Origin of the sequence: Geomicrobium sp. JSM 1781026 (assembly GCF_041949955.1) — a bacterium.
GTDB lineage: Bacteria > Bacillota > Bacilli > Bacillales > Marinococcaceae > Geomicrobium_A.
The window spans coordinates 173,014-230,684 of sequence record NZ_JBHFQF010000006.1 but is presented as its reverse complement, the minus strand read 5'-3'; the positions used below and the strand labels follow the sequence as shown (position 1 = coordinate 230,684).

Below are 57,671 nucleotides of genomic sequence, written 5' to 3'. Positions count from 1 at the left end.
AATATGTTAAGCGTCGATTGCCAAGTTTCAGCACTCGGTCTCATCCATGCTTATGAAAAAGGGAGAATCGAGCTAGATGGTTGAACAACCGTTGAAAGCCCTTTATAATGAGTAGGTGAACTGTGTTGAAAAGAGAGGATATGTATGAATCGTAAAGAAGCATTGCAATGGCAAGGAAAAACGGTTATTTTTCAAAATGATTCGACGTGCAGTTATTACGGAGTACTAGAAGAAATCCATACACCCCAAAACAAGATATGGACTGGAACCATTCTCGTTCAAGGAGTACACGAAATCTTTGATGTGGATGCGATCTTTTCGCTAAAAGACCGTGGTGGTGAACGGTTTACGATTTCGGGAAACAACATCCATCCTTTTGACGGAAAAACCTCTCGTTCATTTCGAGGATCTGTGCTCAGAGCGCTCACAAATCTAGAAAATGTAACAAGTGCAAACATCCAACATTTAAAAGAACAAAAGAAACACCTTCAAGATTCTCGCTTGCGCTTTAAAAATGGCCATCGTCAATCAGAAGATCCTTATTTATATTTTACATTAGGGTATGAAGAAGAAGAAATTGTACTCATCGAAAACTCGCAAAAAGAGCGCATGATGCTAGACGGTTGCCCTTTTGATTTAGAATGGTACAATGCAAAACATGACGAGTGGTTGATGGTTCTTCATGAGCGCGAATGGAAATTCAAATTAAAAAACGGCAAGAAAGTCCGGCTCGAACAAGGTGCTGCCGTTCGTATTCACAAGGAACAGTTTGAACCTTTCCAAATTCTGCTCAACGAACTTGAAACGCCAGCGAAAGAATCGCTAGCAAGTATTCTTAGAGATTTCGGATATAAACGTAAACATCTTGTGAAATGTCACAATACGTTACTTCGCCAATTGTTGCACGCACAAGAGGAGCAAAAGTTTACCGGAGTGAACTTCTTGATCTTTGAAAAAGAAGCGTCCTCCATCATTATTCAACATCGTTACGAACGCATTTTGCACCATATCGGTGAAGATTACGTGTATGACCGGTTTGAATGCACGTCTGACCGAAACGAACGTCAAGTGCTTACGTATACGAATATGCAGACACTCAAATAAAGAAGATGAACCCCTTTAGAGCGGTTCATCTTCTTTTTCGTTGGAATCCAGTTGTGTATGATGTTTTGAAAACCAGGCGAGTAACGTCTGTCCGTCTTCTTCGCCTAAATCATATACTTCAAAACTTTTCCCCGATAAACTTGAAAGAATGGATACTGAAAATGTCGATAACGTTCTCCACCTTTGAATTGGGGATTGTACGACGTCAGCAGCTTGAATTCTTCGCTTAGGAATGAGAACTCGGTTCAGGTTGAACAATCGCCATTGCATAATAACAAATTGATCATCATGATAAAAGCCTCCGTGCTTATGTCGCCAATGTCCGACGAGCATACCCGGGATAATCAACAATAAACTGTACCACCCTACCGGTTGGAAGAAATAGACGATCGGAACAATCACGAATAAAAGCGGGAAAACGGAGCGAATCATGTAGCGGAACTTCGCCCTCTTCGGCAAACGTGACAACGTGTATTCCTCTTCAAAAGTGAATTCTGGTAGAAACTGAGCGAGCACGTCCTCCACTTCGGAACGTTTAATAAGCGGAATGAGCATCGTTGACTGCTGCTCCTCTGCACTGCCGCCACCTTTAGATTCAACATATAAGGTTGTATAGCCAAACGGCTGTCTAAGAATACTCGAAACCATGCGGACAGCGGTAATCCGGTGCTCTTTTAGTGTGAGTTGTTTTCTTTCCAACAATCCTCGGGAAACGATAATATCCGTCCCGCGCTTCTCCACTTGAAATTGCCCGTACTTGATGACTGTAATTCCTATTGAAATGACCCAAGCAATAATGGCAATGGAAACGACAATCACAGCAATAAGCGTCATCGTTAACGAAAGTGCAATGCCGATCGTAGACTCGTAAAACTGTTCAGGCAAAAGGAAGTCGATTTGCGATACGAGTGCCACTACTGCTGATAGCACAAGTCCGACACCGCCAGATGTCATGCCGGCTACGATTAGTCGCTTCGTACCGAGTACCCACTTCTCTTCTGGCTCTTCTTCTACCCAATCTTCTTCTACCTCATCCAGTTCTTGATCGACAAGTTCTTCATCTGTGTGCGGCTCTTCATGAAGCGCCTCATCATCTGTTTGAACCTCTTCATCAACCATCTCTTCTTGAGGTTTTTTGAGAAGTTTTTTCTTTAGGCGATTCGCTTCACTTCGGTCGAGTGCAATTAACTCTACATCAGGCTCACTGCCTCCACCTGCAGTCTCAATTTTCACTTTCACTAACCCAAAAGGTCGTTGTAAAAGACCCGCCGACATGTCAAAGCTTTGTACACGACTTCTTTGAATATAGCGCTGTTTTTTTATGAGAACGCCTTGGCGAATATGAAGTTCTCGATCTTCCACACGGTATCGGTACATGAACCAATACAAAAAGCTATATCCCCCTGAGATGATCAAGATTGCAGGTATGATGATGAGTGCGAATAAACCTGGAAATCCTGTACCTCCGATAAAAAAGGCGATGATGATCGGGATAATAAAACTTTTCAACCCCGATAACACCATGATTACGACAGCTGCCCAGTGCATTCTTTTACCGTCAGTCATCTTCATCAGCCGTTTGGGCCAAAACGGCAATTTGATCCCGAAGATCCGAGGCCACTTCTTCTGTTAATGCAGGAATTTGATGAATGGTCGCAGCCGTTGATATGGAAACAGCCGATAGCTTATAGTGTCTATAGATCGGCCCTTGTTCTGTATCTACATGCTGCACACGATTCATTGGAACGAGTGTTCTACGTATAATGAATACACCGTACTGAAAGTCAATTTCCTCGTCGTGAACTTCATAGCGCCATCGGCGCCACCTAACTGCTGGAATGACAAGACTTTTTAATATTGCAATCAAGATCCATAGCAGCATCACCGGGTATAAAATCCAAAACGGCCAATCAAAGAAAAACGACAACCCTGCATATGCAAGTGGTAATACTAAGTAAAATAAACTTTCTAAAAGTCCTGTAATACGCCAAACAGGAAGCGCCTTTTTAGATAGGCGCTTCGCCGGTACTTCTCGCATAAGCGGTGCTCCTTCCTTGATTACTCCTCATCAGTTACGTACACGATCTCGACACCGATCTCTTCAAGTAACGCAATCACTCGTCGGTTCAAGTCTTCATCACGCAACAATCCAAGAGATTCAACGAGCTCGAGCTCATCAAACTCACCGGCTTTCGCTTCTTCAATGAGCTCGAGCACGTCAGTCATTTTCTTGTCTTCAAGTTGTTGAATTAATTGTTCGTTCATCATCTCTTCCACCTCTTAAGATTCCCTGCTCGCTCTTACTGAATCGGTCATTTGTTTCCAGACTGACCCTTTCGCTTCTTCACCACCAGCAATTCTTTCAAGCGCGAGCTGCATCTGCATGTCAACTTCAAATTCCGAGTCACCAATGGCTGCTTTTAACGGTTCAATCGCCCGCTCGTCTCCAAGCTCATATAAGAACATTGCTGCTCGCCAACGAACGAGTTTGCTTTTGTCTGTTAAGCTTTCAATGACAACGTCCATTGCACTCGCATCGCCAAGATCAGAAAACGCATCTGCAGCTGTCCGCCGTACCGTTGCTGATTTATCGTTCATCGCCTCGTACAAATAAGGAAGAATGGCTGGCGTTTCGATCATGCCGATTAGTGTAACCGCAAGACGCCGAACTGATAACTTCTGGTCTTTCATCGCCTTTTGCAGTACTTCGAGGTCCTCCTCAGACGGGTCCATCTGATCTAAGGCGGCAAAGCGTGCTTTCCAATCTGGGTTATCAAGCATCTCCAGCGTAACAGCATAAGGTTCTGGTCGGCTGTTTGATCCAGACACTTCGCTCCACTCAATCAGTTTATTCAAACGTTCCTTCGTGTAGGCCGCTTCAATTTCCTCTGCTACCTCTTCACCGATCTTATCCAAATCACTTCCGTAGCGAACACTTCGCTCTTCCCATTTACGTTCTGTCACAATGTTTTCCGAATCTCCAGCCGCAGTAAACGCCGCTTCCATAAAGCGTTCAGGTAAAGCGACGCGCTTCTCCTCATCACCTGCGACGAGCTTAATTTGCATCGGAATATTTTTATACACTTGCAGTTGAACGGTGACCTCTCCGTAATGTTCATCCATCACGTGTTCACCCGTGCTCGTGCTCTGGGTTTGCTCGCCAAAGACTTTTCTTGCCTCTTGCAGGACAGCTTCCCATTTCGCTTTTGGTTCACGTTCTAATGCGATGAAGTCTGCGACGTGATAAACCCCTTTAATTCCTTCGATTTGAAAAAGCTCTTTGATTTCTTCGGGTGCACCCTCATAGTCCGTTTTTGTATAATTATTGCTCTTCCCACTGGAAAGAGATTCATCTAGCGTTAGCTTCATCGTATTCGGACTTGGTGTCGGTTCAATAGAAATTATCTTCATCATTTGTTCCTCCTCAAAAACAGCGTTCTCGGCTTCTATCATAACAAATTGCGTATGAGATGGCTATTTAACGAATCCACGGGGACAAATGTTGCACAATTTCCGTAAAAGGCGTTTTGTCACCAAATCGCTTTGACACCTCACCTCGTTCATTGATGAGGATCGTCGTTGGTACACCGATGGCGCGATACGCTTCGTACGTAGCTATTCCGTCATCGATAACATACAAAACGTTGTACGGGGCGTTGTCCATAAATTGTTTGCCATCACCACGGTTTCTCTCACGGCCTTCCACGTTAATAAACAACAAGTGTAAACCCGCTTCTTCCAACGACTGTTGGATTTTCGCTTTTTTGTCGAGGTCGATTTGCGAATCAGGGCACCAAGATGCCCAAAACGTCAGAAGTAATGGCTTGCCTTTATAATCTTCCAAAGATACCCGTTCGTTTGATACCGGATTTAATAATGAAAATGCTGGCGCTTTCACTTCGATTCTCCTTTCCTCGTTTCGACCAACCATTGGATCACGTTTGCGGTGGACCGAATTTGTGTGAGCTGAGTATAACCCTCAGGTTGTTTGCATAATAACGTCGGGACGGTTTCAATGTTGTAATCATAAGCAAATGTCTTCGTGAGTTGTAAATTTAATTTATACATTGTTTCTTTTGGAGCTACGTACCGAAACGCTTCTTCAACCATCGTTTCTGCCACTTGACAACTTAAACAAAACGGGGACACGATCAATGTGTATCGGATGTTTCGTTTTCGCCACTCGGCCTCGGTAATTTCTTCTAGCACGCTCATTCCCCTTTTTTGTTTATGGAGTCAATACACTATGATGCACAAACAAAAAAGCGCTACAGGCAGTCAAGTTCACTACTGCCAACAGGTGAAAATCTACACCCGAGCGCTTCTTCAAAAACCGTTATTTATGCTTCGCTTGCTTTCATGAACGTCACGATATTCTTTTCCATTTTGGCATGATTCCACGCTGCTTTCAAGCCATCCGAAAACACGATCTCCTTTTGCAAGTGAAAACTGTGTAATGGGTAACGGGTCGTCTCCAAAAGCGGAAACGGATCCAAAACAATCCGCCGCTCGTCGTGCCAATGTGCTTGCACAATTTGATCATCTAAAAATGTAAATCGAGAAGAGAAACCATTCTTAAACCAAGGAAACTCATCTTTCTTTTGTACTCCCGGTCGGTTCAAGCATGCATATAGCGACAGCTCGTCGCACATTGTGAGTATTTGTTGGTCGATCGTCGTATCTGTCTTTATCTTCATGTTCGATTGCCGCAGCTGCTCACCCTTTATAAATGCAGATGCACGAGGCGTATCAATACTTTTAAAGAATGCCGACAAATGGCGACTCACCAAATATGCTGCTCGCTCATCCATCAACTGCACTTCTTCGATCCCGCGTCTATAAAGTGCAATCTTATCCTCATCTGGATAGGAATTAAAGTCATGCGGTTGCCCATGAATGGCGTCCCATTTCGGGAGGTGGTCGGCTTCTTTCCACCCGCGATCATGTTCCCGCGCGGCGATTACAACCGATTGCCAGTCGCTTTGTTTCCTTCGATTTGTATCACGCCAACGACTGGCAAGGTGACCGCTTAGTCCCCCGTGCTCATGTTGCGTCGTAACGACCCAGAATTCAGACTCCTCTCGAATGATCATAAGACGAAATTGAACAATTTGTCTGACGTAGAAATTTCATCAACATCAAACCCTTCAGATCGCATACGAGCCATAAGAACCGGATAGTCATCAGCATGTTTCAGTTCAATTCCGACAAGCGCGGGCGCAACTGACCGGTTATTCTTTTTCACATAATCAAACCTCGTAATGTCATCATTTGGACCGAGTACATCATTTAAGAATTCTCGTAAAGCTCCAGCTCTTTGTGGGAAATTCACGATAAAGTAGTGCTGTAAACCTTCATAAACGAGCGATCGTTCTCTCATCTCTGCCATTCTACCGATGTCATTGTTTCCCCCTGATACGACACAAACGACCGTTTTTCCTTTAATCTGATCCTGATAAAAGTCTAGAGCAGAAATGGACATGGCTCCAGCAGGTTCTGCGACAATGGCTTGCTGATTATACAACTCCAAAATTGTCGAACAAATCTTACCTTCAGGCACTAATACGACATCATCTAAAAGTTTTTCACACATTCTAAATGTTTTGTTGCCGACACGCTTCACTGCAGCGCCGTCAACAAACTTGTCAATCTCACCAAGCTCAACAACCTCACTTTTTGCGAGGGAGTCCCGCATTGATGGCGCTCCCTTAGGTTCCACACCAATGATGTTGATGCGAGGGTCAATTGACTTTAAATACGTGCCGACACCGGAAATAAGGCCACCGCCTCCAATTGAGGCAAATACATAATCAATGTTCTCTCCGATATCATTTAGAATTTCCATACCAACCGTTCCTTGGCCAGCAATGATCTTTTCATGATCAAACGGGTGAACAAAAGTCATGCCATGCTCTTCTTCATAGCGTTTCGCCTCTTTAAATGCATCATCAAATGTATCTCCAGTAATGATAACGTCAACAAATTCTTTCCCAAATTGCTTCACTTGGTCTTGTTTTTGCCTCGGTGTCGTTGTTGGCATGAAGATTTTCCCTTTAACTTTTAACTGCCTGCAGGAATAGGCTACTCCTTGAGCATGGTTGCCTGCACTTGCGCAAACAACACCGTTTTGGAGGTCTTCTTCAGGAAGGCTTTTCATTAAGTAATAAGCGCCTCTAATCTTAAATGAGCGAACGACCTGCATGTCTTCTCTTTTTAAATATATATTGGCATCGTAGCGCTCTGATAAAACCTCATCTCTTTGAAGAGGGGTGTGCGTCACGACATCTTTTAACGTTTGGTATGCAATAATGATGTCTTCTAGTTGGACTTCCTCGATTGTTTCACTTTTTTGTGCCATCTTTTACGCCGCCTTTGTATACAATTCTAACGCTAACCGTAACATATATAACGTGAATTATAACACGCTTGTTTGAAGATTTCTTCTATTTCTTTAACGATGTGATGAGTTTATCGACAAAAGCGTACAAAACGAGAAACCGTAATACATTTCGTTGAAAATCAAGCCCAATCCTTCTATAATTAATGAAGAATGGCGTCTATGAAGGAGGAAGAGAAAAATGAAATTTAAAACCGCAATGATGAGCATGATTGTTTTCTTAGCATTTTTAGCCCCAACTACGCAAACACTAGCAGCATATGGGGAAGAGGCTGGTAGTGACGCGAGCACATTTCTTGTATTTTCACTTAGTGCTTTTTCAATCGTTACACTCGTCTACTTAGTCGTTTCAGCATTTAAAGACAACAACAGCTAACAAATGGTTAAAATCTTGGTTTTTCGGGAAACTAGATAGCTATAACGATTGTATTAGGGAGGCTGTTAACGATGAATGATTGGTTAAAGAATGGATTTTTCTTAGGACTTGGTGCTGCCGCTGCTGGAACAGAGAAAGTGCAAAGTTATTTAGACGACCTTGTTACCCGCGGAAGAATTACGCCAAAGGAAGCTGAGCAATTTGCAGAGGAACTGATCTCTAAAGGTGAATCAAAGGAACAAGAATGGTCAGATGCCTCCAAAGTGCGTATGAAAAAGATGTTCAAAGACATGGGTCTAGTTACGACGGATGATTTAAGCCGCCTTGAAGAACAAATCGCTCATCTGGAAACACTCGTGAACAACCAAAATGATTCAACTGACTCTAAAGAGTCGTAAGGAAGATGACTATTGCTCTCTAATGGGTTAAAACATGCCAATCGTTACCGAAAAATTGTCACCATCCTCGCCCGCCATGGGTTTGGATACGTACTCAAAGAAGTTGGTCTTTTTCATGTGTTGTCCCTTCCAAAGCGTATGGCTACAAATCGGAATGACCCGAACTATCGACTGATTGGCGAGCGCCTTCGTAATGCATTGGAAGAACTCGGGCCGACCTTCATTAAATTAGGGCAAATGGTCAGTACTCGCCAAGATCTTTTTCCGAAGCATATTGTTGATGAACTTGTTGAACTTCAAGATAACGTGGCAGCGTTTAAATATAGCGAAGTGAAGGCCATTGTTGAAGAAGAATTAAACATGCCGATTGAAAAAGCATACAAAAGCTTCAATGAGTTGCCGATTGCTGCAGCTTCAATCGGGCAAGTTCATAAAGCAGAGCTGGATGACGGTACAATTGTTGCCGTCAAAGTGGCTCGACCAAATATTAAAGAGACAATAGAAAAAGACTTGGACATTCTTCATGACATTGCTCGCCTATTTACACAACGTTTTCGTTGGGCGGAATATTACCGGTTAGAAGAAATTGCAGATGAATTCGCAGAGGCCATTCGTAATGAAGTGGACTACACACTTGAGATTCGCAACACAGAAAAAATGCGGATGAATATGAAGAAATTTTCGCTCATTCAAGTTCCAGAAATCTATGAGCCGCTTTGTACCCGGAAGATGATTACGATGAGCTTTATAGATGGGGACAGCTTACATGATTGGGAACCTCCGAATGAAGAGATACGCCAGCAGTTCGCTCGCGAACTTGCTGATGCTTTTTTACAACAAGTATTGATCGATGGCTTCTTTCACAGCGACCCCCACCCCGGTAACTTCATTGTCACCCGTGATGAGAAGATTTGCATGCTTGACTACGGTCAAATTGGTCGCTTGAATAAATCAATGCGAAATCAATTCGTTGACTATGTGATCTCTTTGACGAGAGGTGACCCTGACGATGTGGCTCGGTCTGTGTATACGATGGCGGATGTCCCAGATACGGTCGACCCCGAAGAGTTTAGTGAAGAAGTAGAATACTTACTGGATAAATATTATGAGCAACCATTTGAAGAAGTAAAAATAGGCGAAGCGATTAATGATATCTTTTCTGCGTCCCACCGGTATAACATTCGAATTTATAAGGAATATACGTTACTTGCAAAAGCATTCATTACCGTGGAAAGCATCCTTTCCCGCCTTGATCCGAATTTAAGTATCGTTGAAATTGCCGAGCCGTATGGACGCGACTTAGCCCGTGAACGATTGAATCCAAAGAACTGGTCAAAGGATATCTATCGACAAGCAAAGTCACAGTCAAAAACGCTTTTTGCTCTCCCTACTTCACTGAAACGAGCCATTGATCGTGTTGGAAATGACGAACTCTCGGTTCAATTGCGGTTGCCAAAGTTGAATTTGTTCTTTCGCAAACTGGACCGCATTTCCAACCGCATCTCTTTTAGCCTGACGTTACTCGCGTTTAGCATCATCATGGTCGGTCTAATCATTGGTTCTACGTTTGGTGAACAAGGATCTATCCTCGTGCAATTACCTGTCATTCAAATTAGCTTTATCGTTTCGTTCCTCATGTTTGTTCTCATCCTCTTCTCGATTTTAAAGTCGGGAAGGTTCTAACACGGAAAAGAGCAACGCCCTAGTCGGCGTTGCTCTTTTCGTTCATCTCATCGAATAGCAATTCCATGACATAGTAAATTGCTTGTATCCGTTCTTCATATCGTTTCTCGCGAACGTGTGCTTGAAACGATTCTGTTGGAATCACATACATATTTTCGTATGTATGTTCAATTTGCACCGCATTTAGCGTATTCATTGCATTTTCTTCTGCGAACGCTAACGCTTCTCCCCGCCACACTTCAACACGCTCTTGCACTTCATTCACGAATGGAAGAATCGTTCCTTCAAATGAAAATGACTGTCCTTCTTGCTTTTGTCGATGATATTGCTTCGCTCGCTCAACGTCACTGAGCAGTTGAAGTGACCGTTCGCGAAGTTGCTGTACCATGGTTAGTCCCTCACTTTATGAACCGGAGAAAGAGAACATTTTGCCGAGTTTTCTTTTCTCACGTACGGGTTGTTCATCCGTTTTTGTTTCACTACTTTGATCGTCATTTTGAAAGGATGCGAGCTGATCTTCAAGAGAGAGCATCGATTTTTGAACATCATCCAACTCATGGCGATGTTTAAGAAGTTGAAAGCTAACGACTTCATCGGCTTTTCTTTCAATCATTCTTTCTAAATGTTCAAGTCGAAACAAGATGTCTTCCATCTTCTTCTCTGCTTCTCTCGTTGACGCCATGAGTGTTGGTGATTTCTCCTCTTGGTTGATGATGAACGCCTCTTGCGCCGGCATTTGCCGCTCTTTTATGCCTTTTAGCATTTCAATCATCTGTTCGTCATACAAATAATGGCCACGATCATTGGTGTTCACTTGAACTCCGTGTTTTCTTACCCAGTTTTGAATCGTCTTTGGTGCCACTTGGAGCATGTCTGCCACTGCTTGCGTTTTTACATAAGTCAATCGAATCGCCCTCCCCGTTTAAGAAAACGTACTGCCTTCTTTCTTAACGGTAAGATTCACGCAAACAAGTCCCATCTCCTTTCTGGCTGACAAAACTGGTATTAATTCGTCAAATGTTCTCTTTATTCATCGCCAAGACGATGGCCGATCGTCTCAGGCTGGATCGCTGACAAAACGACATGGTTACTATCCATAAGAATAATACTTCTCGTTTTACGTCCATTTGTGGCATCAATGCACATTTTTCTTTCTTTCGACTCTTGCACAATACGCTTGGTCGGTGCAGAATCTGCATGTACAATGGAGATAATGCGCTCGCCGGGAACAATATTGCCAAAACCAATATTCGTTGGTTTATCGTTCATGTTTTGTTCACCTCTTTCATAGCACTTTAAAAAGTGTAACATGAGCCCGTCTCATAGAAAACAATTCTTCAAAAATCGTAAAACGTATGCTATTATTAGCTGTTGTTATTATTCATATTGAGACCTCCGGGAAAGGATGAGACGATTGACGTTTCGTTATCCGAACGGAAAGCGCTACACGAAATCAGCGACCCCCCAGAAAATGGGGAAAGCAAACCGAGGAATGAGCTTAGAAGAAGACATTAACCAATCAATCATTCACTATCGAAATACTGAACGAGCAATTATTCATAAAAAACCAACGCCTGTACAAATTGTAAACGTCGATTACCCGAAAAGAAGCCGAGCCAAAATTACAGAAGCGTATTTTCGGCAAGCGTCTACGACGGACTATAACGGCGTATATAAAGGTCGATACGTCGATTTCGAAGCTAAGGAAACCCATCAAGTTCAATCTTTTCCTCTAAAAAACTTACACGAGCATCAAATTACACATATGCAAGAGATTGATGCACACGGAGGTTTTGGATTTCTCATCTTGCGATTTGCCCGCTCTCAAGAAACCTTTGTCATCAAAACGAGTGATTTCTTGCATTTGAAAGCTTCAACCGAGCGAAAATCTGTACAGAAGACCCACATTGAAACATACGGTGTAAAACTAGCAAATACTACGCTTCCACCTGTCGATTTTCTGCCTGCTGTCGATTTATTATTTCAATAATGTAACCTGTGACAGGTTGTAACGTCTAAAGTAATGAGAAATGAGGGGAATTTATGACAGAATATAGATCAAGAACGGAGAAACGGCGAGCAGCCGAAACTTCTTCTAACAAAAACCAAAAACCATCTAAAAAGAAATCAAAAGGAAAACGCTCACTATTTAAAAAGTTAATCATTAGTTTTGCAATTGTCATTGTCGTTGGCTTGCTTGCGGGCGTTGCAACCGCTGCTGCAATTATAAGTGGTGCACCTGAATTAGACCCAGATGAGTTGATGCTCGCTGAAGGAGCTACGGTGTACGATGTGAATGACAATGAAATTGGACGGCTGCACGGAAATGAAGCGCGTAGCTACCGGACAATCGAAGAGACCCCACAACATGTCCAAGACGCTTTTATCGCTGTAGAGGATATGCGTTTTTATGACCATATGGGTGTCGATGTTCGACGCGTTGGTGGTGCCGTTATTGCCAACATTACCGGTGGCTTTGGTTCAGAAGGTGCGAGTACAATTACGCAACAAGTTGTTCGGAATGCGTTTTTGAGCGCAGATAAATCAATGTCAAGAAAGGTACAAGAACAGTGGCTGGCTCTGCAATTAGAGCGTCAATTCAGTAAAGATGAGATTATGGAAATGTACTTAAATATCATCTATTTCAGCCATGAAGCTTACGGAATTGGCGAGGCTTCGATTCGTTGGTTCGACAAAGAGAGCTTAGAAGAATTAACGATTGCTGACGCAGCGGTTCTTGCAGCCGTGCCGAGAAGACCGTCTTATTACAACCCTATTGAGAACCCAGAGAACGCTGAAAATCGACGAAACTTGATCATTTCTATGATGGAAGACCAAGAGTTGATTACAAATGAAGAAGCCGAGGAAGCGAGAAATACGAACATTGAAGACCAGCTTGACTACACTCCTGCTGATGATTCAATTGGGCATACGTCGTTTATTAACCACGTAATGCGTGAAATTGAACAAATCGACGGATTAGAAATCGGCGACTTGTACGCAGCTGGCTTTGATGTGTACACAACAATTGACGTTGAAGCCCAGCGTTATGCTGAACAAGTCATTCAAACGAACGATTATATTAGTGGATTCCCAGATGACCCTGCTTTCCAAGTCGGGTTCACCATGCTTAATACGAATACCGGCGGAATTGCTGCCATTGTTGGAGACCGAGGCGGCGAGGAAGTGCTTCGTGGCGATAGCTATGCGATGAATCGCGTCGGCCAACCTGGTTCAACAGTAAAACCGATGCTTGATTTCGGGCCAGCGATCGATAACCTCGGTTGGGGGACCGGTCAAACGCTCGTAGATGAGCCGCACAGCTATTCCGATGGCACACAAATTCGGAATGCTTCTGGTAATTACAGCGGGCAAGTGACGATGCGTGAAGCACTCGTGCGGTCATTAAACATTCCAGCGCTAAAAGCCCATCAAGAGGTGGGCAAGGAAGAAGCACATGAGTTTGCGAACCGTCTAGGCATGGAGTTCGATAGCGTTGAAGAAGGAAATGCGCTTGGTTCACAATACGAGTCACCAGAAACAATTGCAGGAGCGTATGCTGCTTTTGGTAACGACGGTGTGTATAACGATCCGTACAGTGTGCGCAAGATTGTCTTTACAGACGAACGTGAAATGGACTTAACGCCTGAGTCCACTCGGGCGATGAACGATTACACCGCTTATATGGTGACCGATATGCTTAAAGATGTCGTGACGGACCCACGGGGAACGGGTACCGCTGCGAACATTGAAGGTCTTCCACTCGCTGGTAAAACAGGAACATCGAACTTCGGTGATGGAGAAAGAGACAACGTTCCCGCAGGTGGCGTGCCAGACATTTGGTTTGCAGGGTACACCCCTGAGTACACCGCAGCAGTATGGACGGGATACGAAAATCGTGGTGCCGGGTATTTGCTCGGTGAAGAGCATCAGCTTGCAAGAAATATCTTCCGAACGATTATGACCGAAGTTCATGCAGGTATGGACGTATCGGACTTCCAACGTCCTGATTCCGTTTGTGAGCAAGGTGGAGAACTATATATTTGTGGTGGAACACCGGATATGCCTGACGAACCAGAAGTGAGTGAAGAAATATCTGATCTTACAGCTGGATTTGATGAAGGCAATAACCAAATTATCGTAAGCTGGAACTTCCCTGATGAAGCTATGGACGGCGTAAACTTTATCGTCCGCCACGGTGTAAACGGTCAAGGAATGAGTGACGTACAGGAGAGCAGTGACCGACAATTTGTGCTCACTGACCCAGAAAGAGAGAGTACTCATAACTTTGAAGTCGTTGCAGTTCGTGACGGAGAACCGATTGACAGTGCGCAAACGTCCGTAGAAATCGCTGAAGCAATTGAAGAAGAAGATCCAGAAGAAGACGAAGAAGAAAATGAAGAAGAAGAAGCACCTGAAGAAGATCAAAGCCCTCCTGAAGACGCAGGTGAATCAGATGAACCGACCCCTACCCCACCGACAGACGAAGGTGACAACGGCGAAGGAGAAGGCGGTTCTGACGGAGACGACTCTAGTGATGATGGCGAAGATCCAGAAGAAGAAACCCAATCAGAAACCACAAACGATGATGAAGATGATAATGAAGAATAGTCAAAACCGCCCGTAACGGGCGGTTTTTTTATCCGTGCACAAAAATTAGATGTAGATCGCATAAAGCTGAACAATTCTCTGTTTAAATTTCGCCTACCGCTCAGCTACTCTATCTTGATAAGTCGATGTAAATCATATGTTTGATTGCCACTAAAGGCAGATGGCTGTAGTTCAGACGATAAAGCAAACATTAGAAGCCCATTCGGCTCCACTTGTTTTCCCTGTTGTCTAGCGAGCTAAAGGAAAACATACGCTCTACGATCTACCGTTTTAAATAAAACAGATGAGTATCAATTGCCTCAAATATTAGCTTTTGAGACAATTAAACGAGCAAAATCCGTCATTCTTAACTTAAATTGTCACACAAACTTACCCAACGGTCACAAATAGAGATTTATGAGCAGATTTGCACCTTAAAGTGTCCCATTTGAAAAACGGGGATTGTTACATAAAAGAGCCAGAGAAAGTAGCTTGCTCTTCTTCTATATGATGAAAAAGAGCATACCGATTACGTCTTTTCAAAGATGTAAAAATGCCAAGCCATAAATCTCAAGGGCTAGCAACGATCGGCACCTACAGAGCCGATGCGAAATTGACCGGAGTTCATCATGAGTCATGACGACATGATGTTGCCTTTTGCCTGTAAAAGCGCTCGAATTGCCTACTTCGTGAAAAGAAAGCGGACGTTAGATGGAAACCTTACCGAATAGTTTAAGAATTTCATTAACTCAACATACACGGATCACGACTTTTGAGTAGACTGTGACACATGAGCGAAATTCTGCTCGTGCTAAGCTGAACATTTCAACGAAATCGCCATTTTAAAAACCCGGTTGCGCTGTACAGCGCAACCGGGTTTTTAGTGGACTGTCTATTCCTCTACGTACAGCATCATTTATGGACATACTCTTGATCTCGTGCGACGAGATGAGACTTGAGAGATTGGAGTTCTTCTTGCACTCGTGTTAAATCGGGTTGTGGGTGTTGCAATTGCTCCATCCATGCTTCATTCTCGCTCATGACTCGGTCAATGTCTTGCGTTAGCTCCTCTTTTGCAAGGTGAACCCGCTCGCTCCACAGTTCGCGCAATTGCTCAACGGCTTCGTCGAGTCGTGTACGTAACGCTTCTTTTGTTCGTTCTAAAATACGCTGCTTAAACTGTTCCCCTTCTTGATCATGAACAAAACTCGGTTTTACTTTCAGAGTCTTTATTTCGTTAACGAAACTTTCTAATGTTCCATGTAATTGGAGTGAAAGGTCTAGGTGCTCTCGTAAGTCTATAGGCAGTTGTCGCTCGTTCGAAACTGTATATAGACGCTCACCCTCTTGTTCTAGAGTGGTTTTCCAGTCGTTTTCTGCTACTTCCATCCACTCGTTCAACCCTTTTTGCAACTGGTCTTTGCGGCCCTCTTGTTGGCCAACACTCGCAGAAATGATTGACTTGTAGTGATCGGCAAAACGTAAGAATAGGCGACGATGTGCATACACACCGAAGGCACGAATTTCTACGTCTTCAGATTCTAGTTGCCTTATAGCCTCTTCTCCTTCATCTTTCTTCTGTTGAACCGGTAGTCGAAAAGCTTGTGCTTTTTGTTTTCGGTCGGCTTCTGGTTGGTTCATCCATACTTGCCACTCGGATAACTTTTCAATATGCGCTCTAAGCAACGCTTCCAATTCCTCATCGAGTCGAGCTCTTAACACCGGTTTCAAACCGTTCTCAAAATGTTGAGTAAATGAAAGAATCCCTTCTTCATCCGTGTGGTCTTCAAGTGCGCGCTTACTAGAGATAGGTACCACGTCTGTATGAGGGAAACCGAGGGTTTGAAGTTGATCACGCACATGGGTCATAACCGCTTGCTTTTCTCCATCATCTGCAGCGAGATCACTCGCGTTAATAAGCAAATAGTCTGGAGACTGAATGGTTTTAATCTTTTCCATGAATCGTTCATCAGCGTTTGAGAACGCATGGTGATAGTAAGTCACATAGATAAAAGCATCCGCTTTTTCGATCTCTGACATTGCAAGTGCAGTGTGGCGTTCATGCACACTTTGCACGCCAGGCGTGTCAATTAGTTCATAGCCTGCATCTGTCCAAGCGGTATGCACATAGACGTGTGAAACATCAATTAAACAAGCTTTTGCTTCATCTACGGCCATCTCTTGCCATTCCGTTAACGAAATAACAATCGTGCTTCCCCATTCGTATTGTTCTTTTTTGACACCCATTTGCAATGCACGCAAATACTCTACCCATTGCTTTTCTTCGAGCGTATCCGTCTTCTTAATCGACAAACCTTCAGCTTGTTTCAATGATTCAAGTGTGTACGTTAAGTTGCACAAATATGAGACGTGTGCGATTTCACTATCTAAGTCCGCTCTTGTCTTAATTCGAACACGAACTTGTTCTGGTCGGTTCGACCCGCTCGGTGCGCTCACAGTTGTTAAGGAAGCCGTCGTTGGATGGGGAGAGCTTGGCATGAGTTCCCTTTGCAAAAGTGCATTGATGAACGTTGATTTGCCCGCACTAAACGCACCCGCAACAACGACGGACGTCGGTCGATTCTCCAGGCGATCGATGAATGCTACGATGTTGTTGCGTTCGTTTTTCTCAAAAAGCACATCTTGAAACGTTGCCAAGTCGCCTCGGAGCGAATCGAGTGCGAACAGTGGCTTTACTTGGACAGATTCACTTGATACGTCTGCAATTTGCTCTCTATCTCTAGCATCCTCTTGAAATACCGCATTGGAATCGTTCACTACGATCGACGCATCAACACCTGATAAGTCGGGATGTGCTGTTAGCGCCTGTTCGATCTTCTCTTCGTAATGAGCGGCAGCACTCGTTTGAAGTCGTTGTTGGACCGTGTTCAGTTGCGACTGGATTGTTTGTTCCTCTTCCATAAACGATTGCTGTAGTTCATTAAGACGCTGAAATGGTTGCAAATCCTGCTGATTTTGCTGCTCTAGTTGTCTCTTACGCTCAGGGTATAATGACCTGAGTTGCTCTACAATTGGCTCAATGGAACGTTTGATATCTTGAATAATAGCTTGATTGATCTCTTTAGTAAGCTGATAAATGTATTGATTACTTTTTTCGCCCGTCGTCACAAATGCTCTATACCACTCGATCGATTCCGGCAAATGCAATTGTTCAACCTGTTGAATAAGATCATCTCGAACGCGTTCAGGCATCTCTAATTTGCTAAACTGTTGGAGCAAATAAAAGCGAATTTCCGACTCGTAGCGCTCGTTCATTAAATGAATCATCTTATCAAAATATTGTTGTTCCACTTCCAACTTTTTCTTTTTCCCTGCGAACAATCCGAATTTGTACGAACCGTCAACGACCTGCCACCAGTCATTCGCTGCAGACGTCGTGTCATGAGGGAACAAGTTAGTTTGTTTGTAGAATTGTTGCAACGTATGAACGAGTGCTGAGATTTCTTGATCTAATTGTTGTTCAATTTCTTGACCCGCTTTGACTAAAGCGAAATAGCGTTGATGATCTTCTTGATGATAACCTTCGTTCTTCATCGCTTCTCGCATTCGGATGGTCACTTGATCACGGTCAGCGAGTAGCCGTTCTCGTAGCGAAGAAACCGCACTTTCCACCATGCGGGCGTTGGCATCAGCAATTAATGACTGGCCTTCATATAACCACGAACGAATCTGTTGAACGAACAGTGGCAATTGATTATGTTTATGAGATTCATCTCTTGAAGTGGTCGTATAAATCGCCACCGGATGTATGCCATACCGTTGGAGCATATCTTTTAGGCCATGATAAAAAATAGAAAACGATAATTCACTTTCATTGTGCTTATCGATCTGATTAATGACAATGATAATTGGCTTATTTTCCCGCTGGATTTGCCTGAGAAACTCAACGTTTGTTTGCGAGCGAACATGATTGTAGTCGGTTACATAGATAATTGCATCTGTTGTAATGAGCTGATTAGCTGTATACTTCCCATGGGTAGGGTCTGTAGAATCCATGCCCGGTGTATCGGCAATCGTTACTTTGTTCGAAAGAAACGGCACTGGCAATGTGAGGGCAACTTCTTCAATACCCGCGCCATCAATCGCCATCTCCTGAAGCTTGTCCCACGGAATTTCATTTTCAAAGTGACTCACTTGCCCATCGCTTTGAACCGCTTTTATCTGGGCGGTCGGTCCACCAAGAATTGTCATAATATTGGCAGTCGTCGGGATCGGGCTCGATGGCAGCAGAGCTGCTCCGAGCAATTGATTGATTAGTGTTGATTTACCCGCAGAAAAATGGCCACAAATTGCGACCGAATACGTCGGTTCCCCAGCAAGTTTGCTAGAAATTCGCGCTAAGCGCTCCTCTTCAGGTTTGCCAAACGGTAACATTTGTTTTATCTCTTCGATGCTGTAGCCACCATCGATCGCACTCATACATTTCCTCCTTGTTGTCACTAGACTCGTTTACGCCCTTCTCGACAAATCTCTAGAAGAGGACAGGTTTCGCACTGAGGGTTTCTTGCTTTGCAATGATAACGACCGAAAAAAATCAATTGATGATGGCTATCTGACCATTTTTCTTCGGGTAACTTCCTCATAAGAGTCTTTTCTACTTCTAAAACACTGTCTTTCCATCGACAAATGCCTAATCGTTTGGATACCCGCTCTACGTGGGTATCTACAGCAATTGCAGGCAAGTCAAATGCGACAGACGCAACGACATTTGCCGTTTTTCTTCCAACCCCGGCAAGCTTCATAAGCTCATCGCGGTCCGCAGGCACTTCACCACCGTAGTGATCTAATAAAGATTGACTCATTTTTTGAATGTTTTTTGCCTTGTTTCGAAATAAGCCAATTCGCCGAATATCTTGTTCTAATTCTTCTTGTGGCACTCGGATGTAGTCGTCTGGACGTTTGTATTTTGAAAACAGTCCAGGTGTAACTTTGTTTACGAGGGCATCGGTGCATTGAGCGGAAAGAATTACAGCAACAAGTAACTCTAAAGCATTCGTATGTGTGAGTTCACACTCCGCTTCTGGGTACATTTGTTCAATTTGCTCCATCGCCCATGTCGTTTGTTTATTCGATAGCATAAATGGTTCCCCTCATCTGTCAATCTGACTCTAACCAATTATATGTCGGATACGGTTCACTTGTCTTTTTGGTTCCTGCCGGTTCCGCTCGTTTGTTTTGTCGAAAGCTTTCACTGTGTGCGTGTGCTTGTTCTGGTGTTTTGATGCCACTTCGCTTCCACTCATATAAAATTCGATCGATATAGCGGAGATTTAATTTCCCGGAGATCACCGCTTCTTTTAATGCAGCTTTAATCATTTCCATTGAATAATGGTCTTGGTCAATCCATACGCCAATCGTTTCAGATTCCATCGGTGAAAGTGGCCGACTGAACTCGTTTTCGAACAGTTGATACAGCTCTCCACTTTGATTCACTTCTAGGTCGGTTTGCTCCGATTCTAAGTAGTAAAGAATCTTTTCATAAAACGGTCGCAAGCTATACATTTCAAACATAATGCCGTCATCTTCTTTTTTCTCAAGCGCTAATACGCCTCGTTTCATGAGACGGCCTAACCCTTCTTGGCAATGGGCGACGGTCAGTGACATCTTTCTCGCTAAATGTTCTGGCGTAGGAAATGCACGCCCTTGCTGGATTTCTCGATGCAAATGCAACAGAAGCATCATGTCTTTCTCGTGGATGCCTAGTGCGTCGTAGTAATCTAAAAACACAACTGGAATGGATACTTGACCTTGTTCCAGCAGATCAATCATGACATTTTTATTCATTGGTTTCACCTCTTACATCCTTACCTCTTTGAAAAAAAACCATCTCCTCCGGCGGACGAGGAGATGGGAGTATCCGGTTTATGGATACAAACGATTAAGCAAACGTGGAAATGGAATCGTCTCACGAACATGCTCTGTTCCGCTAAGCCAAGCAACCGTTCTTTCTAATCCGAGTCCAAATCCTGAATGAGGAACACTACCGTATTGTCTAAGCTCTTTATACCAGCGGTATGCATCTTCTGACAACTGATGTTCTTTGAAGCGTTCATCCATCAGTTTATAATCATCAATTCGTTGACTACCCCCAATAATTTCCCCGTAACCTTCTGGCGCAATCAAGTCAGCACAAAGAACCAAATCTTCATTCTCAGGGTCTGGCTTCATATAGAACGCTTTGATCTCTTTTGGCCAATGTGTAATAAACACTGGCGTGTCAAACTGGTTCGCAAGCTCTGTCTCATGCGGTGACCCGAGATCTTCTCCCCACTGAATCTCATAACCTTTATCTTGTAAACGTTGAATCGCTTCGCTGTACGTCAAACGTGCAAACGGTGCACGAATCTTTTCAAGCTGAGCGATGTCGCGCTCGAGAGTTTTTAATTCTTTTTGTCCTTCACGTAGTACCGCATCTACAATGTACGTAACGTACGCCTCTTGGATTTCTAAGCTTTCTTCGTGATCACAAAACGCCATCTCTGGTTCAATCATCCAAAATTCAATGAGATGCCTGCGGGTCTTTGATTTTTCAGCTCTAAATGTCGGCCCAAACGAGTATACGCGTTGAAAAGCCATCGCTGCGGCTTCCATGTACAACTGTCCAGATTGTGAAAGGAACGCGTCCTCATCAAAATACTTCGTATGGAACAACTCCGTCGTCCCTTCTGCTGAGTTCGCAGTAAGAATGGGTGGGTCCACTTTCGTAAATCCATTCTCATGATAAAAGCGATGCGTCGCTTGAATAATAATATCGCGAATTCTAAGAACAGCATGCTGTTTGCTCGAACGAATCCACAAATGACGATGATCCATGAGAAACTCTGTTCCATGATCTTTTGGTGTAATCGGATAGTCAACCGCTTCTTGAATCACTTCCACACCTGTGACGGTGAGTTCAAAGCCACTCGGGGCACGATCATCCTTTTGCACTTGACCTGTCACATAGAGAGCACTCTCTTGCCCAAGCCCTTTAACTTGTTGAAACAATTCTTCTCCGACTTCGCTTTTAACGACAACGCCTTGAATAAAGCCTGTCCCATCTCGAAGTTGTAGAAAAGCAATCTTTCCGCTGGATCTTTTATTGCTCAGCCAACAACCGAGTGTCACTTCTTGGCTTTCAAATTGACCGATGCTGTGAATCGTAGGTTTCACGTACGGTAACTCCCTTCAAAATTCCATCTGTTTTCATTGATACACATCTCAATTCATTACTTATCTAGTTTACGAGACGAGCGGTCGAACTTCAAGCGAAGATGTTGAATTTCCCGATTTATGGCAGTCTTAATACTTGATTCGTACTTCCTGACTCGGCATCTACATAATGATAAATGTGACCGTCTTCTTCATCAATATAAATGACTTCGTATACATACGCCCCGTCCAATAAACCGAGTGTGACACCTCGTTGTTCATCAATCGAAGACGCCTCTTCTTCGACAACGCTCCACGCCTGTTCTTTCGTTATAAATTGATCAGCGGCGATCCGATCAAAGCGCTCGTATGATTCATTAAACATCCATACTTCTTGCTGAGAGTCTTGGAGATCAACAAGCGCATTCGCCGTCATCTCGTCCCCGTAATGATGGTCAAAATACACGACGTTTGCGACTTCATCTTCATGCATTATGCGGGTTTCCATCTCTTTTTTCTTGTCATTTATATCGCCGAGTGCTGAAGAATGAACGCCGAAAAGCATGACTGACAATACGAGCACAACAGCCCCTACACTAATCGCACCAATCTTTAACATACAGACGCCCCCTCTTAGTTGCTCGATTCAACCAACTGTTTTCTCGCGCGATTGGCATCATACAAGACTCGTTCTTCGTCAATCGTGAGCAATTCTTTGTTCGTCATTAATGGACGACCATTCACATACACGTCGCTCACATCGCATTTGCCTGCGGCGTAGACGATTGTTGCTGGATCAATCGTAAGCGGTTGAAGGTGTGCAGAGCGTGTATCAATCATAATGAAGTCCGCTGCGTACCCCGCTTGAATCAAGCCACTATCTAAAAAGCCAAGCGCCTTAGCACCGTTCACTGTAGCCATCCTTAACGCCTCTTGGCTGGAAATGACTTCAGCAGACTGCAAATTTCCTTTATGGAGCATCGCCGCTTGGCGCATTTCTGCAAATATATCCAACGTATTGTTTGACGCTGCACTATCCGTCCCTAACGAGATCCCAACGCCTTGACGATGCATGTGTGGGATCGGGGCAATGCCCGACCCGAGTTTAAGGTTACTCAATGGATTGTGAGAAACGTTCACGTTTTTATCGTTCATTAGCGTGATTTCGTCCTCATCCACATGGACCGCGTGCACGAGCAAATCGCCTTCTGACAAAATGCCCCCAGTAAGAAGATGTTCAGCGGGACGCATGCCATACGTCCGCAAGTGGTCTGCGACTTCTTTTTTTGTTTCACTCATGTGTAGCTGGATTGGCAATTGCTCTTTGGTCGCCGCTTCCCTCACATCTTCTAAAAATGTGAAACGGTTCGTATATACCGCATGTGGGAACAACCCACCTTTCAGGCGCCTCGTCGATGAGGCATTACACCGTTTTGCATAGTCGACCGCTTTGTGCAATTTCTCGCTTGCCACACTAGCACTATCAAACATCGTAATTATTCCACGTGTTAGCAATGCTTTCATGCCTGTTTCTTCTACGGCTTTCGCTGTGCCTTCACGGTTTAAGTGATACATATCCGAAAACATCGTCGTGCCAGATCGAATCATTTCGACTAGAGCAAGATTCGTCCCCACTTCACTCATCTGTTCGGTCATTTGTGCTTCAGCAGGCCAGATCTTCTCACTGAGCCATCTTTCAAGCTCAAGGTCATCGCTCCAACCTCGTAGAAGGGTCATCGGTGAGTGGGTATGTGTGTTCACAAGCCCAGGTATCATCATTTTCCCTTTTCCACTGATCACATGTGTACGCGTGTTTGAATTCGTTTCATAGTCACCAGCTCTTACTTCTTGGAACTGCCCCTCTCTAATTACAACATACCCTTGTTCAATGACTGTCTCGCCGTCGATAATGCTCATATCTTTTATCACGAGATCACTCATTTTATCGGTCTCCTTTTTCAGCGTAAAAATCGTTAGCAATGTCCAATACTTTGTCAGTACCGGTGAATGTGACCGGTACGTTTGGCAATGAATCGATGAAACTTTTGCCGTACCTCGCCTCGATTAAACGTTTGTCTAGAACAAACACAAGCCCTCGGTCTGTACTCGTACGAATCAATCGACCAAACCCTTGTTTAAATCGGAGGACGGCTTTTGGAATCGCTAGATTCATAAACGAGTTTTTTCGGTTTTTATTAAGCTCATTTGCTTTTGCTGTATATACCGGGTCATTCGGCGGCGTAAACGGTAGTCTTACGATAATGAGGGCAGACACGTCGTCTCCAGGCAAATCAATCCCTTCCCAAAACGTGCTCGTGCCCATAAGAATGGAGCGTTCATGCTTTTTGAATTTCTTAATGAGCTTCCCACGCTGCTCGCCGTTTGCTCCTTGAGTGAATACGGAATAGTTTAGGTCCTCGATATATGGCTTTAATTGTTCATACGTTTTTTGGAGCATTTCATATGAGGTAAATAAGACGAGCATGCGTCCATTAACAGCACTTGTGAGCATGGATATGAACTCAGTAACGCTACTCACAAACTGTTCCTCATTTTTTACATCAGGAAAGTCACTTGGTATGAGCAATTCTGCTTGATTTTCATAGGAAAAAGGTGATTTTACAACGAGCGTATCGGTTTGATTATTCGTGAGGCCAATTTCATCCATCATGTATTGAAAGGACCCTTTTACAGTCAAAGTAGCGGATGTAAATATGATGCTTTTTGTACACGTAAACAGTTGTTCATCTAATTGCTTACCAATTTGGACTGGCCTTTCGGTTAAACGAATCCGATCTGCTCGCTTATCACGGTCGGTTTCCATCCAATACACATGCTGTTCGTGCTCTTCTACGAGTAGAAATGAAAGTTGATCATGCTCATCTTTAAGATCATCTAGCAAATGCCTTACCTTTTTCCATAACACTTGCTCACGGTCTTTTTCATCTAACGCTTCAATGGCTTGGTTCCAAGAGTGGAGCGTTTGATCAACGAGCAGATCAACCCGCCTTATCGTATCCTCAACCCCACGACCTTGAAATTGAGAAGGCCGGTAACGTACGACCGGATCGACAGACCCACTTGCGACGGCTTGCAATTGATGAAATAACTGTAACCATTCTTGTTGCAAACCGATAAGTTCAGATTTACGATTCTTTAGCCATTCACTCGACAACGCTTTTGTATCTTCAGTCCGATTGGCCAACTCAATTTCACTGAACAACCCTTCTCGATCTTGAAGTCCCCACCGACCCGTCCATCGAACGAGAGCTTGATAGCTTGAGCGACGGCCGAGATGCCGACCTGCTGTCTCCTCAATTTGATGAGCCTCATCGATGATCGCATACTGGAATTCTGGAAGCAGTTGATGCCTCGAAAAACGATCAGCAAACAAAAGGGCGTGATTCGTAATAATGAGTTGAGCCGTCTTTGCGCGCTCCAACGCTTTGTAATAGAAACACTGGTGCCAATACGCGCACTCCGCACCGACACACGTATGCGGATCACTCTTTAGCTCATCCCAAAGGGCTCGCCCTCCACTAGGCAAATTCAGTTCCTCTACATCGCCAGTTTCGGTTTCAGTAAGCCATACGAGTAGTTGACAAGCCATTAGCTGCTCATCATAGTGTGCAGGCATACGCTCTAGGAAATGTTCAAACTTCTGCACACATAGATAATGGTCTCTTCCTTTTAAAAGAGCTGTTTTTACCGTTGTCCCTAGCGCTCGCTCCAACTTAGGTACATCGTTTTCAAGAATCTGCTGTTGCAAGGCAATCGTATCGGTCGCAATGACGACTGGCAAATTCTCCTCAACACTTTTTACGAATGCTGGATACAAGTAAGCCATCGTTTTACCTGTACCTGTTGCAGCTTCAACGAGCAAGTGTTGTTCGTTTTCGAACGCTTGCCAAACCGCTTCAGCCATTTGCTGTTGCGAGCCACGAGGCTCATAATTTTGGATCACTTGATGTAATGAGCCTTTTTCCCCGTAAAATGTATCTCCAGAAAACGGTCCGGATTTCACAGCACCTTCCAGCTCAAGCTCGATATGTTTTACCGGAAAGCTTCGGACATACTGAACATTCGGGTCCGGTGCTTGTTCGCGCGCGTCTTTTAAACAGTCGTACACTAACTGTTGTAATCCGGAACTCATCCCCGCTGTAAATGGCTCCATCTTCATGACAGTTGCTTTTGGTAATGAGCGTAGCTTCTCTTCCATTTTTATGAGTATTTCTGCAGTCACATGGGCATCACTCCCCGCCCTGTGTGGGGCGTTATGACCGAAAGAGAAATGTTGTGCAATCGCCGATAGCCGGTAACTATCGAGGGTCGGATACACCATCCGAGCCATTTCTACCGTGTCCAAAACTGGACCTTCAAAAGGTGAATAGCCCGCATTTTCTAGAGCGACGTTAATAAACTGCAAATCAAAATCTGCCCGGTGAGCGACAAAGCAACTTCCATCCAATGCTTGGAGAAGCTCAGGAACAATCGCTTCAAATGACGGAGCATCTTGAAGATCCTCGCTTCGTATACCTGTCAGCTGCTCAATGAAAAGTGGAATATTACGGTCCGTATAGACGAGCGAGGAAAACGTGTGCACCACTTTCATCTTTTCGATCACCGTCATGCCGACTTCTATGATCTGATCTCCTGCTGTCGGACGGTTGCCCGTCGTTTCTACATCGATTACGACATAACGGTCTACATTCATAAAATCCTCCTACCCATTACTCCACAGTAAAAATGATATTATCGATCAGCCTAGCTTTTGAGTAGCGAATCGCAGCTGCTATTACGTACTCGCCACCCGGCAACTCATTCGTTGACGCTTGAAGAGTTGGAAATGCTTTTAGTTCAACATACTCAACGCTTGCTTCCATGTTGCTTAACGCATCCGTCACTCTTTTTAGTACGTCTTTTCGGCTGTTGTTTTCTTTCAATTCAGCGACACCTTTTTTAAGCGTTTGGTAAAGCCCTGGTGCATCTTTTCGTTCTTGTTCAGTTAAATATTGATTTCTTGAAGATAAGGCCAAGCCGTCGTGGTCTCGAACGGTCGGACCACCAACGATCGTAGTATTGATTAGAAAATCGGTAGCCATCTGCTTGATGATCGCAAGCTGCTGGGCATCTTTTTGACCGAAATAAGCACGATCTGGACGAATGATTTGTAAAAATTTCATCACTACCGTCGCCATACCGTTAAAATGTCCAGGGCGATTCTTCCCACACAGCTCTTCGCCTAATTCACCCACATCGATCATCAAGGTTTGTTTTTGCTCGTAAAGATCATGAACTTCTGGAAGCCAAACAACGTCCGCGCCCGCAGATTGAGCTTTCTCAAGATCCACTTCCGGGGTACGGGGGTACGTCTCATAATCTTCTCCTTCACCAAACTGTAAAGGGTTTATGAAAATCGTAACGACGACTTGATCGGCTTCTTGCTTGGCTTGACGAATGAGAGATAGGTGACCTTCATGAAGGGCTCCCATCGTCGGCACAAGGCCAACGACTCCTTGCAGCCGGCTACGAGTTTGTTGAAACTCTGACTTTGAACGGACAATTTTCATTGTTTTGCCCCTTGTTTTCTTGCTGAGAACGTGTGGGCTTCTGTTGGAAAAGCACCCGTTTTCACTTCATGATGATACAGCTGTACCGCCTCTTTCATCTGATCATAAACGTTGGCGTAGGTTTTCACGAATTTCGGCAGTTTACCTGTGGTTATTCCGACACAATCATGGAAGACAAGCACTTGCCCATCAGCAATCCCTGCACCAATACCAATAACTGGAATCTCAACGGCTTCTCGAACACGATTCGTGACGACTTGAGGCACGCACTCTAATACAAGAGCGAATGCACCGGCTTCAGCAATTCGCTTACTTTCAGCAACGATCCGAGCCTCTTCTTCTTGACTACGACCTTGAACTTTAAAACCACCGAGTACAGTACTTGACTGCGGCGTTAGGCCGAGGTGACCCATGACTGCCACACCTCCTGCGGTTAACTGCTCGATACTTTCCACCATCAAATCGGTGCAACCTTCAAGCTTTACCGCATGAGCTCCGCCTTGTTGAATCATCGTTCGCGCATTCCCTACGGTCTCACTTATGGACCCATGATAAGTCATAAACGGCAAATCCGCTACTATAAACGTATCCTTTGCCCCTCGCCGTACTGCACGGGTATGCAAAACCATGTCATCTAGCGTTACAGGTTGTGTTCCGTCATAACCGTGAACAACCATGCCGACAGAATCACCGACGAGAATCATATCAACGTCTGCTTCTTCAACGATTCGCCCCGTCGGTGCATCATAAGCCGTCATCATAGAAATCATCTCTTCATTTTGCTTCATCTTCAAAAAATCAATCGTTTGCTTCATTGTCTTATCCCTCCCATAATTAGAGGGAGCGTCTGATGGGTCATCTCGTTCCCTCCGTCCCTGTCAACAGTGATCAAGGCAGATTTACTACTTACATTTACCGGTAAACCATGTACAGCTCCGTAATGGATGCCATCATTTCATACACCTTCAGTATAGCAAAAACAACCGCACGGTTCTATTGTAGATCCCCACTATAAATGAGCCGTTCAACTCCTGTCTCGTCTTCCAACTTGAGAACACCATCATCTGTAATGCCGACCATCTTACCTTTAACGACACGGTGCTGATCCGTTACCGTCACTGTCTGACCGTAAAGCAACGCCCGCCTTTCCCATTCATTACGAATGCTTTGAAACCCTTCTTTAATCCAACGTTCATACTCGAGTTCAAACTCGGAAAAGATCGCTTGAAGCAATTGCTTTCGATTCCAAGATTGTTTCGTCTCAATGTAGAGCGAAGAAGCTTTTTGCTCTAAGCCTCTCTCCACCATCTCTTGAGTCGTTTCATTCACATTCAATCCAATGCCCGCAACCATCATTTCCACACGACTTCCTTCAGCTTGCACCTCTGTTAGAATGCCGGCAATCTTCTTTGAACCGATGTACAAATCATTCGGCCACTTAATGCTCACACTCACATTTGCTACCTTTTCACACGCTTTTGCAACGGCTACAGCCGTCACCAATGTCAGTTGGGGAGCTGTGTGCAGTGGAAGGTGCGGGGTTACGAGTAACGAAAACATAATGCCTTTGGATTGAGGGGCCTGCCAAGGTCGACTCATTCGCCCTCTGCCGCTCGTTTGTTCTTCTGTCGTAACCACTGCCCCGTGCACAGCCCCTTGTTTGTACCATTCCTTCATCACATCTTGTGTAGAGGAGACGACAGGCTCATAGCGGACGGTTTGACCGATATGCTTCGTCTTAAGCCCTTTTCGCACTTCAGACTCATTGAGCGTATTGGGACGCGAAACAAGCCGATAGCCACGACGAGGTACCGCTTCAATTCCATACCCTTCTTGGCGTAATGATTCAATATGCTTCCACACCGCCGTTCTTGATACGTTCAAATGATCACTAATTTCTTGACCTGAACGGTACGTTCGATTGGCATCTTCAAGCAGTTCCAGCAATTTAGTTTTCATCATCCAGCTCCTTTGCCCTTTGCCATAAGGTTTGTTTATCGTTTTTTAATGTTCCTTCAACAACTTCGCTTTCCAACCGCTCCATCATCAGTCCGAGCCAACGACCTGGTGTACGTTGAAAATGGGTCAATAACTCTCTAGGCTGTAACAAAAGATCTTTTCGTGTCTCAATTGGGATAAGGTTTGCTAATTGCTTAATTTGTTCCTCTTTTGAAGTGAACTGCTCATCTACAGTACTCACTAGCCGGTCCACTTGCAGATGTACGTGCACCCCATATGTGTAAATTTCTTTTTTAGACGGTGCGTGTGTTCGTACGCTTTGCATCAACCGATGCCGTATGTGATACGCGCGTACAACAGAAGTAGCCAGTCCCCATTTTCGAAACACAGGGGTCATATTTACTTTCCATTGATCGGATAAAAGCAACCACCGCTCCCACTCCTCTTTCACACCATAAAACGAGAGGGGGCTTGTTTTCGTATACTCGGGAAAAATGTACGGCAACACGTGTTCATGATCTAGTTCATTAAGAACCGCTTCTGCATTTGAACTCGTGATTATTTTCCTCATTTCCAACCCGATCCGCTCTTTTGCAACATCGCGCAGTTTGTATTTCTCTGTACGAATGGCGCTCATCGTTTCCGCAGAAATGATAAACCCGGATGCCGCCCTGAAACGAAACGCTCGTAAAATACGGACTGGATCTGTATACAAGCTTTTTGGGGAAGCAAGCTGTAAGGTTTTTTGCTCGAGTGCTATTCTACCATCTAGTGGATCAATGACATTCCCCGAAACGTCAATAGCCATCGCATTCATTGTGAAATCACGTTGTCGTAGATGAGAGACGATGTTTGTCCCTTCCCATTGGCTTACATCGACCGACACGTCTCGTTTAAAATGAAGGAGCGGCACTTTTGTTGCAATGAGTGCCGCTCCTTCAATCCGCTCATCCAAAGATGACAGCGGTTCATTGGTTACCATGTCAACATCTTTTGGGCACGTTCCTTGTAGCCAATCTCTCACCGCACCGCCAACGACGTACACTTCAAATTCATCCGCTCGAAGAAGGGCAAACAACGGCTGAAACGGATGATTAATGGCAGGCATCTTGTAACATCCGATAATATAGTGCTTCGTATTGTGGGACAATCACATCTTTACTAAAGTTCGTAAGCGCTCGTTTTCTGCTATTCGCTGAGTATCGTTGCCAAGTTTGTTTATCCGCGAGCAATCGTACAGCCTCTTCAGCTGCCTGCTCGTATTCGTACACAGGCACAATGATGCCCGTTTCTTCGTGCACGACGACTTCGGAGATGCCACCGATGTTTGCACCGATGACTGGAACCCCGACACTCATTGCTTCTAACGCTGCCAGTCCAAAGCTTTCTTTTTCAGATAGTAGCAGTTTCACATCTCCGATTGCCAAGAGTTGAAACACTTGCATTTGATTTCCTAAAAAGAATACACAATCATCTAACCCTAAAGATTTCACGAGTGTCTCCATCACATGTCGGTCTGGACCGTCACCGATCAGATAGAGTTTACTTTTCACTTGGCTCTGAATAAGCGCAAAGGCACGAATTACATCATCCACGCGTTTCACACCGCGAAAGTTCGACATATGTACGATCACTTTTTCGTCATCTTGGATGTTGAATTGTTCGCGTATGAGTTGACGGTTCACGTCAACAAGCTCTCGTTCATCGACAAAGTTATATACGGTGTCGATTGAATTTTTAATATCAAGCATGTCATACGTTTGTTTTACAAGAAAGTCGGACACCGCCGTCACTTGATCAGAACGATTTATGCCATGTTCAATGATGTTTGCCAAGGAAGGATCTTCTGCAAGCACCGTAATATCCGTTCCGTGAAGCGTAGTCATCACTTTCACATCCCCATCTAACATATCTTTGGCAAGAGAAGCAGAAATGGCGTGCGGAACGGCATAGTGAACATGCAAGAGGTCAAGTTGATGTTTTCGAGCAACTTCTGCCATCTTACTGGCTAACGTCAAATCATATGGAGGGTAGCGAAACACTTGATATTGATTGACAACCACTTCATGAAAGAAAATGTTTGGATGAACTTGTTGAAGTCGAAACGGCAGGCTGGACGTAATGAAATGGATTTCGTGTCCCCGTTCAGCAAGACGAATGCCCAGCTCCGTCGCAACGACGCCAGACCCGCCAACCGTCGGATAACACGTGATGCCAATTTTTAACGGCCGCATGCTATCCTTCCTCTCTCTTCATCACTTCACGGAATGTAAAGCGACCGTCTTTCATGCCATTAATTAATATTTCTGCGGTTCCCATGTTCGTCGCAATAGGCACTTGATGAACATCGCACAATCGGATGAGCGCTGCAATATCTGGCTCGTGAGGTTGTGCAGTTAGTGGGTCGCGGAAAAAAAGCACTAAGTCCAATCCATTCGTTGCCACACGAGCACCGAGTTGTTGGTCACCACCGAGGGGACCTGATAAATATCGTTGTATAGAAAGGCCTGTTTCATCGGTAATTCTCATTCCGGTCGTTCCTGTAGCAAACAACACATGCTCTTTTAAAATGTGTTTGTACGCAATGGCAAAATCAACCAAATCGTCTTTTTTCTTATCATGGGCAATGAGTGCAATGTTCATGAGTACATCTCCCTCAACTAGTCGATGATTTGTTCCAAACCATAAATCAATGTTTTTGCCGACATAACCGTCTCGACTGCCAATTTCACACCCGGCATAAACGAATAACGATCGATTGAATCATGACGCAATGTGAATGTCTCACCATTGCCCCCGAAAATCACTTCTTGATGGGCGACAAGTCCAGGTAGGCGAACGCTATGAATCGGCATCCCTTGGTACGTGCCACCTCTTGCTCCGTCTAACGTTTCTTGTTCGTCAGGGTGCCCTTGCTTTTTCTCGTTTCTCACTTGAGAGATTAGTTCAGCTGTTTTTAATGCGGTTCCTGAAGGCGCATCAAGTTTTTGATCATGATGACGCTCAATAATCTCGACATCTTCATAAAATTTCGCTGCCATTTGTGAGAACTTCATCATGAGCACCGCTCCGATCGCGAAGTTCGGGACAATCATCGCCCCCAAGCCTTTTTGTTCCGTTTGCTTACGCAACTCATCAATTTCTTGTTCACTAAAACCTGTCGTCCCAATTACAGGACGAATGTTGTATTCAATCGCTTGTTTTAAGTTTTCTTTAGCTGATTCTGGTGTCGTCAAATCAATGAGTACATCCGCATGCACATCATCTTTAAAGCATTCTTCAATGCTTGTATATAAAGGAACTCCTTCTGGGTCAAACCCTGTCTCTTCTTTTGATTTTCGGTCTACATACGCCACCGCCTCAAACTCGGCAGTGTTCGCAATCAATTGCCGTGCAGCGCTGCCCATTTTGCCTCGTGGTCCTGCAAGTATAATTTGTATCATGTTGATTCCTCACTTTCTTCAATGCGTGTCCAACGATCTTTATCTCTTGTATTAAATTTGTGCATAATTTCGTCGAAGCTCTCTGACAAATCCACATCTAAAGAGTTTGCAAAACAAATGAGCACAAACAATATGTCGCCCATTTCTTCTTCGATTTTTTTGTCGGCTTCTTCATTTTTCTTTGGCTTCTCGCCGTATACGTGATTGATTTCTCGGGAAAGTTCTCCGACTTCTTCGGTCATCCGCGCAAGCATCGACAGCGGGGAAAAGTACCCTTCTTTAAACTGCCCAATATAACGGTCCACATCTTCTTGCATATCGTTCATCGTTTTCAACGTCATCGTATCACCCATTCGCATCGTGTAGACTGAAGCAGATTTGCTCCTCGTCTTGTTTTCCACTATAATATGAACGTCTATAGTACCGAAAGTAGGAGGAAGCTCTGTGGCAAACATACTCATACATACAAAGCGGATCTTTTTCATTCTGCTCGGTTGTGCGCTCGTATCATTCGGACTCGTCTATTTTAACATGGAAAACAGTTTAGCTGACGGGGGATTTACCGGAATTACACTGATTCTTTATTTCGTGTGGACGATTGACCCTGCCTTATCGAATATTGTACTCAACATACCTATGTTTATTTTAGGCTACCGAGTGCTCGGGCGTACCTTGTTCGTTTATACAATTATCGGCACCCTCGGCTTGTCATTATTTCTATGGATATTTCAAGCAGTTCAAGTGATTCAGCTTCCGTTACAAGATGACCTGACGCTCGCCGCACTATTTTCAGGCGTGTTCATTGGAACAGGTCTTGGCATCGTCTTTCGTTATGGGGGTACAACTGGCGGTGCTGATATTATCGCCAAACTCGGTTTCAAGTATTTCGGATGGAGCATGGGGAGAACACTGTTTATGTTTGATGCACTCGTCATTACCGCATCATTAATTTACTTAGACTACCGTCAAGCAATGTACACCCTCGTTGCCGTATTTGTAGCCGCTAGAGTTATTGATTTCATTCAGCAAGGCGCTTATTCTGGCAAAGCGGCATTTATTATCTCTGAAAATACTGGCGCTGTAGCCGACGCTATTCTCATGGAGATGGAGCGAGGCGCAACGATCTTGCAAGGAAAAGGCTCATATACAGGCAAAGAGAAGGAAGTTCTTTATTGTGTAATCGCTCGTAACGAAACCGTTCGACTAAAGGCGATCGTAGAAAACGTCGATCCCCATGCGTTTATTACCATTTCCAACGTACAAGATGTTGCTGGAGAAGGCTTTACACTCGATGATGAAAAACGACCGTATCAATAAAGTTAAACGTTAGAGATTCGTAGTTTGCACTGTTTAGTGCTTGACTTTCACTGCAGGCGGAAGTTTGCACTCCAAAGTACAAGGGCAACATCGGTGGCTAAAAATCACCCACCGTGTTTTCTAGGCACTCCAAAGTACAAGGGCAACATCGGTGGCTAAAAATCACCCTCCGTGTTTTCTAGGCACTCCAAAGTACAAGGGCAACATCGATGGCTAAAAATCACCCACCGTGTTTTCTAGGCACTCCCGAGTATAAGGGGCGATATCAATCCCCAAAATCTACCACCGCGGAGGGGCGGCCGAACCCTTTGGTCTTACGACGAGGGCGATAAAAGCTTGGAAAATGAACCCTCTCGAAATAGGTTGGACAGGATGTCTCACATGAGTGAGTTATGAAGAAAGTGACACACTTCTTTTAGTGACCTCTCGCTTTTACTTAGAAAACTCGGAGTGTCGATAAGGCGGGGGGTGCCAATTAGGACGTCTAGTTAGCTAAAGTTTTAGCTCTACACCTTGCTCAGTGCCTGGCATCAGTGATGGGACCATATACATTTTCAATGCGCTATGTTACCCGAACCCCCGCATAGAATGAGATGGTTCGTTTCGGTTAACGAGGATTTTAAATAGTGATGTGCTTTTTCACTGACCTGAGCAGTTTCTAACGCAAAATGGAAAAAATGTTTCCAAAGGATCACCGATTGGAACCAGATTCACTCATATGTGACCGTTTTCCCTTTTTCTGCTTCCAATCGATGGTCATCTAGTTCCAAACATCCAATTATGGAATCAGATTCAGCACATTAAAGAAATTGAACGACAATCTAGTTCCAAATCGATGTTCACGAGATCGAGTCGCTTGCCCTGCCCCGCTCGGTATATACACCATTGGAGTAATTTCGCTACGGAAAGGGATATGAGGACAGTTTTCTCATAACGGTCAAATCGTATGAAATCACGATGCAACCTCTCCAACCTGGCGTCCAATAATGCCTTTCGTTCATCCTATATCATCCAAAAAAAGAGCGATCGAGTCGCTCTTTTTTACTCTGCCTGCTCTCACTTTTAAGGGTGCTCATGTGATTCACTTAGCAGCTGAATAAGGTTTTTAGCCATATTCCCCTCCACTGAATACAATTCTCCTGGTTCACGATGATTTGAAAACAATACGGACGACTGCTGAACATACACTCGAAATTCCGATCCTCCACCTAGGTCAACCATGTAATCAGGATCGACAATTAATAAGACGTCTGCACTTTCTGCTTCCATGTCGTTAATGAGATTTCGAAGCGCAAACGATGTGTCCCGATCGAGGGTAAGGTGAGGCTGATCGTCATTTCCATAAATGAAAAATGTCACACCTTTCGCTTCGTACGGAATATCCAGTTCTAACTCTGGTTGTTCCTCCTGTGCACAACCTGCCATGAGGCTTAACAATATGAGAACGAATCGAAACTTGGATACGAACATCTTCACAGCCCCTCACTTTCACTACCCACTCATACACATCGTGTGCAACGTATTGTAGTCTTTGAACATTCGTCCTTTCCCGAAAACAAAGGATAATAAAACACTTGGAAGTAGCGACCCGTGTGCTTGATCTCAACGACATGAGAGCGAAAGGGCAACATCGGTGGCTAAAAATCACCCACCGTGTTTTCTAGGCACTCCAGTGTATAAGGGCGATATCATTCCTCACTGCGCTTCGGTTGTGCTCGCTGTGGCAACCATACTCTTCAGAGCATACGGCCGGCATCAATTCTCCACTTTTGTCTAGAAGTTCGCGCAAAACAGGTGCAACTCTATAAAAATTCGCCAAGTCCCTAATAATTACCTCGAGAAGATGACTGCCCTTTTCCTCATTCTCTCGGCATGACTCCAAGTCGAGCGAATGAGTTAGAGTCACTATGCCACACTTTAGCTATCGGTATGTCCATTCAATCAAAAAACACCGCAAACGTTAGTGTTTAACGATTGCGGTGTTTGAAATACTTAATCGTCACCTGCAGCTACATACATCATAATGAAACGTGCAAGTTCTAGCACTGCAACGAGTGCACCAGCGACATAGGTGAGTGCTGCAGCATTTAATACTTTCTTTGACTCTCGTTCTTCATCATTTCGAATAATGCCAGAAGCCGTCATTTGACCCATTGCTCGGTTAGAGGCATCAAACTCAACAGGAAGTGTAACGAGTTGGAATAAGACAGCTGCCCCCATAAATACAATACCGGCAAGCAAAAGACCTTGTGCTTGCAAAATAATGCCAGCCAGTATGAAAATAAATGAGAAGTTCGAGCCGATGCTTGCAAACGGTACAAGCCTCGAACGCAGTCTCATAAAGCTATAATCTTCAGCGTCTTGAATGACGTGACCCACTTCGTGTGCAGCAACTGCAGCACCGGCAATTGAAGTTCCGTAATAGTTATCTTCAGATAGCCGAACAGCTTTTTTTGACGGGTCGTAATGGTCGGTAAGCTTACCCTTAACAGGCTCAATCGTTACATCATATATGCCATTGTCTTCCATAATCCGCCTAGCAACTTCAGCACCTGTCAATCCTTGGCTATTCTGGACTTGTGAATATTTACTATACGTTGATTTCACTCTCGCCTGGGCATAGAGAGGAATAATTAGCAACAAAGCAAAGTAAATAATAAATGAAAAACCACTAAACATGCGATTCACCTCCATAATGGATGGTATATTACTATTTTATTAAGAAAGCATTCGCTCGTCAAAGAATCAGCCTCGCTCACGCTCTTTTTCACCTTTATATTTCTTCCAACCAGCATAAGTAAGGCTCGTCACAATGAAACCACCGACGATAAAAATAACCATAAGCAGCGACGAGCTACTCGATTTAGGCTCCATGTCATACATTCGGTTAAGTTCATAGGTTAATGCCTTAAAAAAGGGCTCAGCTTCAGATTCATCGTAAAGGCGATGGCTATGCTCGCTCATAAACGATAGTAATGATCTAATTTCTTCTTGTTCGGATTGGGATGTTCGGAGCATCATCGCTGGACGCACCACTTGAAACTGGACGACCCATTCATTCCACGCGTGTTGGAAACGAGTCGGATCAGATTCGTTAGAGGCTCGTTGCACCGCTTCTAACTGCGCAAAAACGTCTTCTCTCGTATCCAACCAAGCGGGTTGATGCGGGTGGATGACGGCGTCAATTAAATAATAAAAACGCTCTGCTGCCATCAAACGCTCCTCATGAGGCATATTCGCAGCTGTTAATGCTTCATCGGTCCGTTCATAATTCCTAATTATGATGCCCATATCATGAATATTTAATGAGGCCGATTCATAGTCAGCTCTTGTTAGCGGTGTAGATAATGATCGAAGAACGAGCCTTGCATCTTCATACTTTTCCTCTTCTACAAGTAAAACGATTTCTTCAGCTTTTGTATCAATGTTCACCCACTCATCTTGACGTTCTGCAGCACCGGCAATCTTTGCTCCATGTAAAACTACGAACACCAAAATAAAGGGAATAACGACTCTTATAAACGCCCGCACGAAAAGAGCCCCCTCTCTTGTCCAACTATTCTAGCCTATGAGCCATTGGACAAGAGTAGACCATCATTCAAATTCGCGGTAGTTTTAATTGGTATCGGTCGGTGCGAATACTCAACATATAGGTGGTGAAAACAGCTGTTAAACCGAGCCAAAAAGTGAAATAGCCGATATGATCAATATACGGCATGAGTACGCTATGCACACCAGGGTGCATGCCATACACGTAATCGATAATGTCGTTATGTACGGTCCAGATCATAGCGACGAGCAAGTGCCATGGCTTAATCCGAAAATAGGGCATAAATAATAATGCTTGAAGAGCCATGCCTGCATGGGAGGCAATGAGCATATAATTTTGGAACGATAGCGGCGCCCCCATCACACCCGCACCTACGTTCATTACAACGGCCCAAATGCCGTATTTTATTAACGTGACCGCTGCAAGTGCTTCAATCAGTCCAAGGTTTTTACGCAACAGTAACGCCGCAAGCACGATCGTGAAGAACAAGCTTGCCGTTGGACTATCTGGCACAAATGGCAAGAATATCGGTGGAGTAACCATCAATTGACTTTCATACCATAAAAAACCATAAAGCGTACCAAATGCATTAATAAAGAATAATGCCCACAATCCATACGGATGGCCAACGACATGAATCAACGCTCTTATCATGTTTTCATCCTCACTTTATGTAATGATGAAGAAAAAAAGCTGACAAACGTGTCAGCTTTTTTTCGGACGCTTATTCATCAGCGTCTTCATCTTCATCTTCTTCATCATCTGTATCTTCTGCGTCTTCATCGCCTTCAGCGCCGCCAGCACCTTCATTCGTGCCGCCACCACTTACAACATATTCAGAAATGGTTTCAATTTCTTCTGTTTGATCTGCATCAATAACAGCAGGCATTTCGCCAATTCCTTCAACAACGATTTGCGCTACGCCTTCTTCGTCATATGCCAAGTCATATAAGTCAGGTCCCATGGCGGTCCCCTCCATATTATCACCGTGACAGGCAATACAACTTTCTTCGACGTAAATATCATAACCTGGATGGGTCGTATCAATTTCCCTGACATCATCGTCAATGGAAGCCGCTCCACCCCATTCGTGCTGATCTGCAGCTTCCCATGTTAAGTAAGCAACAGAGATAAAACCTAGAAGCATCATACCTGTGGCAATCGGTCGCTTAGATAATCTACGCTCTGGACCTTTGTCAAGCCAAGGAGCAAGCATTAGCGCACCGAACGCAAGACCTGGGATAACCACTGTACCTAAAACAGTGAAGGCTCCTGCGGCTGCTTCATACTTTAGCAACTGGTAAAGGAATAAGAAGAACCAGTCTGGTACCGGGATATAACCGGTGGCATTCGGGTCAGCTTCTTGCTCAAGTGGTGCTGGATGAGCAATCGTTAAACAAAGGAACCCAATGAGGAATACTGCACCAACAAGCCATTCTTTTAACAAATAGTTTGGAAAGAATGCTTCTGTCTTGCCAGGGTACTCCGAATAATCTTTAGGTATATTCTTCATGCGATGTTCGCGATCGGGGATTCTGGAATCTCCGACGAACTTCATCCCTTTTCCACGTTTCATCTGTTCCCCTCCTTTGATGTTGATTGAGGGGCAATCTCGCTAATTCCTATAGTGGACCGGAGATGCCCTGTCTACGAATCATAATAAAGTGAACAGCTATTAAACCGAGTAGTGCTCCTGGTAAGAAGAACACATGGATGGCAAAGAAGCGTGTAAGCGTCTGTGCACCAATGATTTCTCCACCGGCGAGTAATTCTCCGAGCAAATCACCTATGACCGGAACACTTATGGCAATTTCAAGTCCTACTTGTGTCGCAAAGTAAGCCTTCATATCCCAAGGTAGTAAGTATCCCGTAAAACCAAGTCCTAAAATCACGAAAAAGATAAGTACGCCGACAACCCAGTTAATTTCCCTAGGTTTCTTGTATGAGCCGGTAAAGAAAACGCGTAAAGTATGCAGGAACATCATGACGATAACAACACTGGCACCCCAATGGTGCATGCCGCGAACAATCATCCCGAAGGCAACTTCACTTTGTAAGTATTCTACCGACGCGTGTGCATTAACAATGTCCGGAACGTAATACATTGTAAGAAACATTCCGGAGAGGATTTGGATGACGACGGTAAAAAACGTCAGACCACCAAAGCAGTAGACAAAGGCCGAGAAATGGTGACCCGGGTTTACGTGCTCAGGCACTTCATGATCGGCAATGTCACGCCAGATCGGCGTAATATCGATACGGTCGTCGATCCAATCGTAAATACGTTGTAACATTCGTCGTGCCCCTCCTACTGTTGTGATTGTGGCCGCCCGACATAGACAATGCCGTCGCGAACTTCGTGCTCATAGCGGTGCAACGGTTCCGTTGGCGGTGTGCCCGGCACGTTTGTTCCGTCTTGTTCAAACCTTCCGAAGTGGCAAGGGCAGAAGAACTGATCAGGGTTGCTCTCATCTCCTCCAAAACTTACCGTACAACCAAGGTGTGTACATACTGGCGACAATGCAACAACATCTTCACCATCGAGGTATGCCCAAACCGTTTCTTCAACCTGTTGTGTTACCCAACCATCATCTTGCTCAAATGATAACGGAAATGATTGCGGTTCATCTGTTAGGTTCTCAACTTCAGTTAACTCGTACATATCACTTGCAGCTTCTGCTCGCAAGATTGGATCTACCGCAAAACGAACCATGGGCATAATCATCGCTGAACCCATGAAACCGCCTACACCCATGAGTGTATAAGTTAGAAATTGACGTCTAGATACGTTGTGGTTCTTCTCACTCACTTATGTTCCCCCCCTACGTTGCAAAATCAATGCTTGCTTTGCACTGTGGCAGAGCGTGATCAAGGGCAGTTGTGAAACTCTTCACGCGGCAAACCAAGATTCGCTCCTGTTCCATTTATAAGACTAAGACATATACATGATAGCGTAGCCGTTTTGGACATGTCAATCTTTTCACAGTGCTATTTTACGAAAACTATACAAGACCGTCTTCTTTCCGCCATTCATCCATGACGACAGGTAGAAGTTGTTGCATTTGGTCGCGTATCGTTTTCGTGCGATAATTCGGATCCAAGTGCTCTACTGGCAAGTGCGGAATCCATAATAAAAGACCTGGCGCCACGTCTTCTAGTTTCTTAAGACGTGGGTCCGAAGTGAGCCAAATCACATGCTTCACTTCATGAGTTCGAAATTCATCGACCCATATACTAAGACGCTCTCCAATACTTTCTTCTGATTCTGTTGATGGATACATAAGGGGTGGCAACTGGAGCAACCTCCCTCGAAATTGTTTCTCCATCTCCATCGTAATTAAAGAGATGTACTCCCCCATCGCCACTTTGCTTCTCATCTCATCATCCAACGATACGGGGACAAGCGGCACGAGAATCGTGTCCACATAAGCCTTAGATTGTTGGTACGTATCGACATCAGTCGTTTGCCATCTCATGCTTGTTACACTCCTAATCTTCCTGTATTAGACGCTCGACATAAGCTGCCAAGCCTGCGTTGTCTTCTTGAAGTATGACGGCTTGTCGGAGTGCTTCGAATCCGTCTTTGCGTCTACCATTTTCGATGAGGAGATAGCCGAACTCTTCCATAGCTTCTCCGTCATTTCTTATTTCATTACGCACTTCTTCATACAAAACAAGCGCTTCCTCGACTTCATCTTCAAGGTGCTTTGCCTTGCCTTTGTAGTACGTATACAGCGGGTCTTCTTCCCCAGCATCACGCAGCTTTTCAATTACACGATACATTTCTTCTGTTTCCTCTTCTTCAAACAGAAGGTCCAATAGAGATTTAGCTGCTTGAAAATTACCTGGATTGAGCTCTAGCGCTCGGTAAAGATCCGGTTTTGCTAGATCAGGCTGATCATCTTGCTCAAGACGACTTTTCACGACATACAATTGTTCATTCTCTTCGTCTTGCAAAATGCCAGCATCTGCAACCTCTTTGGCCAAGCCAATTTTATTCTCTTTTTCGTATGCCTCAATGAGTGGTAAATAGAGGCTAGAGTAGGCAGGGTCTTTCTCTCTTAAAGCTTCCAGCTGTTCAATAGCGAGCGTTGAATCATCTGCACGAAGTGCTGTCAGTCCATAGCCAAATAACGCCCGAGGCTCTGCTCGTTCATCGATGGCTTGTTCATAATATGACAATGCCGTCTCAAACGCACCCGTGCCACTATAAGCTTCTGCGAGCATGAGAGAAAGGTTCGCCTCTTCAAGGTCAAACCCATTGGCAACCGCTTGCTTTAAAAAGGGAATCGCCTTTTGATAGTTGCCTCGTTCAACATAGTAACTCCCTATGCCTGCCAATAAAACCGCTTCATCAGGTGCATGCTCATATGCTAATAACAACTTCTGTTCTGCCACTTCTTCAAGTCCTTGCAACTGATACAAATCAGCCAAAAGCATGAGCGATTCTACAAAAACTTCATCGTTTGCATCGATCTGTTCCAAACTTCCGATGGCCGTATCTTCATCACCAAGGTCGATCGCCGCTTCCGCTTTTAGCGTAAGCAAACTCCCCTCACCTGGGAATTCATCTAATAAATTGTCAACAATCGCAACCGTCTCGTTCGCGTGTCCGAGTTCTTGATAGACGAAAGCTGCTTGAAATCTCGCCTCAGCGTCACCGCGGGAAACGACTTCTTGAAGAAGCGATAATCCCTCGTCAACATCCCCAGACTCAATCCGCTTAATGGCTTCTTCTACTTTTTCGAGCAATGTCAAACCTCCGATTCCGCTAGATCTGTTTTTAATTCCGATCAACCTTAGACCTTCGGATCTTTATTATACCAAAAAAACCCGTAGAATGGCTACGGATCGAATACGACAACAACGTGAACATTGCACAAAAAAACCTGAATTGCATCGCGTAAACGCTTACAATTCAGGTCGAGAAATAAAATTCTCTAGGTTATGGATAGGAGTGGAGAGAAACCATACGCTAACTATTAGTATACGCATTATTCTGTAAACGTCAAGGGGTTTTCCAAAATTTATCTTCTTAAAATGTTTTGTTTGTAATCGTAAAGAACAGCCGATCTTCCTATGCCGTCGTATGGAAAGGAAAGTCAGTGAATTACTTTAGTTCAACTTTTATCGCCTCAAAAAAATGCCCGGGGAGAACATTTTTCGTTCTCCCCAGAGCGATCTCTTTCTAACCTATTCTTTTTGATCAAGCTCGAAAAACGCAACAAAAAGTTATGATTGCACGTCTTGAAGCAGTTTAAAAAAATTAGGGAATGATACGTCAGCAGCACCAGCATCATTAACGATCGTTTCCCCTGATGCAACCAATCCAGCGACAGCAAATGCCATAGCAATGCGGTGATCACCAAAACTTTCTACTTCGCATCCGGTCAAAGGTGTTGGGCCGTGAACGATCATCCCATCAGATGTCGCCTCAATATTCGCTCCCATTGCGTTTAGCTGGTTCACAACAGTATCAATACGATTTGTTTCTTTATACTTTAGTTCTTCGGCGTCTTTGATAATGGTTGTTCCTTCTGCTTGTGTTGCTAAGACGGCAATGACGGGAATCTCATCAATAAGTCTCGGAATGAGCTCGCGATCAATTGTCGTTCCGACAAGATTCGCATAGTGAACAACGAAGTCAGCGACTGGCTCTCCGCTCTCTATTCTCTCATTCTCAATGTTTAGTTGGCCGCCCATCGCTTTCAATACATCAATAATCCCAGCGCGAGTTGGATTCATGCCCGTTTCATTAATGCGAAGTTTACTATCGGGTACGAGTGTCGCTGCGGCGAGCAAAAAAGCAGCAGAAGATATATCCCCCGGCACGTTTACATCCGCTGATTGCAGCGTTTGGTTTCCTGCGATTGTCACTCGCGTGTCCTGGACGTCAAGTTTTGCACCAAATGCGCCAAGCATGCGCTCAGTATGATCTCTTGAGCGGGAAGGCTCAGTCACAGACGTCTGGCCATCAGCAAACAAACCTGCAAGTAAGATGCTACTTTTTACTTGTGCACTTGCGACACGAGTCGTATAGTCTTTTCCGTGAAGCTTCGTTCCTCTGATCGCAAGAGGTGTAAGGTTCGCTTCGTCTCTGCCCCAAATTTGCGCCCCCATACTGACGAGAGGTTCCGTCACCCTTGCCATCGGACGCTTCGCTATAGACGCGTCCCCTGCAACTGTTGAAAAAAACGGTGCACCCGCAAGAATGCCCATGATTAGGCGAATCGTTGTACCGGAGTTTCCGACATCGAGTTGACTTTTCGGCTCTGTAAGACCTTCAAGCCCTTTTCCTAGAACGACAATCTCGTCTGCCACTTCTTGAATGTTGACACCAAGCTGCCTGAAACAATGGATAGTACTTTTGCAATCTTCACCTTGCAAGAAGCCACGTATTCTCGTCGTCCCATGTGCAATGCTTCCGAACATCACTGCTCGGTGTGAAATTGATTTATCCCCAGGAACAGAGACTGCTCCTGTTAGCGGTCTTGCCCGCTGGATCACTTGTGTTGTCATCGTCTCCACCCCTACTCACTTTTATATGTTGAAAAATGCTCGTTTTCTAGACATTTTTGTCCTCGTTCTCGATCAGTCGTCGTGCGGAAGGTGAGCCTTAACACACCCATAATGTCTTCTCGGGCTTCGATAATTCGAATGTTCGTAATGCTAATTCCATGCTCAGCAAGAATACCCGTGACATCCGAGATTACACCCGGATGGTCGGGTACATCTACATACAAATCTTTCAACGCGGGTATGGCACCAGATGTCTTCACTGGAAGAGCGTCGCGGTGACGCTTTGCACCATCAAAGAACGAAAACAAAGATTCAGCATCTCCTTGCCTAATCAGCTCGGTGATGCTCTCCATATCTTGCTGCCACTCTGCCATCATCTGTGTCAAAACTTCACGATTTTGCAACAAAATATCTCGCCACATGACAGGATTCGCCGACGCAATCCGTGTAATGTCGCGAAATCCTCCTGCTGCAAGGTCCCGAATCATCGGCTGGCTTTGTTCAACTTTGTGCAATTGATGAACGAGCGCAGAAGCAACAATGTGCGGTAGGTGACTGACACTACCAGCAACTTCATCGTGCTCATCAGGACCCATTTCTACAAAGCGAGCATTCGTTCCAGCTAAAAGCCTTTGAATCTCTTCACTAGCGGCTCGTTCTTTCTCATCTTGCTTTGGCAGAGTGAGGATATAAAAGGCATTTTCGAACAAGTCATGCCTCGCTCCTTGAACGCCACTTTTGTGAGAGCCTGCCATCGGGTGTCCCCCAATAAAGGTAACGCCTCTTTTTACGAGCGGTTCAGCTGCTTGCAAAACGGTTGACTTCGTGCTGCCTGTGTCCGTAATAATTAAATCGGTTTTAAGGGGCACACGCATCAATGTTTCCGTTAACATCTCTATAGATTTAGAAACCGGTGTAGCGATAACGAGAACATCTGCCTCACTCGCTAATTGTGATACCGTTGGGCTTACTTCATCAATAACGCCCAACCTCATCGCTTCTTCTACTGCGACCTGGTCAACATCCACACCTACGATGTGTACATCTTTCCCGTGGCGCGCTTTTATTCCTAATGAAATCGAACCTCCAATCAGTCCCATCCCAATGATTCCAATCGTTTTCTTCAAGGTGCTTCCCCTTTCAATTACTACGCAATACGTTAGCTGTACAAATGGTTAAAAGCACGTATCAGTGTATCATTTTCTTCTTTACTTCCTACTGTTAAACGAATGCATTCTGGGAAACCGAGCGGTACTCCCGAACGAACGATCACTCCTTGCTTCATCAGCTCTTGAAATACTTCACTTCCGTTTTTTTGAACGTTCACGAGTAAGAAATTCGTTTCGCTCGGATAAACATTATAGCCTTGTTCTTCAAAATAAGACCGCAACCGTTGCTTCTCCGCGCGGTTCTTCTCGTAACATTGCTGAACGAATTCTGTATCAGCTAGTGCAATCATGGCTGCTTGTTGAGCAATCGTCGTCGTATTAAACGGCGGACGTAGCGGTTCAACCTTACTAATAAGGTCACGGTGACCGACCCCGTACCCAATTCTTAATCCTGCAAGACCGTACATCTTTGAAAATGTCCGAAGAATAAGGAGGTTGTCGTACGTTTCAAGCATCGGAATTGTATCGGGATAATCTTGTGCTTCGACATATTCCACATACGCTTCGTCGCTCACAACGAGCACATGATCAGGAACCTTCTTCATAAAAGAAGAAAACATGTCCTGATTAATATAGTTGCCAGAAGGATTGTTCGGATTACATACCCAAACAATTCTCGTCTCCTCATTTATTGCTGCGAGCATACGCTCTAAATCATGATCCCCTGAGGACGTCAATGGCACCTCAATGATTTCACAGCCTTCAATCGAGGCATTGTGCTTGTACTGGGAAAACGAGGGGGTAGCCATGACCGTATTCGTGCCTGGTCCTAATATGGCACGGCATAAAAACAAAATCACTTCATCTGATCCTGCACCAAAAAGCAGTTGATCTTCCTGAACATCCAAGTGTTCAGCGACAGTCTTGCGTAAACTCGCAGCATGTCCATCAGGGTATATTTGAGAAGGAGAAGGATTTTGAAGGAACTGTTCCACATCTTTGGAGGCTCCGTAAGGATTTTCGTTGGAAGCAAGTTTAATCACTTCAGTCAGTCCATATTCAGCCTTTACTGCTTCCATAGGTCTACCTGGCTCATAAGGCGTGAGATGATCGACCGTTGGCTTTAGTTTTACTTTCATAATCATCACCTTCCGAATATTCTGTTCGTAAGAAAAAAAGAGAAGAACAGTTCGTCTTCTCATCAATTTAGCTTTCCTTATAGTTTACGACGAAACGAGGGATTGAACAATCGTTTTTATTTCTTCGATGGCTTCGTCTTGCTTTTGTGAGGAACATAACGCCTCATTTCGCTCACTTATCTCTGATACAATTTTAGAACCGACCACAGCTCCGTAACCTTGTCTATGAATGGTTTTAACATGCTCACGTGTAGAAATTCCAAAACCCACGGCCATCGGCACCGAGCTATATTGCTCGACTGTCGTGACAAATTCCGTTAAATTCGGATCTAAAGATTCTCTTACACCTGTCACTCCAAGACTCGAAACACAATATAAGAACCCTTCCGCTTGCTCAGCAATTTTTTGGACGCGATGTTTGGACGTTGGTGCAACTAACGAAATTAGTTCCGTTTCATGCTCATGGCAAGTGCGCTTGATTTCTTCATTTTCTTCAAAAGGTAAATCTGGAATTAACCAGCCATCAACGCCAACTTCTTTACCTTTTTTTATTGCGTCTTTAATGCCATATTTTAGCAGAGGATTTATATAGCAAAACAAAACGATCGGAATATGCACGCCACGAGCTCGTATGTCTTCGACGAGAGAAAATACATGTTTGAGTGACATTCCCCCATCCAATGCTCGTTTGGCTGCATTTTGAATTGTTGGTCCGTCCGCAAGAGGGTCTGAGTACGGGACACCAAGCTCAACAATATGGGCTCCACTAGTCTCTAGCATGCTCACTAGTTTTACCGTTGCTTTGGGTGTTGGGTCTCCTGCGACAATATACGGGATAAACAATTGACCTTTCGCCTCTCTTGCTGCTCGTTCGACACGTTTCATGACCTCACTGCTCCTTCCCCTCATCAACAGCGCGTTGAATGGTTTCTACATCTTTATCTCCACGACCCGACAAACAGACGAGCATCGTCTCATCATTTGGCATTTGCTTTGCTTTTCGTATGGCAAGAGCGAGGGCATGGGCACTTTCAATCGCTGGTAAAATCCCTTCTGTTCTTGTGAGTAAAAGTAGCGCATCCATTGCTTCTTCGTCGGTAACCGCCTCATACACAACACGCCCAGCATCGTTTAAATAAGCATGCTCAGGGCCAATACCTGGGTAGTCTAAACCTGCAGATATGGAGTACGGCTCAATAATTTGGCCGGAATCATCTTGCATTAGATAGGTAAGTGCTCCGTGAATTACCCCACGATCTCCTTTAGAAAGCGTCGCCGCATGATGGGGGGTGTCAATGCCTTTCCCTCCAGCTTCTGCTCCGTACAACGAGACAGACTTATCGGCGAGAAACTGTGTGAAAATTCCAATCGCATTACTTCCTCCACCTACACATGCACAGACCGCATCTGGATGATGTTGAAGTTGACGTTTAGCTTCTTCACCAATGACCTTCTGAAACTCTCGTACCATATACGGGTAAGGATGAGGACCAACAACCGAACCGATGAGGTACATCGTGTCTTCCACATTCGCTACCCAGTAGCGAATCGCTTCATTGGTCGCATCTTTGAGCGTTTGACTGCCACTCGTTGCCGGTATCACTTCTGCACCTAAAAGCCGCATGCGAAAAACGTTTAACTTTTGCCGCTCCATATCTTTCGCACCCATAAAAATCTTACACGACAAACCGTACTTGGCAGCAACTGTTGCCGTAGCGACGCCATGTTGACCAGCACCCGTCTCTGCAACAATTTTCTTCTTGCCCATCCGCTGTGCAAGTAACGCTTGTCCAAGGGCATTATTAATCTTGTGAGCGCCCGTATGCAAAAGATCTTCTCGCTTCAAGTAAATCTTCGCCCCACCCACATCCGCAGTTAACCGATCGGCATACGTAAGTGGTGTCGGCCGACCCGCATATTCATGAAGCACTTCTCTTAGCTCCTCTTGAAACGCATCACTCTTTAGCGCTTCGTCTAAACCCGCTTGCAGCTCTTCCAAAGCCGCCATTACCGTTTCAGGTACATACCTTCCGCCAAAGTCGCCAAAACGTCCTCTTTCATCTGGATACTCATTAGCCATGATCTTTCACCTGTCCTATCAGCCTACGCATTGTTGGTTTATCTTTTACACCATCTTTTTCAATACCGCTGGATACGTCTACACCATCAGGTCGGTATGCGCATAATGTCGCTACATTCTGCTCATTAATTCCCCCTGCAATCCATATCGGTATTCCGAGCCGGTTTGCCAATTGAATATACGGAGGCACGTGCTTCCAATCAAATGCCTTCCCCGTCCCTCCTCGTTGACTGTTCGTGCCTGCATCAATGAGGAAAATGTCCACGTCCTCGGCGTAGTGACCGAGCTGTTGAAGCGTATCTCCTTGATGTGGGAACGCTTTAATCACACGCTTCCCCGTCACTGCTTTCACTTCTCGGACTGTTTCGAGCGTTTCTTCCCCGTGCAACTGGATAATGTCTAAATTCGCTACATTCATAACGGATTGAATGGTTTCTGCAGACTCATTCACAAACACGCCTACGCGGTCAACAGGAGCATCTTTAGATGAAGAAAGCCAGTCCCGAACGTCCTCTTTTCGAACTTGACGCCGACTTTTCGTAAATATAAACCCGACGGCATCAGCACCACAAGAAATTGCATCGTTAACGTCTTTCTCTGACATCATTCCACAACATTTAATGTACATGTTCCGAGGCACCCGCCTTTAGATCCCTAATCGCCTCACGCGGGTCACCGCTTTTGACGAGATGCTCGCCAACGAGTAAAGCCTTTGCACCTGCACCACGAACAAACGAAGCATCTTCACGGGAATGAATACCACTTTCACTAACAATTGTACACGTTTTCGGTACATAGTTTGCCAACGTTTTTGTTTTTTCAATGGATGTTTCAAAGGTTTTTAGGTTGCGATTATTAATCCCGACCAGTTCTGGTTGACTATAGGCAAAAACTTCTTGAATTTCGTCCTCGTTGTGAACTTCTACAAGTACTTCCAATCCGAAATGCTGAGCTTTCTCAGTAAAGGACTGGATTTGTGAGCCGCTAAGCACTGCGGCAATTAGAAGGATTGCATCTGCCCCGATCCGGTAGCTTTCTTCAATCTGTCTCTCATCAACGATAAAATCTTTTCTTAAGATCGGTAGGTTGGTGGCAGCACGAACGGACTGTAGGTCGATGTTGCTTCCTTTAAAGTACGGCTCGTCTGTTAGAACAGAAATAGCGTCTGCGCCCCCATTCTCATAGGCAATTGCACGGCCCGAGACGTCCAAGTCTTGTTTGATCCACCCTTTTGAAGGTGACGCTCTTTTTATTTCAGCAATAATGCCAACACCTGTATTGTTTGCGCCTTTTGTTAAAGCGGTACTAAGGCTAAGCGGTTGTTTGTTGTTTCTCATATATTCTGGCATGATAAACTGCTCTAAATCTTTTTGTTTACGTTGAACAATTTCAGGAAGCATATGTTTCCCCTGCCTTTTTCGTTAATTGGTGAAAGTGATTGTCAATCGTTCCATCCTTCAGGCATTTCTCGGCAATTGTTGCCCCTTCGACGAGTGTTTCACTCTTGCCGCTCACATACAAACCTGCGGCCATATTCATGACGAGCACTGACCTTGCCGCTTCATGACCTGAACCTTTGAATACGTTTCGAATAAGCGAGGCACTTTCAGCAATTGAATCGACTTGGATGCTTGATAAAGGATGCCTCCTAAACCCAAACATTTCGGGCTCAATCTCATAAGAGCGGATGTTGCCATTATGAAGTTCTGTAACGGTTGTTTTACCTGTAATCGTAATCTCGTCAACCCCATCTTCTCCAGTAACAAACAATGCCCGTTTTGTACCTAGTCGCTTTAACACTTCCGCCATTTTCTTGCCGTAATTCGCGTCAAATACTCCGATCACTTGGTAACAAGCGTTTGCAGGGTTTGTAAGTGGCCCGAGCAAGTTAAATATTGTCTTAAACCCAAGTTCTTGTCTCGTTTTGGAAACGTGCTTCATCGCGCTATGATATAGCGGTGCGTACAAAAAAGCGAGATTCGATTGCTCAAGTTGGCCATTCAACTGTTCTGGTTCATGAATGACAGGCATTTGCAACGCTTCTAACACGTCGGCACTGCCACTTTTTGATGAGACGGAGCGATTTCCGTGTTTTGCAACCGCTACACCGAGGGCACTTAGACCGATCGCCGACGCTGTAGAAATATTAAACGTAGAGCTCTGGTCGCCACCAGTACCACACGTGTCGAGAAGCTCCGGATATTCGAGACACGCTTCTTTCGCTTTCGCTCTCATTGCTCGAGTGAACCCCGTTAACTCTTCAACACTCTCGCCACGAAACCTCATAATTGAGAGCAGACTCGCCATTTGTGTCTCTGGCACCTGTCCATTCATCATTTCAAACATGATGCGTTCTGCTTCGCTTTCAGTAAAAGTCTTGCCGCTCATCAATTGTGTTAATTGCTCTTTCATTTTGTTACCGCTCCTCTCTCATACATCTTCTCAGCTGTCTGAATGGCACTAAACAAAGCAGCCGCTTTGTTTCTCGTCTCTTCGTACTCTTCTTCAGGAACGGAATCCGCGACGACTCCAGCTCCCGCTTGAACGGTAACTTCTCCATTGCGAACGACCATCGTCCGAATAGCAATGCACGAATCTACGACATTGTTATACCCGAGGTAAGCAATGCCCCCAGAGTAGATCCCGCGTTTGGTAGGCTCTAACTCCTTTAAAATTTCCATCGCTCGCACTTTTGGTGCCCCAGACACCGTACCTGCCGGAAAACCGGCCATCAATGCAGAGAGGGGATGAGTGCTATCGTTTAACTGCCCCCTTACGACAGAGATAATGTGCATCACATGGGAAAACAGTCCAATTTCCATTAACACCGGCAAGTAAATCGTTCCATACTTTGACACTCGCCCAATGTCGTTTCTTGCTAGATCTACGAGCATCTGATGCTCGGCACATTCCTTCTCTGATGCCAATAACTCCTGTTTCAACCGATCATCTTCAGCTTGAGTTGATCCGCGCTTTCGTGTACCGGCAATCGGATGAATTTCCACTTGACCATCCTCAACACCAACAAGCTTCTCCGGAGAACTTCCAACGATCTCTTTGTCACCAATTTTGAGGAAGAAAAGGTATGGAGAAGGATTCACTCGACGCAATACACGGTAGATCGTAAAAGCAGAAACCCCCGTCTCATATCGGAATCGCTGCGATAACACGGTTTGAAAAACATCACCGTTTTGAATGTATTCCTTAATTCGATCCACATCTCGCATAAACTCTCGTTTTGTATAGTTGGATTGAATAGACGCCCAGTCTGGGGAAACAGGGTGAATAAAGTCTACGGGCAACGATTGTTCATCTGACGTATTTATTCGCTCTACGAGCGTTTTGATGTTATTAACCGCTGAATTGTAGAGAGCCTGCTCGTCGTCTTGCTCCCTTGTATCAACGTAATGAATAACTGAGATCGATGATTGTTTATGATGAATACAAATCATCGTATGACAAAAAACAAAATGAATACTCTCATCATCTGTATCGTTTTCAGACACTAAGGATTTCTCTAGGTGTTTCACACTGTCATAAGGAAGCACACCTACTGCCCCACCTGGGAAAGGTACGTCTGCCTCCTTCCCTGGACAAGGATTCACGTGTTGAAATGCGCGTTGAAAAGCAACGACCGGATTTTTTTCAGAAAAAATTAAATCACCTGTACGGCTCGTAAATTGAAACTGGCCTGCTTTTTCGGTTAATTCAAAGGCTGGGTCCAATCCGATAAAAGAATAATGCGACCAATCTGACGACTCGTCATTGCTCTCAAGTAAACAGACCGCCTCATCGCTTAAACGCTGATAAAGTTCAATTGGGGTGATCGTGTCTACAAACATTTGACGAATGACAGGTACATGTCGGTATTTCTCGGATTGTTGCTGGAAAGTCGTAAACGAAGTTATCATTTGGGGTTCACCTCTCGTCAATGGAGAAGTGGAGGGTAATCGATTGAAAAATCGCAGTAGAAAATAAACACGCCCATCCACATGTAAGAGGATGAGCGATTATTCGTTAACAGTTAAGTACTCTGCTCTGCTCTTCTCTACTCGTCTCCACTCTGCTCATCTCATTATCTCGTTGTCTCTTCTCGGGTAAAGCTTCTCGTCTATTGTAAGCGTAAAATGTTTATTCGCTTTTGTCAATCCCTTGAACCAAATCTGGGCGGAGTTTCACCGCATCATTTTGAAATACATGATGAATGTCTGCTTGTTTTTTTGATGAGTTTACACTCATCATCACGCGAATACAGTGATTTAAACTACCTGGCACACCAATCTCTGTGGCGCACATAACCGGAACGTACGCCCAAGAGGGATCTTCTAACAAACGAGCTGCTTTCGCTGGAAAAGCAGCATTGATGTCTGGCGTAACCGTAAACCATATGTGTGCCACATCTTCTGGGCGAATGTCATTTTGCGTGACCATCTCTTGTAAGCAGTCTTTCGTTCGACTCCATATCTCTTCATCATTGTTCGCATCGATCGTCGTTGCACCACGAATTCCTCTAATCACTGAATACATCCTCCTTGCAGTTATCGATAAGCTCACGCATCTTTCCTACTGGGATTTGAACGAATTGAGGTTTCCCCAGTTTTTCTAAGACGACAAACCCGATATGCCCCGCTTTATTCTTCTTATCGTACTTCATCTTTTCAACTAGCTCATCTGTTGTCACTCTCAGCACTTGATCGAACCGATAGCCACATTGTTGCCACCGCTCTTTTTCTTTCTTCGCATCGGGAACTTGCCTGCTGTATAGCTGTTTGGAAACAAACAGCGCGAAAATGATACCTATAACGACTGCCTCTCCGTGTGACAACTTTCCAAAACCCGAACTCGCTTCTAGAGAATGGCCGAGTGTGTGTCCAAAGTTCAAAAACGCCCGCACTCCCCGCTCTTTCTCATCTTGAGAAACGATGTTCGCTTTCACACGAATTGAGTCCGCTAAGTCTTGTTCGGCAATTTGCCATTCTGTTTGTCCTGCAAGTGTTTTTTCAATTCTACCGAGCAATCCGTAGTGATGAATGTAGCCGTGCTTAATCACTTCACCAAACCCTGAGCGCCATTCCCTATCAGGCATTGTTCGTAGAAAACGCGTGTCATAGATGACAAGATCGGGTTGATGGAAGGAACCGATCAGGTTTTTGCCATGGGGGTGATTAATACCCGTTTTTCCTCCAACACTGCTATCATGAGCGAGTAACGTAGTAGGCACTTGCACGAAGGAAATACCACGCATATAAGTGCTCGCACAAAATCCTGCCAAATCACCGACCACACCGCCCCCAAAAGCAATGACCGCGCTATTGCGATCTAGTTCACTCTGAAACATCTCATCTAAAACGTAAGAATACGTATCAAGGGATTTTGAAGCCTCTCCAGCTGAGATGATACAACTTGTTACAGAAAAATTTCCCAAACGTTTTTCGAGAGTATCCAAATGAAGATGACCTACCGTTTCATCAGTAAGAATAAACAACCGTTTTCGATCATTTCCCCACTGTTTTACAAGTAGATCTCCAATCTGCTCTGTGACACCCTCACCGATATAAATCGGGTACGTCTTAGAGTCGGTAACAATATCAAGCACTTCCATCTAAAACTCTCGCGTCTCTTTGCGGTATGCGCCAACTGTCTCTTTTAGGCGGTCAAACTGATCGGCACCAAACATTTCCAACAAGCCGTTTGCGAGCTCAAAAGCCACAACGTGCTCACAAACAACCGCCGCTGCTGGCACTGCACAACTATCCGAACGTTCAATCGACGCCTCAAACGCTTCCTTACTATCAATATCTACACTCTTTAATGGTTTGTACAACGTCGGAATGGGTTTCATGACGCCGTTAATGACGATCGGCATACCTGTTGTCATCCCGCCTTCAAATCCACCAAGGCGATTGCTGCTTCTTCTGTATCCATCTTCTTTTGTCCAATAAATCTCATCATGGACTTTACTTCCAGGCAAATTGGCTGCATCAAATCCAATGCCTACTTCTGCACCTTTAAAAGCGTTAATGCTCATGACCGCACCGGCAATTTTCCCATCCAGCTTACGATCATAATGAACGTGGCTACCAACACCCGGGGGCATTCCTTCAGCAACCACTTGGACGATTCCACCGATGGAGTCGCCATTCGCTTTCGCTTCATCAATCGCTTCTTTCATCTTTTCAGTTGCTTGTTCATCGATACAACGAACTGGAGAAGCCTCTGCACGTTCAATTAGCTCACTGAGATTGGCGTACTCTCCATTCGCTTCGACGCCTCCTATGTTCAACACGTGAACACCGATCGTAATTCCAAGTTCACTAAGAATTTTTTTCGCTACACTGCCAACAGCAACACGCATCGTCGTCTCCCGTGCAGATGAACGTTCCAATACATTTCTCATATCACGATGGCGATATTTCAGTGCACCGTTTAGGTCGGCGTGCCCTGGCCTTGGCCTTGTTAATTTCTTTGTATTTACGCGATGCTCATCTTCACTCGATACAGGATCAATACCCATCACTTGTTCCCAATGAACCCAATCATCATTTGTGACCGTCAGTGTAATCGGGGCTCCTGTCGTTTTGCCGTGGCGAACACCACTCGTAATCGACACGAGATCCTTTTCAATTTTCATTCTGCGTCCACGGCCGTAACCACCTTGGCGACGTTTCAACTCTTTATTAATGTCTTCTGTTGATAATGGTAGTGATGCTGGCACCCCTTCAACAATCGTTGTCAATCCGGGGCCGTGTGATTCTCCGGCTGTTAGAAAACGCATATGCTTACCTCCAAAATTTCTCTCACTTTAATGCTTTTATGTAGTAAATTATATCACATCTTAAGACGGTAGTGAACCGTTCATTAGCTCGTTTTCTTACGATAAATGAATGATTTATAATTCTCAAGCCCGTACTTATCAGGTGAAAATAACTGTTCAGTACTACCGACAAAAAGAAAGCCACCAGGCTTAAGCGCTGCTGAAAATTGCGTAATGATTTGTTGCTTTGCGATATCGGTCATATAAATAAGCACATTGCGACAAACAATCAAATCGACGTGACTAGGGTAACGATCTTGAAGTAAATTATGACGTTCAAAAGTGATCGGTTGTTTAAATTGTCCTTTCACTTCAAACACTCGGTTTCGCTCATGGAAACCAAAATGCTTCTCTCTTTCATGTAGTGAGCGTAACGAACGTTCGGAGTATTGCCCAACCTTAGCTGCTTCTAAAACGGTCGGATCGAGGTCAGTAGCTAATATGTGATAGTCGTTTGCTTGCAACTGTTTGTGAAAAACCATTGAAAGTGTATACGGTTCTTCACCTGTTGAACATGCCGCAGACCATATCGATAATGGCAGATGCTGTTCCTTTAATATCGGCACAATCTCTCGCTCAAATTCAAGCCAGCGCTCTTTATTTCGGTAAAATTCTGACACATTAATCGTCACACGATCGAGAAACTGATGCACTAGCTTATCGTCACGTGCTAACCCTTGCTCAAAAAACTCCATAAAAGACTGAAACTGGTAACGCTCATAAAAGTTTTGTAAACGTCGCTTCATTTGCTTTTCTTTGTAGAGGGTTAGGTCCAACCCTGTCTTTTGTTTCACAACGTATTGGAAACGTGCATAATCCTCCGTCATGTTTGGCCCCTTATGTAAAAACCGGTCAATTCCCATTGACCGGTTTTCTTGCTTTCTTTACTTGCCAAAAAATAGTTCAATTTCGCGCGTTGCGCTTTCTGGTGAGTCTGAACCGTGAATAACGTTTTGACCGACATTCACAGCGAAGTCACCACGGATCGTCCCAGGTGTTGCATCTTTCGGGTTCGTAGCACCCATCATCGTGCGAGCATTAAGAATAACATTCTCGCCTTCCCAAATCATCGCGAACGCAGGACCAGAAGTGATAAAGTCAACGAGTTCACCAAAAAATGGCTTATCGCTATGCTCACCGTAATGTGACTCTGCTGTTTCTTTAGAGATGTTCATAAGCTTCGCTTCTTTTAAAACGTAGCCACGAGCTTCAAAGCGGCTAACAATTTCACCGATAAGTTGACGCTTTACGCCATCCGGCTTAACCATAATAAATGATTGTTCCATGTTGTATTGCACTCCTCTTTTTCTTCTGTACAGGCTTTCATACCCGTTCTAGTATACCATCAGTTGATGACAGATTAAACCTCTAAAAACGCCTGGAACCAATGTATGTAGCAATTTCGGAGAGAGACTGTACAGCAGGTATTTGCGGCAAGGTTTCAAGTGTCTGATACGCTTTGTTTAAGTAACGCTCACTTAGTTCTTTAGCGTATTCAATACCTCCGCTGTTTTTAACGAGCGTTAGCAGTTCAGCGAGCGTTTGTTCATCGGGTTCTCCATCCATAAATGCACGCGTAATACGTTCTTTTACACTCGGGTCATGGTGCATCGCGTAGAGCGCAGGCAACGTGACATTTCCTTGAAGTAAATCCCCTCCTGCTGGCTTACCGAGCTCTTCTTCTGTGCCTGTAAAGTCGAGCACATCATCAATAATTTGATAAGCCATGCCCACTTCATAGCCATAACGATAGAGTGCGCGCTGCGAGGATTCAGGTGCACCGACGGCGATCGCACCAAGCTCACAGCTACCGGCAATGAGCAGTGCAGTTTTTCGCTTAATTCGGCGAAAGTACGTCTTTATATCCTGGTCCCATTCATACTGATAGCGGATCTGTTCAATTTCGCCAACGACCATTTCGTGAATGACACGAGACATCGCTTGATGAAGTTTCGGTTCATCGAAAAATGCCGCACTCTCAACCGCTTTCGCAAAAATATAGTCCCCTGTGTACATCGCCACTCGGTTGTCATATTTCGCTTTAACCGTTTCTTGGCCTCTTCTCAACTCAGCGTCATCGATCACATCATCATGGACGAGCGAAGCCATGTGAATGAGTTCTAACGACACCCCAATATGCTTGAGTCGATGAATATCATAAGCGCCAAACTTGCCAGCAAGCAATACAAACACCGGTCGAATTCGTTTTCCACCTGCTTGCAACAGCTGAAGCGTCGCATCTTCTAGCACAGGATGAGCGCCTTCAACCGCTTGTTTCATTTCTTGTTCAATTTTGTGTATATCCGCTCGTAAATACATATAAAGGTCTGCAAGCTTCATGACCATCAGGTCCCCTTCAAGTTATGGAGTGTATCCCAACACCGACATCCCAAACTTTTAGTTCGTCGGCTTTATCGTGCAAATATCCTTCTTCGTAAAGAAGTGTGTAGAAATGAAGCAGACCCTTTTGG

59 protein-coding genes (2 of these 59 only partly in view) are annotated in these 57,671 nt (G+C 44.6%); 8 read left to right on the top strand and 51 right to left on the bottom strand.

Annotated elements, in window-relative coordinates; translation table 11 throughout:
- Together ACE1TF_RS12900 and ACE1TF_RS12895 are read left to right on the top strand one after the other, a co-directional pair.
- Positions 1 to 84: the final stretch of an MBL fold metallo-hydrolase gene (locus ACE1TF_RS12900; protein ID WP_375017290.1), read on the top strand. The gene continues 852 nt to the left of window position 1, outside the view; the window shows 84 of its 936 coding nt (coding positions 853-936); the start codon falls outside the window, past its left edge; it ends in the stop codon at positions 82 to 84.
- Between the two features lie 60 nt (positions 85 to 144).
- On the top strand, positions 145 to 1,104 hold the full coding sequence (locus tag ACE1TF_RS12895; protein WP_375017288.1) for a DUF2777 family protein: 960 nt from the start codon (positions 145 to 147) through the stop codon (positions 1,102 to 1,104).
- 15 nt (positions 1,105 to 1,119) lie between these two features.
- Here ACE1TF_RS12895 and ACE1TF_RS12890 read toward each other — a convergent pair whose 3' ends face one another.
- From ACE1TF_RS12890 to ilvA, 8 genes are all read right to left on the bottom strand, one after another.
- On the bottom strand, positions 1,120 to 2,613 hold the full coding sequence (locus ACE1TF_RS12890; RefSeq protein ID WP_375017286.1) for a PH domain-containing protein: 1,494 nt from the start codon (positions 2,611 to 2,613) through the stop codon (positions 1,120 to 1,122).
- Between the two features lie 49 nt (positions 2,614 to 2,662).
- Positions 2,663 to 3,142 carry a PH domain-containing protein gene (locus ACE1TF_RS12885; RefSeq protein ID WP_042397747.1) on the bottom strand — a complete coding sequence of 160 codons (480 nt, stop codon included), beginning with the start codon at positions 3,140 to 3,142 and terminating at the stop codon, positions 2,663 to 2,665.
- A 20-nt stretch (positions 3,143 to 3,162) separates the two neighbouring features.
- Positions 3,163 to 3,369, bottom strand: a complete 207-nt coding sequence (locus tag ACE1TF_RS12880; RefSeq protein WP_375017284.1) for a hypothetical protein — start codon at positions 3,367 to 3,369, stop codon at positions 3,163 to 3,165.
- A 15-nt stretch (positions 3,370 to 3,384) separates the two neighbouring features.
- Entirely contained in the window at positions 3,385 to 4,515 is a 1,131-nt protein-coding gene (locus tag ACE1TF_RS12875; RefSeq protein ID WP_375017282.1) for a conserved virulence factor C family protein, read from the bottom strand.
- Between the two features lie 67 nt (positions 4,516 to 4,582).
- Positions 4,583 to 5,002 (bottom strand): TlpA family protein disulfide reductase, encoded by a 420-nt coding sequence (locus tag ACE1TF_RS12870; RefSeq protein ID WP_375017280.1) that lies wholly within the window; start codon positions 5,000 to 5,002, stop codon positions 4,583 to 4,585.
- Positions 4,999 to 5,313, bottom strand: coding sequence for a thioredoxin domain-containing protein (locus ACE1TF_RS12865; RefSeq protein WP_375017278.1), 315 nt, complete (start codon positions 5,311 to 5,313; stop codon positions 4,999 to 5,001). The genes ACE1TF_RS12870 and ACE1TF_RS12865 overlap by 4 nt, the downstream gene beginning before the upstream one ends.
- Positions 5,314 to 5,444: 131 nt before the next feature.
- Positions 5,445 to 6,197 (bottom strand): DUF3891 family protein, encoded by a 753-nt coding sequence (locus tag ACE1TF_RS12860; RefSeq protein WP_375017276.1) that lies wholly within the window; start codon positions 6,195 to 6,197, stop codon positions 5,445 to 5,447.
- Positions 6,194 to 7,462, bottom strand: a complete 1,269-nt coding sequence (gene ilvA, locus ACE1TF_RS12855) for a threonine ammonia-lyase IlvA (protein ID WP_042397729.1) — start codon at positions 7,460 to 7,462, stop codon at positions 6,194 to 6,196. The genes ACE1TF_RS12860 and ilvA overlap by 4 nt, the downstream gene beginning before the upstream one ends.
- A 220-nt stretch (positions 7,463 to 7,682) precedes the next feature.
- Between ilvA and ACE1TF_RS12850 the strand changes: the two genes are divergently transcribed.
- From ACE1TF_RS12850 to ACE1TF_RS12840, 3 genes are all read left to right on the top strand, one after another.
- Positions 7,683 to 7,877: a hypothetical protein gene (locus ACE1TF_RS12850; RefSeq protein ID WP_042397725.1), complete on the top strand. Its 195-nt coding sequence runs from the start codon at positions 7,683 to 7,685 to the stop codon at positions 7,875 to 7,877.
- A gap of 71 nt (positions 7,878 to 7,948) precedes the next feature.
- Positions 7,949 to 8,275, top strand: a complete 327-nt coding sequence (locus tag ACE1TF_RS12845) for a phasin family protein (protein ID WP_042397724.1) — start codon at positions 7,949 to 7,951, stop codon at positions 8,273 to 8,275.
- A gap of 12 nt (positions 8,276 to 8,287) precedes the next feature.
- Positions 8,288 to 9,958, top strand: coding sequence for an ABC1 kinase family protein (locus ACE1TF_RS12840; RefSeq protein ID WP_375017273.1), 1,671 nt, complete (start codon positions 8,288 to 8,290; stop codon positions 9,956 to 9,958).
- A 19-nt stretch (positions 9,959 to 9,977) separates the two neighbouring features.
- Here the strand turns inward: ACE1TF_RS12840 and ACE1TF_RS12835 are convergent, their stop codons facing one another.
- From ACE1TF_RS12835 to ACE1TF_RS12825, 3 genes are all read right to left on the bottom strand, one after another.
- Positions 9,978 to 10,346 (bottom strand): DUF1798 family protein, encoded by a 369-nt coding sequence (locus ACE1TF_RS12835; protein ID WP_042397722.1) that lies wholly within the window; start codon positions 10,344 to 10,346, stop codon positions 9,978 to 9,980.
- A 15-nt stretch (positions 10,347 to 10,361) separates the two neighbouring features.
- On the bottom strand, positions 10,362 to 10,862 hold the full coding sequence (locus ACE1TF_RS12830; protein ID WP_042397721.1) for a MerR family transcriptional regulator: 501 nt from the start codon (positions 10,860 to 10,862) through the stop codon (positions 10,362 to 10,364).
- Between the two features lie 122 nt (positions 10,863 to 10,984).
- Positions 10,985 to 11,227, bottom strand: a complete 243-nt coding sequence (locus ACE1TF_RS12825) for a DUF370 domain-containing protein (RefSeq protein ID WP_375017271.1) — start codon at positions 11,225 to 11,227, stop codon at positions 10,985 to 10,987.
- 136 nt (positions 11,228 to 11,363) lie between these two features.
- Between ACE1TF_RS12825 and recU the strand changes: the two genes are divergently transcribed.
- Positions 11,364 to 11,948, top strand: a complete 585-nt coding sequence (gene recU, locus ACE1TF_RS12820) for a Holliday junction resolvase RecU (RefSeq protein ID WP_375017269.1) — start codon at positions 11,364 to 11,366, stop codon at positions 11,946 to 11,948.
- 53 nt (positions 11,949 to 12,001) lie between these two features.
- Positions 12,002 to 14,569 carry a transglycosylase domain-containing protein gene (locus tag ACE1TF_RS12815; RefSeq protein WP_375017267.1) on the top strand — a complete coding sequence of 856 codons (2,568 nt, stop codon included), beginning with the start codon at positions 12,002 to 12,004 and terminating at the stop codon, positions 14,567 to 14,569.
- An 891-nt stretch (positions 14,570 to 15,460) separates the two neighbouring features.
- Here the strand turns inward: ACE1TF_RS12815 and ACE1TF_RS12810 are convergent.
- The 15 genes from ACE1TF_RS12810 to ACE1TF_RS12740 form a co-directional block, all read right to left on the bottom strand.
- The gene (locus ACE1TF_RS12810; RefSeq protein WP_375017265.1) at positions 15,461 to 18,988 is read right to left on the bottom strand and encodes a dynamin family protein; all 3,528 of its coding nucleotides are present in this window, start codon (positions 18,986 to 18,988) and stop codon (positions 15,461 to 15,463) included.
- 20 nt (positions 18,989 to 19,008) lie between these two features.
- On the bottom strand, positions 19,009 to 19,647 hold the full coding sequence (gene nth / locus ACE1TF_RS12805) for an endonuclease III (protein ID WP_375017263.1): 639 nt from the start codon (positions 19,645 to 19,647) through the stop codon (positions 19,009 to 19,011).
- A 19-nt stretch (positions 19,648 to 19,666) separates the two neighbouring features.
- Positions 19,667 to 20,353: a DnaD domain-containing protein gene (locus ACE1TF_RS12800; protein WP_042397704.1), complete on the bottom strand. Its 687-nt coding sequence runs from the start codon at positions 20,351 to 20,353 to the stop codon at positions 19,667 to 19,669.
- 78 nt (positions 20,354 to 20,431) lie between these two features.
- A complete protein-coding gene (asnS, locus tag ACE1TF_RS12795) occupies positions 20,432 to 21,721 on the bottom strand; it encodes an asparagine--tRNA ligase (RefSeq protein WP_042397699.1) in 1,290 nt (429 codons plus the stop codon).
- A 118-nt stretch (positions 21,722 to 21,839) separates the two neighbouring features.
- Complete coding sequence (locus tag ACE1TF_RS12790; RefSeq protein ID WP_042397696.1) at positions 21,840 to 22,319, bottom strand: hypothetical protein; 480 nt, start codon at positions 22,317 to 22,319, stop codon at positions 21,840 to 21,842.
- Between the two features lie 14 nt (positions 22,320 to 22,333).
- Positions 22,334 to 23,641 carry an amidohydrolase gene (locus ACE1TF_RS12785; protein ID WP_375017261.1) on the bottom strand — a complete coding sequence of 436 codons (1,308 nt, stop codon included), beginning with the start codon at positions 23,639 to 23,641 and terminating at the stop codon, positions 22,334 to 22,336.
- 1 nt (position 23,642) lies between these two features.
- A complete protein-coding gene (dinG, locus tag ACE1TF_RS12780) occupies positions 23,643 to 26,414 on the bottom strand; it encodes an ATP-dependent DNA helicase DinG (protein ID WP_375017259.1) in 2,772 nt (923 codons plus the stop codon).
- Positions 26,415 to 26,430: 16 nt separating this feature from the next.
- Entirely contained in the window at positions 26,431 to 27,270 is an 840-nt protein-coding gene (gene panC / locus ACE1TF_RS12775; RefSeq protein ID WP_375017257.1) for a pantoate--beta-alanine ligase, read from the bottom strand.
- On the bottom strand, positions 27,267 to 28,085 hold the full coding sequence (panB, locus tag ACE1TF_RS12770) for a 3-methyl-2-oxobutanoate hydroxymethyltransferase (protein ID WP_042397682.1): 819 nt from the start codon (positions 28,083 to 28,085) through the stop codon (positions 27,267 to 27,269). The genes panC and panB overlap by 4 nt, the downstream gene beginning before the upstream one ends.
- A gap of 178 nt (positions 28,086 to 28,263) precedes the next feature.
- On the bottom strand, positions 28,264 to 29,229 hold the full coding sequence (locus ACE1TF_RS12765) for a biotin--[acetyl-CoA-carboxylase] ligase (RefSeq protein WP_238544507.1): 966 nt from the start codon (positions 29,227 to 29,229) through the stop codon (positions 28,264 to 28,266).
- On the bottom strand, positions 29,219 to 30,337 hold the full coding sequence (locus ACE1TF_RS12760) for a tRNA nucleotidyltransferase/poly(A) polymerase-related protein (RefSeq protein ID WP_375017254.1): 1,119 nt from the start codon (positions 30,335 to 30,337) through the stop codon (positions 29,219 to 29,221). The genes ACE1TF_RS12765 and ACE1TF_RS12760 overlap by 11 nt, the downstream gene beginning before the upstream one ends.
- A complete protein-coding gene (gene bshA / locus ACE1TF_RS12755; protein WP_042397670.1) occupies positions 30,324 to 31,463 on the bottom strand; it encodes an N-acetyl-alpha-D-glucosaminyl L-malate synthase BshA in 1,140 nt (379 codons plus the stop codon). The genes ACE1TF_RS12760 and bshA overlap by 14 nt, the downstream gene beginning before the upstream one ends.
- A gap of 1 nt (position 31,464) precedes the next feature.
- Positions 31,465 to 31,872, bottom strand: a complete 408-nt coding sequence (gene mgsA / locus ACE1TF_RS12750) for a methylglyoxal synthase (protein ID WP_042397667.1) — start codon at positions 31,870 to 31,872, stop codon at positions 31,465 to 31,467.
- A 17-nt stretch (positions 31,873 to 31,889) separates the two neighbouring features.
- Entirely contained in the window at positions 31,890 to 32,672 is a 783-nt protein-coding gene (gene dapB, locus ACE1TF_RS12745) for a 4-hydroxy-tetrahydrodipicolinate reductase (protein WP_042397663.1), read from the bottom strand.
- Positions 32,669 to 33,013: a nucleotide pyrophosphohydrolase gene (locus ACE1TF_RS12740; RefSeq protein WP_042397796.1), complete on the bottom strand. Its 345-nt coding sequence runs from the start codon at positions 33,011 to 33,013 to the stop codon at positions 32,669 to 32,671. The genes dapB and ACE1TF_RS12740 overlap by 4 nt, the downstream gene beginning before the upstream one ends.
- A gap of 103 nt (positions 33,014 to 33,116) precedes the next feature.
- On the opposite strand from ACE1TF_RS12740, the gene ACE1TF_RS12735 reads away from it, so the two are divergent.
- Positions 33,117 to 33,989 (top strand): YitT family protein, encoded by an 873-nt coding sequence (locus ACE1TF_RS12735; protein WP_042397660.1) that lies wholly within the window; start codon positions 33,117 to 33,119, stop codon positions 33,987 to 33,989.
- A 1,062-nt stretch (positions 33,990 to 35,051) separates the two neighbouring features.
- Here the strand turns inward: ACE1TF_RS12735 and ACE1TF_RS12730 are convergent.
- From ACE1TF_RS12730 to ACE1TF_RS12610, 25 genes are all read right to left on the bottom strand, one after another.
- Positions 35,052 to 35,459, bottom strand: a complete 408-nt coding sequence (locus ACE1TF_RS12730) for a hypothetical protein (protein WP_042397658.1) — start codon at positions 35,457 to 35,459, stop codon at positions 35,052 to 35,054.
- A 522-nt stretch (positions 35,460 to 35,981) separates the two neighbouring features.
- Entirely contained in the window at positions 35,982 to 36,668 is a 687-nt protein-coding gene (locus ACE1TF_RS12725) for a zinc metallopeptidase (protein ID WP_042397655.1), read from the bottom strand.
- Positions 36,669 to 36,734: 66 nt separating this feature from the next.
- Positions 36,735 to 37,520: a sporulation protein YpjB gene (locus tag ACE1TF_RS12720; RefSeq protein WP_375017250.1), complete on the bottom strand. Its 786-nt coding sequence runs from the start codon at positions 37,518 to 37,520 to the stop codon at positions 36,735 to 36,737.
- A 67-nt stretch (positions 37,521 to 37,587) separates the two neighbouring features.
- On the bottom strand, positions 37,588 to 38,193 hold the full coding sequence (locus ACE1TF_RS12715; protein WP_042397646.1) for a DUF1405 domain-containing protein: 606 nt from the start codon (positions 38,191 to 38,193) through the stop codon (positions 37,588 to 37,590).
- Positions 38,194 to 38,263: 70 nt separating this feature from the next.
- Complete coding sequence (locus tag ACE1TF_RS12710) at positions 38,264 to 39,115, bottom strand: menaquinol-cytochrome c reductase cytochrome b/c subunit (RefSeq protein WP_375017248.1); 852 nt, start codon at positions 39,113 to 39,115, stop codon at positions 38,264 to 38,266.
- A 46-nt stretch (positions 39,116 to 39,161) separates the two neighbouring features.
- The gene (gene qcrB, locus ACE1TF_RS12705; RefSeq protein ID WP_042424044.1) at positions 39,162 to 39,833 is read right to left on the bottom strand and encodes a menaquinol-cytochrome c reductase cytochrome b subunit; all 672 of its coding nucleotides are present in this window, start codon (positions 39,831 to 39,833) and stop codon (positions 39,162 to 39,164) included.
- 14 nt (positions 39,834 to 39,847) lie between these two features.
- Positions 39,848 to 40,348, bottom strand: coding sequence for a Rieske (2Fe-2S) protein (locus tag ACE1TF_RS12700; RefSeq protein WP_042397641.1), 501 nt, complete (start codon positions 40,346 to 40,348; stop codon positions 39,848 to 39,850).
- Positions 40,349 to 40,541: 193 nt separating this feature from the next.
- Complete coding sequence (locus tag ACE1TF_RS12695; RefSeq protein ID WP_042397639.1) at positions 40,542 to 41,015, bottom strand: YpiF family protein; 474 nt, start codon at positions 41,013 to 41,015, stop codon at positions 40,542 to 40,544.
- Between the two features lie 13 nt (positions 41,016 to 41,028).
- Positions 41,029 to 42,291, bottom strand: a complete 1,263-nt coding sequence (locus ACE1TF_RS12690; protein ID WP_375017245.1) for a tetratricopeptide repeat protein — start codon at positions 42,289 to 42,291, stop codon at positions 41,029 to 41,031.
- A gap of 480 nt (positions 42,292 to 42,771) precedes the next feature.
- Positions 42,772 to 44,058: a 3-phosphoshikimate 1-carboxyvinyltransferase gene (gene aroA, locus ACE1TF_RS12685; RefSeq protein ID WP_375017243.1), complete on the bottom strand. Its 1,287-nt coding sequence runs from the start codon at positions 44,056 to 44,058 to the stop codon at positions 42,772 to 42,774.
- Positions 44,059 to 44,069: 11 nt separating this feature from the next.
- The gene (locus ACE1TF_RS12680; RefSeq protein ID WP_375017242.1) at positions 44,070 to 45,185 is read right to left on the bottom strand and encodes a prephenate dehydrogenase; all 1,116 of its coding nucleotides are present in this window, start codon (positions 45,183 to 45,185) and stop codon (positions 44,070 to 44,072) included.
- A 32-nt stretch (positions 45,186 to 45,217) separates the two neighbouring features.
- Entirely contained in the window at positions 45,218 to 46,306 is a 1,089-nt protein-coding gene (gene hisC, locus ACE1TF_RS12675) for a histidinol-phosphate transaminase (protein WP_375017241.1), read from the bottom strand.
- An 84-nt stretch (positions 46,307 to 46,390) separates the two neighbouring features.
- Positions 46,391 to 47,191 (bottom strand): tryptophan synthase subunit alpha, encoded by an 801-nt coding sequence (gene trpA / locus ACE1TF_RS12670; protein WP_375017239.1) that lies wholly within the window; start codon positions 47,189 to 47,191, stop codon positions 46,391 to 46,393.
- A gap of 4 nt (positions 47,192 to 47,195) precedes the next feature.
- Positions 47,196 to 48,386, bottom strand: a complete 1,191-nt coding sequence (gene trpB / locus ACE1TF_RS12665) for a tryptophan synthase subunit beta (protein ID WP_375017237.1) — start codon at positions 48,384 to 48,386, stop codon at positions 47,196 to 47,198.
- On the bottom strand, positions 48,379 to 49,014 hold the full coding sequence (locus tag ACE1TF_RS12660; protein ID WP_375017235.1) for a phosphoribosylanthranilate isomerase: 636 nt from the start codon (positions 49,012 to 49,014) through the stop codon (positions 48,379 to 48,381). Before ACE1TF_RS12660 ends, trpB begins: the two co-directional genes overlap by 8 nt.
- A complete protein-coding gene (gene trpC, locus ACE1TF_RS12655) occupies positions 49,004 to 49,786 on the bottom strand; it encodes an indole-3-glycerol phosphate synthase TrpC (protein ID WP_375017233.1) in 783 nt (260 codons plus the stop codon). Before trpC ends, ACE1TF_RS12660 begins: the two co-directional genes overlap by 11 nt.
- Positions 49,776 to 50,798 (bottom strand): anthranilate phosphoribosyltransferase, encoded by a 1,023-nt coding sequence (trpD, locus tag ACE1TF_RS12650; protein WP_375017231.1) that lies wholly within the window; start codon positions 50,796 to 50,798, stop codon positions 49,776 to 49,778. The genes trpC and trpD overlap by 11 nt, the downstream gene beginning before the upstream one ends.
- Complete coding sequence (gene trpE, locus ACE1TF_RS12645) at positions 50,795 to 52,297, bottom strand: anthranilate synthase component I (protein WP_375017229.1); 1,503 nt, start codon at positions 52,295 to 52,297, stop codon at positions 50,795 to 50,797. The genes trpD and trpE overlap by 4 nt, the downstream gene beginning before the upstream one ends.
- 220 nt (positions 52,298 to 52,517) lie before the next feature.
- Positions 52,518 to 52,904, bottom strand: coding sequence for a chorismate mutase (gene aroH, locus ACE1TF_RS12640; RefSeq protein ID WP_375017227.1), 387 nt, complete (start codon positions 52,902 to 52,904; stop codon positions 52,518 to 52,520).
- Positions 52,897 to 53,988 (bottom strand): 3-dehydroquinate synthase, encoded by a 1,092-nt coding sequence (aroB, locus tag ACE1TF_RS12635; protein WP_375017225.1) that lies wholly within the window; start codon positions 53,986 to 53,988, stop codon positions 52,897 to 52,899. The genes aroH and aroB overlap by 8 nt, the downstream gene beginning before the upstream one ends.
- On the bottom strand, positions 53,989 to 55,161 hold the full coding sequence (aroC, locus tag ACE1TF_RS12630) for a chorismate synthase (protein WP_375017223.1): 1,173 nt from the start codon (positions 55,159 to 55,161) through the stop codon (positions 53,989 to 53,991).
- Between the two features lie 83 nt (positions 55,162 to 55,244).
- Entirely contained in the window at positions 55,245 to 56,027 is a 783-nt protein-coding gene (locus ACE1TF_RS12625) for a CheR family methyltransferase (protein WP_375017221.1), read from the bottom strand.
- A gap of 57 nt (positions 56,028 to 56,084) precedes the next feature.
- Positions 56,085 to 56,486, bottom strand: a complete 402-nt coding sequence (gene ndk / locus ACE1TF_RS12620; RefSeq protein WP_042424070.1) for a nucleoside-diphosphate kinase — start codon at positions 56,484 to 56,486, stop codon at positions 56,085 to 56,087.
- An 82-nt stretch (positions 56,487 to 56,568) separates the two neighbouring features.
- Positions 56,569 to 57,540, bottom strand: coding sequence for a heptaprenyl diphosphate synthase component II (hepT, locus tag ACE1TF_RS12615; protein WP_375017219.1), 972 nt, complete (start codon positions 57,538 to 57,540; stop codon positions 56,569 to 56,571).
- Positions 57,541 to 57,556: 16 nt separating this feature from the next.
- A protein-coding gene (locus ACE1TF_RS12610) for a menaquinone biosynthesis protein (RefSeq protein WP_375017217.1) crosses the window boundary here: on the bottom strand, positions 57,557 to 57,671 show its end. The gene runs 743 nt beyond the window's last position; the window shows 115 of its 858 coding nt (coding positions 744-858); its start codon lies off the right edge, out of view; the stop codon is at positions 57,557 to 57,559.

Bases quoted from the DNA above. Each gene is read 5' to 3' on its own strand.
- ACE1TF_RS12895 (WP_375017288.1), top strand. From the start codon at position 145: ATGAATCGTAAAGAAGCATTGCAATGGCAAGGAAAAACGGTTATTTTT.
- ACE1TF_RS12885 (WP_042397747.1), bottom strand. From the start codon at position 3,142: ATGCGAGAAGTACCGGCGAAGCGCCTATCTAAAAAGGCGCTTCCTGTT.
- ACE1TF_RS12880 (WP_375017284.1), bottom strand. From the start codon at position 3,369: ATGAACGAACAATTAATTCAACAACTTGAAGACAAGAAAATGACTGAC.
- ACE1TF_RS12875 (WP_375017282.1), bottom strand. From the start codon at position 4,515: ATGAAGATAATTTCTATTGAACCGACACCAAGTCCGAATACGATGAAG.
- ACE1TF_RS12860 (WP_375017276.1), bottom strand. From the start codon at position 6,197: ATGATCATTCGAGAGGAGTCTGAATTCTGGGTCGTTACGACGCAACAT.
- ilvA (WP_042397729.1), bottom strand. From the start codon at position 7,462: ATGGCACAAAAAAGTGAAACAATCGAGGAAGTCCAACTAGAAGACATC.
- ACE1TF_RS12850 (WP_042397725.1), top strand. From the start codon at position 7,683: ATGAAATTTAAAACCGCAATGATGAGCATGATTGTTTTCTTAGCATTT.
- ACE1TF_RS12845 (WP_042397724.1), top strand. From the start codon at position 7,949: ATGAATGATTGGTTAAAGAATGGATTTTTCTTAGGACTTGGTGCTGCC.
- ACE1TF_RS12835 (WP_042397722.1), bottom strand. From the start codon at position 10,346: ATGGTACAGCAACTTCGCGAACGGTCACTTCAACTGCTCAGTGACGTT.
- ACE1TF_RS12825 (WP_375017271.1), bottom strand. From the start codon at position 11,227: ATGAACGATAAACCAACGAATATTGGTTTTGGCAATATTGTTCCCGGC.
- recU (WP_375017269.1), top strand. From the start codon at position 11,364: ATGAGACGATTGACGTTTCGTTATCCGAACGGAAAGCGCTACACGAAA.
- ACE1TF_RS12815 (WP_375017267.1), top strand. From the start codon at position 12,002: ATGACAGAATATAGATCAAGAACGGAGAAACGGCGAGCAGCCGAAACT.
- ACE1TF_RS12810 (WP_375017265.1), bottom strand. From the start codon at position 18,988: ATGAGTGCGATCGATGGTGGCTACAGCATCGAAGAGATAAAACAAATG.
- nth (WP_375017263.1), bottom strand. From the start codon at position 19,647: ATGCTATCGAATAAACAAACGACATGGGCGATGGAGCAAATTGAACAA.
- ACE1TF_RS12800 (WP_042397704.1), bottom strand. From the start codon at position 20,353: ATGAATAAAAATGTCATGATTGATCTGCTGGAACAAGGTCAAGTATCC.
- ACE1TF_RS12790 (WP_042397696.1), bottom strand. From the start codon at position 22,319: ATGTTAAAGATTGGTGCGATTAGTGTAGGGGCTGTTGTGCTCGTATTG.
- ACE1TF_RS12785 (WP_375017261.1), bottom strand. From the start codon at position 23,641: ATGAGTGATCTCGTGATAAAAGATATGAGCATTATCGACGGCGAGACA.
- dinG (WP_375017259.1), bottom strand. From the start codon at position 26,414: ATGAATGTAGACCGTTATGTCGTAATCGATGTAGAAACGACGGGCAAC.
- panC (WP_375017257.1), bottom strand. From the start codon at position 27,270: ATGAAAATTGTCCGTTCAAAGTCAGAGTTTCAACAAACTCGTAGCCGG.
- panB (WP_042397682.1), bottom strand. From the start codon at position 28,085: ATGAAGCAAACGATTGATTTTTTGAAGATGAAGCAAAATGAAGAGATG.
- ACE1TF_RS12765 (WP_238544507.1), bottom strand. From the start codon at position 29,229: ATGAAAACTAAATTGCTGGAACTGCTTGAAGATGCCAATCGAACGTAC.
- ACE1TF_RS12760 (WP_375017254.1), bottom strand. From the start codon at position 30,337: ATGCCTGCCATTAATCATCCGTTTCAGCCGTTGTTTGCCCTTCTTCGA.
- bshA (WP_042397670.1), bottom strand. From the start codon at position 31,463: ATGCGGCCGTTAAAAATTGGCATCACGTGTTATCCGACGGTTGGCGGG.
- mgsA (WP_042397667.1), bottom strand. From the start codon at position 31,872: ATGAACATTGCACTCATTGCCCATGATAAGAAAAAAGACGATTTGGTT.
- dapB (WP_042397663.1), bottom strand. From the start codon at position 32,672: ATGATACAAATTATACTTGCAGGACCACGAGGCAAAATGGGCAGCGCT.
- ACE1TF_RS12740 (WP_042397796.1), bottom strand. From the start codon at position 33,013: ATGACGTTGAAAACGATGAACGATATGCAAGAAGATGTGGACCGTTAT.
- ACE1TF_RS12730 (WP_042397658.1), bottom strand. From the start codon at position 35,459: ATGTTCGTATCCAAGTTTCGATTCGTTCTCATATTGTTAAGCCTCATG.
- ACE1TF_RS12725 (WP_042397655.1), bottom strand. From the start codon at position 36,668: ATGTTTAGTGGTTTTTCATTTATTATTTACTTTGCTTTGTTGCTAATT.
- ACE1TF_RS12715 (WP_042397646.1), bottom strand. From the start codon at position 38,193: ATGATAAGAGCGTTGATTCATGTCGTTGGCCATCCGTATGGATTGTGG.
- ACE1TF_RS12710 (WP_375017248.1), bottom strand. From the start codon at position 39,115: ATGAAACGTGGAAAAGGGATGAAGTTCGTCGGAGATTCCAGAATCCCC.
- qcrB (WP_042424044.1), bottom strand. From the start codon at position 39,833: ATGTTACAACGTATTTACGATTGGATCGACGACCGTATCGATATTACG.
- ACE1TF_RS12695 (WP_042397639.1), bottom strand. From the start codon at position 41,015: ATGAGATGGCAAACGACTGATGTCGATACGTACCAACAATCTAAGGCT.
- aroA (WP_375017243.1), bottom strand. From the start codon at position 44,058: ATGACAACACAAGTGATCCAGCGGGCAAGACCGCTAACAGGAGCAGTC.
- hisC (WP_375017241.1), bottom strand. From the start codon at position 46,306: ATGAAAGTAAAACTAAAGCCAACGGTCGATCATCTCACGCCTTATGAG.
- trpA (WP_375017239.1), bottom strand. From the start codon at position 47,191: ATGAAACGTGTCGAACGAGCAGCAAGAGAGGCGAAAGGTCAATTGTTT.
- trpB (WP_375017237.1), bottom strand. From the start codon at position 48,386: ATGGCTAATGAGTATCCAGATGAAAGAGGACGTTTTGGCGACTTTGGC.
- ACE1TF_RS12660 (WP_375017235.1), bottom strand. From the start codon at position 49,014: ATGTACATTAAATGTTGTGGAATGATGTCAGAGAAAGACGTTAACGAT.
- trpC (WP_375017233.1), bottom strand. From the start codon at position 49,786: ATGCTTCCTGAAATTGTTCAACGTAAACAAAAAGATTTAGAGCAGTTT.
- trpD (WP_375017231.1), bottom strand. From the start codon at position 50,798: ATGAAAGAGCAATTAACACAATTGATGAGCGGCAAGACTTTTACTGAA.
- trpE (WP_375017229.1), bottom strand. From the start codon at position 52,297: ATGATAACTTCGTTTACGACTTTCCAGCAACAATCCGAGAAATACCGA.
- aroB (WP_375017225.1), bottom strand. From the start codon at position 53,988: ATGGAAGTGCTTGATATTGTTACCGACTCTAAGACGTACCCGATTTAT.
- aroC (WP_375017223.1), bottom strand. From the start codon at position 55,161: ATGCGTTTTCTAACAGCCGGAGAATCACACGGCCCCGGATTGACAACG.
- ACE1TF_RS12625 (WP_375017221.1), bottom strand. From the start codon at position 56,027: ATGACGGAGGATTATGCACGTTTCCAATACGTTGTGAAACAAAAGACA.
- ndk (WP_042424070.1), bottom strand. From the start codon at position 56,486: ATGGAACAATCATTTATTATGGTTAAGCCGGATGGCGTAAAGCGTCAA.
- hepT (WP_375017219.1), bottom strand. From the start codon at position 57,540: ATGAAGCTTGCAGACCTTTATATGTATTTACGAGCGGATATACACAAA.